This window comes from Streptomyces sp. KPB2 (assembly GCF_003950055.1).
In the GTDB taxonomy this organism is placed as follows: domain Bacteria; phylum Actinomycetota; class Actinomycetes; order Streptomycetales; family Streptomycetaceae; genus Streptomyces; species Streptomyces salinarius.
The window spans coordinates 3,321,053-3,376,437 of record NZ_CP034353.1 but is presented as its reverse complement, the minus strand read 5'-3'; the positions used below and the strand labels follow the sequence as shown (position 1 = coordinate 3,376,437).

Below are 55,385 nucleotides of genomic sequence, written 5' to 3'. Positions count from 1 at the left end.
GTCCAGCTGGTCGTGGAGAAGGACGGCAACAAGGTCGTCACGCGCGTCGGTTACCGCTTCGACGACGAGGGCAACAAGATCCGCGTTGCCAAGCGGACGGGTGAGGACATCTGATGGCTACCACCACCACTCCGCGTCTGAAGACGAAGTACCGCGAGGAGATCGCGGGCAAGCTGCGTGAGGAGTTCTCCTACGAGAACGTCATGCAGATCCCCGGCCTCGTGAAGATCGTGGTCAACATGGGTGTCGGCGACGCCGCCCGTGACTCGAAGCTGATCGAGGGCGCGATCCGCGACCTGACCACCATCACCGGTCAGAAGCCGGCCGTCACCAAGGCCCGCAAGTCCATCGCGCAGTTCAAGCTGCGTGAGGGTCAGCCGATCGGTGCCCACGTCACGCTCCGTGGCGACCGCATGTGGGAGTTCCTGGACCGCACCCTGTCGCTCGCGCTGCCGCGCATCCGCGACTTCCGCGGCCTGTCCCCCAAGCAGTTCGACGGCCGTGGCAACTACACCTTCGGTCTCACCGAGCAGGTCATGTTCCACGAGATCGACCAGGACAAGATCGACCGCACCCGGGGTATGGACATCACCGTGGTGACCACGGCGACCAACGACGCTGAGGGCCGTGCGCTCCTCCGTCACCTCGGCTTCCCCTTCAAGGAGGCGTGAGCGAGATGGCGAAGAAGGCTCTGATTGCCAAGGCTGCTCGTAAGCCCAAGTTCGGTGTCCGCGGCTACACGCGCTGCCAGCGCTGCGGCCGTCCGCACTCCGTCTACCGCAAGTTCGGCCTGTGCCGCGTGTGCCTTCGTGAGATGGCTCACCGTGGCGAGCTGCCGGGCGTGACCAAGAGCTCCTGGTAATCCGGTAATCCCGGGTTATTCAGACTCTCGGTAAGCATCTGGGTCGGCAGAGGCCCGCCTCCGCATGCCGTAGGCTTGCGGGGTTGGGCGTCTGCCGCGCCCGTACGACTTACTACGCCGTAGGTCCACCGCGCCGCACCCGTCCCGTCTCGGATCGGGGAGAGGGATGGCGCACCAGGAAACCCCGGCGAGAGAGGCCGAAGGCCAATTCATGACCATGACTGATCCGATCGCAGACATGCTTACGCGTCTGCGGAACGCGAACTCGGCGTACCACGACTCCGTGACGATGCCGGCGTCCAAGATCAAGTCTCACATCGCGGAGATCCTCCAGCAGGAGGGCTTCATCACGGGCTGGAAGACCGAGGACGCCGAGGTCGGCAAGAACCTCGTCCTCGAGCTGAAGTTCGGCCCGAACCGTGAGCGCTCCATCGCGGGCATCAAGCGGATCTCCAAGCCCGGTCTCCGGGTTTACGCGAAGTCCACCAACCTGCCCAAGGTGCTGGGCGGCCTCGGCGTGGCGATCATCTCCACGTCCCACGGGCTCCTCACCGACAAGCAGGCCGGCAAGAAGGGCGTAGGCGGAGAAGTCCTCGCCTACGTCTGGTAACGGAAGGGAACGGAGGAAACAGCTATGTCGCGCATCGGCAAGCTCCCCATCGCGGTTCCCGCCGGCGTGGACGTCACCATCGACGGCCGTACGGTCTCGGTCAAGGGCCCCAAGGGCACGCTGACCCACACCGTCGTGGCGCCGATCGACATCGCCAAGGGTGAGGACGGCGTTCTGAACGTCACCCGCCCCAACGACGAGCGTCAGAGCAAGGCCCTGCACGGCCTGTCCCGCACGCTGGTGGCGAACATGATCACCGGCGTGACCCAGGGTTACGTGAAGAAGCTCGAGATCAGCGGTGTCGGTTACCGCGTGCTCGCCAAGGGTTCGAACCTGGAGTTCTCCCTCGGCTACAGCCACCCGATCCTCGTCGAGGCCCCCGAGGGAATCACCTTCAAGGTGGAGAACCCGACCCACTTCTCGGTCGAGGGCATCGACAAGCAGAAGGTCGGCGAGGTTGCGGCCAACATCCGCAAGCTGCGCAAGCCCGACCCGTACAAGGCCAAGGGCGTCAAGTACGAGGGCGAAGTCATCCGCCGCAAGGTCGGAAAGGCGGGTAAGTAAGCCATGGCATACGGACAGAAGATCCTCAAGGGCGACGCCTACAAGCGCGCCGCGATCAAGCGCCGCCACATCCGGATTCGCAAGAATCTCTCGGGTACGGCGGAGCGTCCCCGTCTGGTCGTTACCCGCTCGAACCGCCACATCGTCGCCCAGGTGATCGACGACATCAAGGGTCACACCCTTGCGTCGGCGTCCACCCTGGACACGTCGATCCGCGGCGGCGAGGCCGACAAGTCCGCGCAGGCCAAGCAGGTCGGCGCCCTGGTCGCCGAGCGCGCCAAGGCCGCCGGCATCGAGGCCGTCGTGTTCGACCGTGGTGGCAACCAGTACGCCGGGCGCATCGCCGCCCTGGCGGACGCCGCCCGCGAAGCCGGTCTGAAGTTCTGAGCCGGTTCCGTAACGCTAGCGGAAACAGAGAGAGGTAATTCCAATGGCTGGACCCCAGCGCCGCGGCAGCGGTGCCGGTGGCGGCGAGCGGCGGGACCGGAAGGGCCGTGACGGTGGCGCAGGTGCCGCCGAGAAGACCGCTTACGTTGAGCGCGTCGTCGCGATCAACCGCGTCGCCAAGGTTGTGAAGGGTGGTCGTCGCTTCAGCTTCACCGCGCTGGTCGTGGTGGGCGACGGTGACGGCACCGTGGGTGTCGGATACGGCAAGGCCAAGGAGGTGCCGGCCGCCATCGCCAAGGGCGTTGAGGAGGCCAAGAAGCACTTCTTCAAGGTCCCCCGCATCCAGGGCACCATCCCGCACCCCATCCAGGGTGAGAAGGCTGCCGGCGTCGTGCTGCTCAAGCCCGCGTCCCCCGGTACCGGTGTGATCGCCGGTGGTCCGGTGCGCGCCGTGCTCGAGTGCGCCGGTATCCACGACGTGCTGTCGAAGTCGCTCGGCTCCGACAACCAGATCAACATCGTGCACGCGACCGTGGAGGCCCTCAAGGGCCTGCAGCGTCCCGAGGAGATCGCGGCCCGCCGTGGTCTGCCGCTCGAGGACGTCGCCCCCGCGGCTCTTCTCCGTGCGCGTGCCGGGGCGGGTGCGTAATCATGGCGCAGCTCAAGATTACGCAGGTCAAGTCCTACATCGGCAGCAAGCAGAACCACCGTGACACCCTGCGTTCCCTTGGTCTCAAGGGGATCAACACGCAGGTCGTCAAGGAGGACCGCCCCGAGTTCCGCGGCATGGTGCACACCGTCCGCCACCTCGTGACGGTCGAGGAGGTCGACTGATCATGGCGGAGCAGAACCCGCTCAAGATCCACAACCTCCGTCCCGCCCCGGGCGCCAAGACCGCCAAGACCCGTGTCGGTCGTGGTGAGGCGTCGAAGGGTAAGACGGCCGGTCGTGGTACGAAGGGTACGAAGGCCCGTTACCAGGTTCCGGAGCGCTTCGAGGGTGGCCAGATGCCCCTCCATATGCGCCTTCCGAAGCTGAAGGGCTTCAAGAACCCGTTCAAGACCGAGTTCCAGGTCGTGAACCTCGACAAGCTGGCCGCGCTGTACCCCGAGGGTGGCGAGGTCACCGTCGAGGGCCTGGTGGCCAAGGGTGCCGTTCGCAAGAACAGCCTCGTCAAGGTCCTCGGCCAGGGCGAGATCTCCGTGGCGCTGCAGGTGACGGTCGACGCCGTCTCCGGCTCCGCCAAGGAGAAGATCACCGCCGCCGGCGGTACCGTCACCGAGCTCGTCTGAACCCATCAGGCGTCTCGATGACTTGAGCGATCCCAACCGGGGATGCCCCACAAAAGGGGTATCCCCGGTTGGTCGTTCCAAGGGCATAGGTCCCGCCGGTAAGGTGGCCTGCGCTGCCCTCTTTCACGGGTGTCTCACATGAGGCACTCTGGGCGGCGGTTCAGCGTTACCCACTTAGCCGTCCACTTATCAGTCGTCAGTCGAACCTCAAGACCGTCACCCTTGACGCAGTAGCGCGGGGGTCGCAGGAGGCACCGTGCTTACCGCGTTCGCCCGGGCGTTCAAGACGCCCGACCTGCGCAAGAAGCTGTTCTTCACGCTCGGCATCATCGTGGTGTACCGGCTCGGTACCCACATCCCCATTCCAGGCGTCGACTACAAGAACGTCCAGGAGTGTGTGGACCAGGCGTCCGGCAACCAGGGCCTCTTCGGCCTGGTCAACATGTTCAGCGGTGGCGCCCTGCTGCAGATCACGGTCTTCGCGCTCGGCATCATGCCGTACATCACGGCGAGCATCATTCTTCAGCTGCTGACCGTCGTGATCCCGCGCCTGGAAGCCCTCAAGAAGGAGGGCCAGGCCGGCACGGCGAAGATCACGCAGTACACCCGCTACCTGACCGTCGCGCTCGCCATCCTCCAGGGCACCGGCCTGGTGGCCACCGCCCGCAGCGGCGCCCTGTTCTCCGGCTGCACCGTCGCCGGCCAGATCGTGCCCGACCAGGCGATCTTCACCACCATCGTCATGGTGATCTGCATGACCGCCGGTACGGCCGTCGTCATGTGGCTCGGCGAGCTGATCACCGACCGCGGCATCGGCAACGGCATGTCGATCCTGATGTTCATCTCGATCGCCGCGACCTTCCCCTCCGCCCTGTGGGCCATCAAGACCTCGGGCGACCTGGCGGGCGGCTGGATCGAGTTCGGCACCGTCCTGCTGGTCGGCTTCGTCATGGTCGGCCTGGTCGTCTTCGTGGAGCAGGCCCAGCGCCGCATCCCGGTGCAGTACGCGAAGCGCATGATCGGCCGCCGTTCCTACGGCGGTACGTCGACGTACATCCCGCTCAAGGTGAACCAGGCGGGCGTCATCCCCGTCATCTTCGCCTCGTCGCTGCTCTACATCCCGGCGCTGATCGTCCAGTTCTCCGGCTCGACATCGGGCTGGGCCGTCTGGATCCAGAAGAACCTCGCGGACACCGCGGCGACGCCGCACATCATCCTGTACTTCTTCCTGATCGTCTTCTTCGCCTTCTTCTACGTGGCCATCTCGTTCAACCCCGAGGAAGTCGCGGACAACATGAAGAAGTATGGTGGCTTCATCCCGGGCATCCGGGCTGGCCGACCGACCGCTGAGTATCTGAGCTACGTACTCAACCGGATCACCTGGCCGGGTTCGCTGTACTTGGGTCTGATCGCTCTCGTCCCGACAATGGCGTTGGCTGGTTTCGGGGCAAACCAGAACTTCCCGTTCGGCGGCACCAGCATCCTGATCATCGTGGGTGTCGGTCTCGAGACGGTGAAGCAGATCGAGAGCCAGCTCCAGCAGCGCAATTACGAAGGGTTCCTCCGCTGATGCGAATCGTCCTCGTCGGGCCTCCGGGTGCCGGAAAGGGAACGCAGGCCACCCGCCTTGCCGAGACGCTGCACATTCCGCACATCTCCACGGGTGACCTGTTCCGCGCGAACATCAGCCAGCAGACCGAACTGGGCAAGCTCGCGAAGTCCTACATGGACGCCGGCAATCTCGTGCCGGACGAGGTCACCATCGCCATGGCGAAGGACCGCATGGAGCAGCCCGACGCCGAGGGCGGCTTCCTGCTGGACGGTTTCCCGCGCAACGTCTCCCAGGCCGAGGCACTGGACGAGCTGCTCGAGACCGAGGACATGAAGCTCGACGCGGTGCTGGACCTGGAGGCCCCGGAGGACGAGGTCGTCAAGCGCATCGCCGGCCGGCGCGTCTGCCGCAACGACTCGGCCCACGTCTTCCACGTGACGTACACCCCGCCGAAGAAGGAAGGCGTCTGCGACGTCTGCGGCGGCGAGCTGTACCAGCGGGACGACGACTCCGAGGAGACGGTCCGCAAGCGGCTGGAGGTCTACCACACGCAGACCGAGCCGATCATCGACTACTACAAGTCGCAGGGTCTGGTCGCCACCATCGCGGCGACGGGCCCCGTGGACGAGGTCACCCGCCGTGCGCTGGAGGCGCTCAAGCGCGACCAGTAGTTCTCGACTCCGGCTGCAGCCGCGGTCCCCGCCCGGGGCCCGCGGCTGTGCTGTGCGGTGGGGGTGGCCCCCGCCCCGTATCGTTGGAACCGTTCCCCCGACCCCCCGGTCCAGAAAGGCCGCAGCCCCCATGGTGCAGATCAAGAACCCCGAGCAGATCGCCAAGATGCGCGAGGCGGGGCTGGTCGTCGCCGCCATCCACGCGGCCACCCGCGAGGCCGCCGTGCCCGGCGCCACGACCAGGGACCTGGACCAGGTCGCCCGCAAGGTCCTCGCGGAGCACGACGCCAAGCCGAACTTCCTCGGGTACGGCGGCTTCCCCGCCACCATCTGCACCTCGGTGAACGAGGTCGTCGTCCACGGCATCCCGTCCGACGACGTGGTCCTCAAGGACGGCGACATCATCTCCATCGACTGCGGCGCGATCATCGACGGCTGGCACGGCGACGCCGCCTACACGGCCTTCGTCGGCTCCGGTCACTCCCCGGAGCTGGTCGAGCTCTCCCGGGTGACCGAGGAGTCCATGTGGGCGGGCATCGCGGCCATGAAGCAGGGCAACCGCCTGGTGGACGTCTCCCGCGCCATCGAGACCTACATCCGCCGCCAGCCCAAGCCCGGCGGCGGCAAGTACGGGATCATCGAGGACTACGGCGGCCACGGCATCGGCACCGAGATGCACATGGACCCGCACCTGCTGAACTACGTCGACCGCAAGCGCGGCAAGGGCCCGAAGCTCGTCCCCGGCTTCTGCCTCGCCATCGAGCCGATGGTCTCCCTCGGCACCCCCCGCACCGAGGTCCTCTCCGACGACTGGACGGTCATCACCACGGACGGCACCTGGTCCTCCCACTGGGAGCACTCGGTGGCCCTGACCGAGCAGGGTCCCCTGGTCCTGACCGCCCCGGACGGCGGCAGGGCCAAGCTGGCGGAGCTGGGGATCACCGCGGCCCCGGACCCGCTGGCCTGAGCCCCCTGCATAACGATCTCGTATCCGGGGCAGACTTCCTCGTTTCGCCTTTCCGGGGTCGCTGACGTAGACTGACTCGTCGGCTCACGTGTGCCCGCATGTCCGGTGGTTCGCCCCGGGGATGCACCGCCCACAGGAGCCGATCAAGGTAGTCGATTCGAAGGGCGAAGCGTGGCCAAGAAGCAAGGTGCCATCGAGATCGAAGGCACTGTCGTCGAGTCTCTTCCGAACGCCATGTTCAAGGTGGAGCTCCAGAACGGCCACCAGGTCCTGGCACACATCAGCGGCAAGATGCGCATGCACTACATCCGCATCCTCCCTGACGACCGGGTCGTGGTGGAGCTGTCTCCGTACGACCTGACGCGTGGCCGGATCGTCTACCGGTACAAGTAGATCTTGCCCACGCCCCGTGCGCCCCGCGCGCGGGTCCGCCGGCAACTGACCCGGAGAACCTCACACCCATGAAGGTCAAGCCGAGCGTCAAGAAGATCTGCGACAAGTGCAGGGTGATCCGCCGTCACGGTCGGGTCATGGTCATCTGCGACAACCCGCGCCACAAGCAGCGCCAGGGCTGACGCCTGACCGTTCCCTCCGCGATTCGCATGACTTCGCGCGACGCGAGCTGAACATGTTCATACGCAGGACCCGGGCGAGCGATCGCCCGACACCCCCGGTTCGGAGGCCGGGGACCCGGTTCGTACCTCATACGGCGGCTGGGAGCCGGTTCTGTGGAAGACCTCCGACAATCAACTGGAGCCATTGAATGGCACGCGTTTCCGGTGTTGACATCCCGCGCGAAAAGCGCGTGGAGATCGCCCTCACCTACGTGTTCGGCATCGGCCGGACCCTCTCGCAGCAGACGCTCGCCGCCACCGGCGTGGACCCGAACACCCGTGTTCGGGACCTCTCCGAGGAGCAGCTCGTCGCGATCCGCGAGTACGTCGACAACAACATCAAGACCGAGGGTGACCTCCGTCGCGAGATCCAGGCCGACATCCGCCGCAAGGTCGAGATCGGTACCTACCAGGGTCTCCGTCACCGTCGCGGTCTGCCCGTCCGCGGTCAGCGCACCAGCACGAACGCCCGCACCCGCAAGGGCCCGCGTCGCGCCATCGCCGGCAAGAAGAAGCCGGGCAAGAAGTAGTCCGCAGCGGACTCGCCGTCCAGCGGTCTTCGCTGTAGGACCGACCACCTCCCGTAGGAGAACGACATGCCCCCCAAGGGACGTCAGGGCGCGACCAAGAAGGTGCGCCGCAAGGAAAAGAAGAACGTCGCTCACGGCCACGCGCACATCAAGAGCACGTTCAACAACACGATCGTGTCCATCACGGACCCGACCGGCAACGTGATCTCCTGGGCCTCCGCCGGCCACGTCGGCTTCAAGGGCTCCCGGAAGTCCACGCCGTTCGCCGCGCAGATGGCCGCCGAGTCGGCTGCCCGCCGCGCGCAGGAGCACGGCATGCGCAAGGTCGACGTCTTCGTCAAGGGCCCGGGTTCCGGTCGTGAGACCGCCATCCGCTCCCTGCAGGCGACCGGCCTCGAGGTCGGCTCCATCCAGGACGTCACGCCCACCCCGCACAACGGCTGCCGTCCGCCGAAGCGTCGTCGCGTCTGACGAGCCGGTTCACTGCGGCTCGGCTGTCGGCTGGGGGTGTGGGGGTTATCCCCCACATGTCGCAGCACGGCTGCCGTCCGCCGAAGCGTCGTCGCGTCTGATCTCGCTTCAGCGCTTCACCAGGGTTTTCCGGGCGGTACGGCTCTTTAGGGTCGTATCGCCCGTACCCTTGCAGTACTAGTCGGGCGTCAAATAGCGGGCGCCCCTGACTGAAGGATCACCACATGCTGATCGCTCAGCGTCCCTCGTTGACCGAAGAGGTCGTCGACGAGTTCCGCTCCCGGTTCGTCATCGAGCCGCTGGAGCCGGGCTTCGGCTACACCCTCGGCAACTCCCTCCGCCGCACCCTCCTCTCGTCGATCCCCGGCGCTGCTGTCACCAGCATCCGCATCGACGGTGTCCTGCACGAGTTCACCACCGTGCCGGGCGTCAAGGAGGACGTCACCGACCTGATCCTCAACATCAAGCAGCTGGTCGTCTCCTCGGAGCACGACGAGCCCGTCGTGATGTACCTGCGCAAGCAGGGCCCGGGTCTGGTCACCGCCGCCGACATCGCGCCCCCGGCCGGTGTCGAGGTGCACAACCCCGACCTCGTCCTGGCCACGCTCAACGCCAAGGGCAAGCTGGAGATGGAGCTGACCGTCGAGCGCGGTCGCGGCTACGTCTCGGCCGTGCAGAACAAGCAGGTGGGCCAGGAGATCGGCCGTATCCCGGTCGACTCGATCTACTCGCCGGTTCTCAAGGTCACGTACAAGGTCGAGGCCACGCGTGTCGAGCAGCGCACCGACTTCGACAAGCTGATCGTCGACGTCGAGACCAAGCAGGCCATGCGTCCCCGCGACGCCATGGCTTCCGCCGGCAAGACCCTGGTCGAGCTGTTCGGTCTCGCCCGCGAGCTGAACATCGACGCCGAGGGCATCGACATGGGTCCGTCCCCGACGGACGCCGCGCTGGCCGCCGATCTGGCGCTGCCGATCGAGGAGCTGGAGCTCACCGTTCGGTCGTACAACTGCCTCAAGCGCGAGGGCATCCACTCCGTGGGTGAGCTCGTGGCTCGTTCCGAGGCCGACCTGCTCGACATCCGCAACTTCGGTGCGAAGTCGATCGACGAGGTCAAGGCCAAGCTCGCGGGCATGGGCCTCGCGCTGAAGGACTCGCCTCCCGGGTTCGACCCGACCGCCGCGGCGGACGCGTTTGGCGCCGACGACGACGCGGACGCGGGCTTTGTCGAGACCGAGCAGTACTAAGAGCTCGGGTTCGACGGTTCGTTTTCGGCTGCCGGTCGGCTGTGGCTGGTCGCGCAGTTCCCCGCGCCCCTCTGGGGCGCGGACCCTCCGGGGTGCTTGCAAGGCGCCCCGGATCTCCGACAGGCGGCCGCCTGCTCGGATACTGACTCCGGTACCTGATACGGCCGGGGCAGACACCTAGGAGAAACATCATGCCGAAGCCCACCAAGGGTGCCCGTCTGGGCGGCAGTGCCGCGCACGAGAAGCTGCTCCTCGCGAACCTGGCGAAGAGCCTCTTCGAGCACGGCCGCATCACCACCACCGAGGCGAAGGCGCGCAAGCTGCGTCCGTACGCCGAGCGGCTGGTCACCAAGGCGAAGAAGGGCGACCTTCACAACCGCCGTCAGGTGCTCCAGGTGATCACGGACAAGAGCATCGTCCACACGCTCTTCACCGAGATCGGCCCGCGCTACGAGAACCGTCCCGGTGGCTACACCCGGATCACCAAGATCGGTAACCGCCGTGGCGACAACGCGCCCATGGCCGTCATCGAGCTGGTCGAGGCGCTGACCGTGGCGCAGCAGGCCACCGGCGAGGCCGAGGCCGCGACGAAGCGTGCCGCCAAGGATGCCGAGGGCACCGAGGCTGCCGAGGCCAAGGTCGACACGACCAAGGCCGACGACGAGGCTGCGGCCGAGGAGTCCAAGGACGCGTAAGCGTTCTGCCGGGTGGCTGTGCGATCGCGGCTGCGGCCTTCGTCGTGGCTAGTCGCGCAGTGCCCCGCGCCCCTTGAAAGCAGGGCGTTGGCGGGTCCGTTCCTTTCGAGGGGCGGGCCCGCTTTCGTGTGGGTGAGAGGATTTCTGGGTGAGTGACGAAGTGCAGCCCGGTCATGTCCGTGTCCGTCTCGATCTCTCCTATGACGGGAGCGAGTTCTCCGGGTGGGCCAAGCAGGCCGGGGGGCGGCGGACCGTGCAGGGGGAGATCGAGGACGCGTTGCGGACCGTGACGCGGTCGCGGGAGACGTACGAGCTGACCGTGGCGGGGCGGACCGACGCCGGCGTGCACGCGCGGGGGCAGGTCGCGCACGTCGATCTGCCGCGCGAGGTGTGGGCCGAGCACCACGTGAAGCTGCTCAAGCGGCTCGCGGGGCGGCTGCCCAGGGACGTGCGGGTGTGGGCGCTCAGGGAGGCGCCGAGCGGCTTCAACGCCCGGTTCTCGGCGGTCTGGCGGCGCTACGCCTACCGGGTCACCGACAATCCCGGCGGCGTCGACCCGCTGCTGCGCGGACACGTGCTGTGGCACGACTGGCCCCTCGACGTGGACGCCATGAACGAGGCCGCCCGCGGACTGCTGGGCGAGCACGACTTCGCCGCCTACTGCAAGAAGCGGGAGGGGGCCACCACCATCCGGACGCTGCAGGAGCTGAGTCTCGTGCGGGGCGAGGACGGGATCGTCACCGCGACCGTGCGCGCCGACGCCTTCTGCCACAACATGGTGCGCTCGCTCATCGGGGCGCTGCTGTTCGTCGGCGACGGGCACCGTACGCCCGACTGGCCGGCGAAGGTGCTCGCCGCGGGCGTACGGGACTCCGCCGTGCACGTCGTGCGGCCGCACGGGCTGACCCTGGAGGAGGTCGGCTACCCGGCCGACGAGCTGCTGGCGGCCCGGAACAAGGAGGCGCGCAACAAGCGGTCGCTGCCGGGGGCCGGCTGCTGCTGAGGCGGGCCGTCAGCCCTCCGCCGCCGCCGATGCCTGGGCCTCGCCGCGCCGGCGGATCTGCCGGAAGGCGAACTCGGCCAGGTCGTCGCCGGCCCGGAACACCCCGGTGGACTTCTCCGTGACGTTCTTGCCGTCCGTGAAACCGGCGACGGTGAAGTAGGCGTAGCGGCCGTAGGAGTTGGTGGTGGAGCGGCAGATGGCGCCGGTGCAGAAGGACTTGACGCCGCCGCCGGACAGCGAGCGCACGATGCTCTCCTTGTCGGCGTCCTTCTTCGCCTTCGAAGCCTGTGCCTCCGTGTCGAAGACGGCCACGCCGACGGTCACGGCGGTGTCGCCCTTGGTGTAGGTGACGCGGAGCAGGCGCGTGCACTTGTTGGTGTCGAGGACCTTCGGCAGGGTGCCCTGGGCGGCGGAGCCGCAGGTGCGGGTGTCGGCCGTCGGGCCCTTCTTGTACACCGTCTCGCCCATGGTCAGCTGGGTGCCGGGGAAGAGCAGGTCCGGGCTGAGCGGGGCCTTGTCCTTCTTGGCGCTGGAGACGAAGTCCTTCGGGTCCAGCGGCGGCGGCGCGCTGGTCGGGGCGAAGGACGGCTGGGTGGCCGTGGCGCTGGGTATGTCCGCCGTCGAGGGGAGCTGCGAGGAGGGGCCGTCGGAGGCCTGGCCGGAACCGTTCGCCGAGACGACGGCCACCGCCACGGCCCCGGCTATCGCCACGGTGGCCAGCGCGCCGCCGCCGATGAAGAGCAGCCGGCGCCGCTTGGCACGGGCCTCGGAGGCCTCGGCGAGGGCGGCCCAGTCCGGGGTGTTGTCACTGTTCCCGCTGTTCCAGGGCTGCTGCGACTGCGGCTGCTGCGGCTGCTGCTGCGATTGCGGTGTCCAGGGATCCCACTGCGACTGAGGTCCCCCCTGCCCAAAGCTCATGGGCGGCATCTTAGACGTGCCTATGGGCGTGCTGGTGCCGGGACTTGGGGGCCGCAGGGCCTAGCGTTCCGTCCATGCGGACGGGCAAAAGCGACATCTCCGGGTGGTTGGTGCGGCCGGCGGGAGGGCATCTGTGGGCGGTGCTCGTGACGGTGCTGGCGGCGTCCGCCGTGCATGCGGCGCGGGCGGCCCCGGACGGTGGGATGGACAACGCGATCGTCGTGCGGGCCGCCCGCACCTGGCTGGCCGGCGGCTCCCCGTACGACGATCCGCACTTCCTCTATCTGCCGAGCGCCGTCCTGGCCGCCGTGCCGCAGGCGCTGCTGCCCGGGGCCGTCCTGCGGGTGCTGGTGCCGTGCGCGGTGACGGCCCTGCTCGCGCTGGCCTGGGCCTGTGCGCTGCGGCTGCACCGGGTGCCGCTGGGCAGCCGGCTCGCGGCCCTCGGGCTGACCGGGCTCGCGCTGGGCTTCGCGCCGTTCGGGCACCTGGTGCGGCTCGGCAACTGGACGGTGACGGCGACGGTGGCGCTGCCGCTGGCCCTGCTGCTGGCGAGCCGGGGGCGCTGGACCGGGGCGGGGGTCGTCATCGGGGCGGCCGTGGCGCTCAAACCGCTGCTCGCGCCGGTCGTCCTGCTCTTCGTCTTCGCCGGGCGGTGGCGGGCCCTGGCCGCCGCCGTTCTGGTGCCCGCGCTGGCCTCCGCCGCGGCGGCGCTGGCGATGCCAGACCCGGCGGGCTTCTTCACCCGCACCCTGCCCTTCCTGCTGCACGGCGACGACGGCTTCGTACGGCTCTACGAGGCCTCCCCGGCGGCCGTGCTGCCCCGGCTCGGGGTGCCGCCGGCGCTCGCGCAGGGGCTCGCGGTGGCCGCGGCGTGCGCCGGGGTGCTCTGCGCGTACCGGCGCTGGCGGCGCGCCGACCCCGGGCCGCTGCGGCTGGCGGAGACCGGCGCGGGGCTGATGCTCTCCGCGTTCCTGGTCTCCCGGCCGTCCTACGACCACTACCTCCTGGTCGCCCTGCCGCTGCTGCTCGCCGGGCTGCCGTACGCCGGGTCGGTGGCCCGCGGGGTGTGGTTCTGGATCGCCCTGGTGCCCCAGGTGCCGGGGCTGACCTGGCCCTGGCTGGAGGGGGAGCGGCGGCGGGCCTTCCGGGACGCGTTCACGCTGTGTGTGCTGGCGGTGACGGTCGCCCGGCAGACCGGGACCGGTGCGGCGGGCGCCGGGGGACGGGTGCCGCCGGGCCGGGCGCCGGAGCCCGAGCGCGCCCCCGCGGCCCCGTTTTGACCGGGCCGCCGGGGCCCGGGTATTCTGCACAGCTGTATGTGTATTGGCTTGCTCATTCTCACGTGAGGGGCCCTTACACCGGTCCACCGGGACCGATGACCAGCGACCTGCACGCGGTATGCGTCACCGCGGTGCGGTCAGGGCTGTCGTGATCGTCTTCGGTGACCATGTCAGGACCACTCACTGAAGAAGCGAAGGCTACGAACCGTGCGTACGTACAGCCCCAAGCCCGGCGATGTGACGCGCCAGTGGCACGTCATCGACGCTCAGGACGTCGTCCTGGGTCGTCTCGCCACCACCGCCGCCACGCTGCTGCGCGGCAAGCACAAGCCGATCTACGCGCCGCACGTCGACGCTGGTGACTTCGTCATCATCATCAACGCCGACAAGGTGCACCTCTCCGGCAACAAGCGGACCCAGAAGATGGCGTACCGCCACTCCGGGTACCCGGGCGGCCTGCGCTCCGTGCGCTACGACGAGCTGCTCGACAAGAACCCGGAGAAGGCCATCGAGAAGGCCGTCAAGGGCATGCTCCCGAAGAACTCCCTGGGCCGTCAGATGCTCTCGAAGCTGAAGGTCTACAAGGGTGACCAGCACCCGCACGGCGCGCAGCAGCCGCAGCCGTTCGAGATCACCCAGGTCGCGCAGTAAGTCCGGCCACCCCCTAAGACTGAAGAGAATCTGAGGAGCATCGTGGCCGAGACCACTGCCGAGCAGCCGCTCGAAGAGCTTGACATCGACAGCTACACCACCGAGTCCGAGGTCCCCGTCGAGGGCGAGTACACCTCGGAGTCCCTGGCCTCCGCGTTCGGTGAGCCCCAGCCGGCCGCCGGCCTGGGCCGCCGCAAGAACGCCATCGCCCGTGTCCGGATCGTCCCGGGCACCGGCAAGTGGAAGGTCAACGGGCGCACGCTCGAGGACTACTTCCCGAACAAGGTGCACCAGCAGGAAGTCAACGAGCCCTTCAAGGTGCTCGAGCTCGACAACCGCTACGACGTCATCGCCCGCATCTCGGGCGGCGGCGTCTCCGGTCAGGCCGGTGCGCTCCGTCTCGGTGTCGCGCGTGCGCTGAACGAGGCCGACGTCGACAACAACCGCGGCCCCCTCAAGAAGGCCGGCTACCTGACCCGTGACGACCGTGCGGTCGAGCGGAAGAAGGCCGGTCTGAAGAAGGCCCGCAAGGCTCCGCAGTACAGCAAGCGCTAAGTCGTACCGGCTGGTCCGGCTGTACTCCGAACGCCCCGGCGGCACGCCACTGTGCTGCCGGGGCATTCGTTTATCCCTGCCGTTGGGCGTATAACGGCACAAGACGTTCTAAGGCTTATGTGATCGATGGTCGGGCGCCGCGCGCCCGGGCCTTCGGGAGCCGACTGCGTGGGCCGCTGCGTGGGCCGCACTCATCGCCAGCCGCTTCCGGAATTGACGTTTCCTCAGGAGGACAAGTGGGACGACTCTTCGGCACGGACGGTGTGCGCGGTGTCGCCAACGCGGATCTGACGGCCGAGCTGGCGCTCGGCCTCTCCGTCGCCGCGGCGCACGTACTGGCCGAGGCGGGCACCTTCGCCGGGCACCGCGCGACCGCGGTGGTCGGCCGGGACCCGCGCGCCTCCGGGGAGTTCCTGGAGGCCGCCGTGGTCGCGGGCCTGGCCAGCGCCGGCGTGGACGTGCTGCGGGTCGGCGTGCTGCCGACGCCCGCGGTGGCCCACCTCACCGGCGCGCTCGGCGCCGACCTCGGCGTGATGCTGTCCGCCAGCCACAACGCCATGCCCGACAACGGCATCAAGTTCTTCGCCCGCGGCGGCCACAAGCTCGCCGACGAGCTGGAGGACCGCATCGAGTCCGTCTACGCCGAGCATCGCACCGGCGCCCCCTGGGACCGCCCGACCGGCGCCGGTGTCGGCCGCGTCCGCGACTACGACGAGGGGCTCGACCAGTACGTCGCCCACCTCGTCGGCGTCCTGCCGAACCGTCTCGACGGGCTGAAGATCGTCCTGGACGAGGCGCACGGCGCGGCCTCCCGGGTCTCCCCGGAGGCGTTCGCGCGGGCCGGCGCCGAACTGGTCACCATCGGCGCGGTGCCCGACGGCCTCAACATCAACGACGGCTGCGGCTCCACCCACCTCGACCTGCTCAAGGCCGCCGTCGTCGAGCACGGCGCCGACCTCGGCATCGCCCACGACGGCGACGCCGACCGCTGCCTGGCCGTGGACCACACCGGTGCGGAGGTCGACGGCGACCAGATCCTCGCCGTGCTCGCGCTCGCGATGCGGGAGCGGGAGGCGCTGCGCTCGGACACCGTCGTCGCGACCGTCATGTCCAACCTGGGCTTCAAGCTCGCCATGGAGCGCGAGGGCATCCGGTTCGTGGCGACCTCGGTCGGCGACCGGTACGTCCTGGAGGAGATGAAGGAGCACGGCTACGCCCTGGGCGGCGAGCAGTCCGGGCACGTCATCATCCTCGACCACGCCACGACCGGTGACGGCACGCTGACCGGCCTGATGCTGGCGGCGCGGGTCGCGCAGACCGGCCGTTCGCTGCGGGACCTGGCGTCCGTGATGGAGCGGCTGCCGCAGGTGCTGGTCAATGTGCCGGATGTGGACAAGTCGCGGGTGACGAGCTCTGCCGAGCTGGCCACGGCGGTTGCGGAGGCGGAGCGGGAGCTTGGCAGCACCGGGCGGGTGCTGTTGCGTCCCTCCGGGACGGAGCCTCTTGTGCGGGTGATGGTGGAGGCGGCGGACATCGAGCAGGCTCGGGCTGTGGCGGGGCGGCTGGCCGATTCGGTGAAGTCCGCGCTGGGGTAGTTTTCTGCGCCGGGTTCGAGGTGGGGGTGCTGTGTGATGCGGGCTGCGGGTTCGTTGTGGCTGGTCGCGCAGTTCCCCGCGCCCCTTGGGCGGGTTTCCTCACCCGGCGTTGTCAGGTTTGGTCAGTCGGTTGCGTTGGGTTGACCACAAAGCCTTCTGGGCCAGCAGCGTGACGGTTCCGGCGACCACGATGCCTGCCAGGTTGAGCAGGAGTTGTTCGGTGGAGCCCACCGTCTGCTTCGTGTCGCCGAAGCTCAGGGCCACGGCCGCGTTCGCGGCGGCCGGCACCGTGGTGACCGAGATGGCGACACCCACCAGGGCGCCGGACTTCGCCGAGGTGAGGGACAGCGTGCCCGCGATGCCGGCGAGGATCGCCACCACGAAGGAGAAGGCGTCCGGGGCGTAGACGAAACCGGTGTTGGGCCGGTCGCCCTCCAGTCGGCCCTCGCTGAACAGGCCGAACCCGTCCATGATCCAGCTGAAGCCCACCGTCACCGCCATCGCCGCCGCGAAGCCCACCAGCAGGGCGATCAGGGAACGCAGGGCGAGGCGCGGTGCCTTCTGGACGATCGCCGTGCAGATCCCGGCGAGGGGGCCGAACTCGGGGCCGACCGCCATCGCGCCCACGATCAGGATCGCGTTGTCGAGGACCACACCGCAGGCCGCGATCATCGTGGCCAGCGTGATGAAGGCGACGTAGGTGATGGAGAGCGTCGACTCCTCGTGGGTCGCCTCCTCCAACTGCTCCCACAGCACGGCGTCGGCGGCCTCGCCGGGCGCGTCCCGCTCCGCCCGGTCGGCCCGCTCGGACAGCGACAGGTCGATGTTCTCGGCGGTGATGGCGCCACAGCTTTCGAGGTCCAACGCCCGCAGGCGGCTGATGAGTTCGTCACCGGCCTCGCGGGCCACGTCGCACATGACGACGTCGCCCTCGGGTTCGCGGGCGGCGCCCGGCAGGACGACGAGGTGGGTGGTGCCGACCGTACGGTCGATCATGCGGACCACCTCGTCGGTGCGGTCGGCCGGGGTGATCAGGCGCAGATGCAGCATGGCGGCAGCGTAGCCATGCGGGGCGGCGCGTCTGATCGGTGCGACAGGAGCGGCCTCGACGCCACCGGTCCGTGATCATCAGGAGATCTGCGAACGCTACTGTTCAGGGCGCATTGGCCGAGGTGAGAGGGGCCTGGTGATGAGCCGGAGTCGTATGCGGGCGCGAACCGCGCTGTCGGTGGCGTTCGTCTGGGCGGCGACGAGCGGTACGGCCGTCGCCGCGACCGGCGCCGCTCTGCCGTGGGACGGGGGCCGGGCGGCGGCGGCCGTGGCGGTGACGCGGCAGGCCGCCGCACAGGAACTCGCCGTCTGGGACGCACAGCGGGAAGCGGCGTACCAGGAGGCCGTGCGCGAGGCCGTGTCCCGGGCGCGGGAGTGGAAGGCCGCGGCGCTGGGCGCCGGTTCGGCCACCGTCTCCGCACCGGCCCGGGGGCAGGAGGGCACTTCGACGGGGGCGGCGGCGCGCGACGGGTCGGCGGCGGGGGGTTCCGCCGCGACGGGCAGCGGGTCCGGGTCCGGGTCGGGATCCGACATGGCCGCCCGGATACAGGACGCGCTCGACACGCCCCACCCGCGCCCCGAGAGCACGCCCGAGGTGGATCCGGAGCACCAGCAGGCGGTCGAGGACTCCTTCACCGACCCGGTCAAGGAACTCACCTACAGCCCCGCCCCCTGACCGGCGCGGACGGCCGGGGCCGGGCTCACAGCTTGCGCAGGCTCAGGCGCTGCACCTTGTGGTCGGGTCCCTTGCGCAGCACCAGGGTGGCCCGGCCCCGGGTGGGGGCCACGTTCTCCACCAGGTTGGGCTTGTTGATGGTGCGCCAGGTGGTGCGGGCGTAGTCGAGGGCCTCCTCCTCCGACACCTGCGTGTACTTGCGGAAGTACGAGGACGGGTTCTGGAAGGCGGTCGCGCGCAGCTTGCGGAAGCGGTTGAGGTACCAGCGCTCGATGTCCTCGGTGCGCGCGTCGACGTACACGCTGAAGTCGAAGTAGTCGGCCAGCCCGACCCTGGTGCGGCCGTCCTTGCCGGGCAGCGCGGGCTGGAGCACGTTCAGGCCCTCGACGATCAGGATGTCGGGGCGGCGGACCACCAGCCGCTGGTCCGGGACGATGTCGTAGATGAGGTGGGAGTAGACCGGCGCGGTCACCTCCGCCTTGCCCGCCTTGATGTCGGCGACGAACCGGGTCAGCGCCCGGCGGTCGTAGGACTCGGGGAAACCTTTCCGCGACATGAGGCCGCGCGCCTCCAGCTCCCGCGTCGGCAGCAGGAAGCCGTCGGTGGTGACCAGCTCCACGCGCGGGTGCTCGGGCCAGCGCGACAGCAGCGCCTGGAGCAGGCGGGCGACGGTGGACTTGCCGACCGCGACCGAGCCGGCGACCCCTATGACGAAGGGGGTGCCGGACTGGGAGCCCTGCTCGCCGAGGAAGGTGTTCAGCGCGCCGCGCAGGCCGTCGGTGGCGCCGACGTAGAGGTTGAGCAGCCGGGAGAGCGGGAGGTAGATGTCCCGCACCTCGTCGAGGTCGATGACGTCGCCGAGACCGCGCAGCTTCTCGACCTCCTCGGCGGTCAGCGGCAGCGGCGTCTTGTCGCGCAGCGCGCTCCACTCGGGGCGGGTGAGGTCGACGTAGGGAGTCGCCTCCGGCCGCTGCCGGTGGGCGCTCCGGGATATCGAGGGGACCGGAGAGATCACAGTCCATTGTTAACGGAGTACGAACGGGGCGGCAGGTGGGGTGCGTCACGCCCCGGGGAGATCACGGTCGGGTCTCGGCCGGCCAGTTTCGATCGTACGTGCGATTGCCGTGGGTAAGGTGCGGGCAAAGTCGACCGGATCCGAACGCCGGTGTCGACGCGACTCCCCAGACTCCGACGCGATCGGACGCGGCCCGACCCGGCCACGTCCCCACGCGCATCCGACGAAAGAGTGCCGACGTGAGTTCGACCGCTGTCCGCCGTACAGCCCTCGCGGCGTCCGCCGCCGCCCTGGCCCTGCTCGCCACCGCCTGCGGCGGCTCCTCGGACGACGACGGCGGGGCCGGTGACGACAAGGCGAAGGCGGAGCAGTCCGCCCCGGCGGGCGACGCCGGCCAGTCCGCCCCCGCGGGCAAGGCGCTGACCGCCGCCGAGCTGGAGAAGGTCGCCCTCGCCCAGTCCGACGTGAAGAACGGCGAGGTCGCCACCGAGCTGTCGGCGGACGACCAGGTGGCCAAGAGCGAGATCTCGACGGACGACAAGGCCTGTCTGCCGCTCGTCCACGTCCAGGGTGCCCTGGCCCAGGGCGAGCCGGCGGCGGACGTGCAGCGCTCCTGGCAGGGGCAGACGGAGTCGCCCTCCGAGAGCAAGGGCCCGGACGGCCAGGACATGACCGACGTCGACGTGAACAAGATCCTGCTGAACGTCGCCTCCTACGCGGACGGCGGCGCCGAGCAGGCGATGGCGGGGCTGAAGACGGCCGTCGAGAAGTGCGCGGGCGGCTTCGAGACGACCGTGGGCAGCGACAGGATGCGGGTCACCGAAGTGAGCGGCGTGGAGCGCCTCAAGGCCGGTGACGAGGGGCTCACCGTCGACCTCGGAGTGGCCACCGGCGGGGACGGCAGCGGGCTCATGAAGCTCGTCGCGGTCCGCAAGGGCTCCACGCTCGCCACCTTCAGCGTGGTCAACCTCTCCGCGATGATGACCGGCGCGGACTTCGAGGTCCCCTCGGACGTCGTCGACGCCCAGGTCGCCAAGCTCGGCTGAGACACCGGAGGCGGGCGGGCGGCGTTCGTACCCCGGTGGGAATTTCCGATTTCGGGCACAGAACGGCCCCTTCTGGATCGCTGCACGGCCGATCTTGCTCGTAGGCTGCCGCGTATGTGCGGAATCGTGGGATACGTAGGGCCTCAGTCGGCACTCGACGTCGTGATGGCCGGACTGAAGCGGCTCGAGTACCGGGGATACGACTCGGCGGGCGTCGCCGTGCTCGCGGACGGGGGCCTCGCCACCGCCAAGCGGGCCGGCAAGCTCGTCAACCTCGACAAGGAACTGTCCGAGCATCCGCTGCCGTCCGCCGCCACCGGCATCGGCCACACCCGCTGGGCCACCCACGGCGGCCCCACCGACGCCAACGCCCACCCGCACCTCGACAACGCGGGCCGGGTCGCCGTGGTCCACAACGGCATCATCGAGAACTTCGCCCCGCTGCGGGCCGAGCTGGCGGAGCGCGGCCACGCGCTGGGTTCGGAGACCGACACCGAGGTCGTCGCCCACCTGCTCGCCGAGGAGTACTCCGCCTGCGCCGACCTCGCCGAGGCGATGCGGCTGGTGTGCCGGCGGCTGGAGGGCGCGTTCACGCTGGTCGCGGTGCACGCGGACGCGCCGGACGTGGTGGTGGGCGCCCGCCGCAACTCGCCGCTCGTGGTGGGCGTGGGGGAGGGCGAGTACTTCCTCGCCTCGGACGTCGCGGCCTTCATCGCCCACACCCGGGACGCCGTCGAACTGGGCCAGGACCAGGTCGTCGAACTGCGGCGGGACGGCGTCACCGTCACCGCCTTCGACGGCACCCCGGCCGACGTCCGCTCCTACCACGTCGACTGGGACGCCTCGGCCGCCGAGAAGGCTGGCTACGCCTCCTTCATGCTCAAGGAGATCGCCGAGCAGCCGAAGGCCGTCGCCGACACCCTCCTCGGCCGCATCGACGCCTCCGGCACGCTGAGCCTGGACGAGGTGCGCATCCCCGCCGGGGTGCTCCGGGAGGTCGACAAGGTCGTCGTCGTCGCCTGCGGAACGGCCTTCCACGCCGGCCTCATCGCCAAGTACGCCATCGAGCACTGGACGCGCATCCCCTGCGAGGTGGAGCTGGCCAGCGAGTTCCGCTACCGCGACCCGATCCTCGACCAGCAGACCCTGGTCGTCGCGATCTCCCAGTCCGGCGAGACCATGGACACCCTGATGGCCCTGCGCCACGCCCGCGAACAGGGCGCCCGGGTCCTCGCCATCTGCAACACCAACGGCTCGACCATCCCCCGCGAGTCGGACGCCGTGCTCTACACCCACGCGGGCCCCGAGGTCGCCGTCGCCTCCACCAAGGCCTTCCTGACCCAGCTCGTCGCCTGCTACCTGGTCGCCCTCTACCTGGGCCAGGTGCGCGGCACCAAGTACGGCGACGAGATCCGCGACGTGGTCCGCGACCTGTCCGGCATCTCCGGCGCCGTCGAACGGGTCCTGGGGACCATGGACCCCGTACGGGAACTGGCCCGCTCCCTCGCCCACAAGAACACGGTGCTCTTCCTCGGCCGGCACGTCGGCCACCCCGTCGCCCTCGAAGGCGCCCTCAAGCTGAAGGAGCTGGCGTACATGCACGCCGAGGGCTTCGCGGCGGGCGAGCTGAAGCACGGGCCGATCGCGCTGATCGAGGAGGACCTGCCGGTCGTGGTCGTGGTGCCGTCCCCGCGCGGCCGCTCGGTCCTGCACGACAAGATCGTGTCCAACATCCAGGAGATCCGCGCCCGCGGCGCCCGCACCATCGTCATCGCCGAGGAGGGCGACGAGGCGGTCGTCCCGTACGCCGACCACCTCGTCCGCGTCCCGGCCACCCCGACGCTGCTGCAACCCCTGGTGGCCACGGTGCCGTTGCAGGTCTTCGCCTGCGAACTGGCGACGGCCCGCGGCAACGAGGTGGACCAGCCGCGCAACCTGGCGAAGTCGGTGACGGTGGAGTAGCCCCGCAGGGGCCCTCAGCCGCCGGTGCCGGGCAGCACGGTGACGACCCGGAAGCGTTCCAGGACCGCCGGTGTCGTGTCGTCCACCGTGAACCCCGGATCGCCCAGCGCCGCGCGCATCTCCTCGCCGTGCCAGAACCGCTCGTGGTCCGCGCGCCACTCGGCCACGCTCGTGTGTCCCTCGCCCTCGTCGACCGCGTGGGCGAGGTCCACCTCGGCCAGCGGGACGACGCGGACCTGCGTCACCTCGGTGACGGCGACCGGGCGGCCGGACGAGTCGACGACCACCGCACGGTGCCCGGGCCGCGGCAGCGGGTCGCCGTCGTGCTCGTAGTCGGCGACCAGGCCCGTCGTCGAGGTCTTCGAACCGTCGAGGATCGCGGCGACCAGCCGGTCGCGCAGCGGACCGGGGAACGCGAACTCCGCCCGGGGGAGCGCGTCGAGGTCCGGGAGGTCCGGGTCCGGGGCCGGTGCGGCGGTCATGTGCTCACCGTACCGGCGCGGCCCGCACCCGGGCCCGCGGTCTCAATCCCCCCGCACGTCCCGCCAGGGCTGTGGGTTCATGCGCCCGGTACGTGCCGCCAGGGCTGCGGGTTCATTCGCCCGGTACGTGCCGCCAGGGCTGCGGGTTCATGCGCCCGGCACGTCCCGCCAGGGCTGCGGCTTCATTCGCCCCGCACGTCCCGCCAGGCCCGCGGGATCGCCTCCGCGACGTCGTGCGCTCCCGCGGGCGCGCCCTGTGCCGCGAAGCGGCCCGCGAGGCCGTGGAGGTAGGCGCCCGCGCTCCCCGCGTCCACCGCCGACAGGCCCGCCGCCAGCAGTGAGCCCGCCAGGCCGGACAGCACGTCCCCGCTGCCGGCCGTGGCGAGCCACGAGGTCCCCGTCGCGTTGACCCGGACGGGACCGCCCCGCGCGTCGGCCACCAGCGTCGTCGAGCCCTTCAGCAGCACCGTCGCGCCGTACCGCGCCGCCAGTTCGCGCACCGAGGCCAGCCGGTTCCCCTCGACCTCCTCCCGGGCCACCCCGAGCAGCGCCGCCGCCTCCCCGGCGTGCGGGGTCATCAACGTCGGTGCCCTGCGCGCCCGTACGGCGTCCGCGTCGGCCAGCCGCAGGCCGTCCGCGTCGATCAGCACCGGCACCTCCGCCGCCAGCACCTGGGCCACCGTCGCCGCGTCGTCACCGGCGCCCGGCCCGACCACCCACGCCTGCACCCGCCCCGCCCGCTGCGGCCCCCGGTCGGACACGAGCGTCTCCGGGAAGCGGGCGATCACCGCGTCCCCCGCCGGCCCGACGTACCGCACCGCCCCGGCCCCGCCCCGCAGCGCGCCCGCGACGGCGAGTACGGCCGCGCCGGGGTAGCGGGCCGAGCCGGCCGCGATGCCCACGACCCCGCGCCGGTACTTGTCGCTCTCGGCCGCCGGCACCGGCAGCAGGCGGGCCACGTCCGCGTGCTGCAACGCCTCCAGCTCCGCCCCTTCGCGGGGCAGGGGCAGGCCGATGTCCACCAGCCGCACCGACCCGGCGTACTCCCGCGCCGGATCGATCAGCAGCCCCGGCTTGTGCGCCCCGAACGTCACCGTCAGGTCGGCCCGCACCACGTCCCCCGGGACCCGGCCGGTGTCCGCGTCGACGCCGCTCGGCAGGTCGACGGCGACCACGGCGGCCCGGGAGCGCGCGGCCGCGTCCGCCAGCGGTACGGCCTCCTTCCGCAGGCCGCCCCTGCCGCCGATCCCGACGATGCCGTCGAGGACCAGGTCGGCCCCCGCGATCCGTTCCGTCGCCGCGGCCGGGGCCGCCCCGGCGTCCAGCGTCCGGCCGCCCGCCCGGCGCAGCGCCGCCAGCCCGCCGCCGTGCGCCCGCTCCGGCGCGAGCAGCAGCGCCGTCACGCCCGCGCCCCGCCGGGCCAGCCGCGCGCCCGCGTACAGGGCGTCGCCGCCGTTGTCGCCGCTGCCGACCAGCAGCACCACCCGGCTGCCGTAGACCCGCCCGGCCACCCGGCCCAGCAGCTGGGCGCAGGCGGCGGCCAGCCCGGCCGCGGCCCGTTGCATCAGCGCCCCCTCCGGCAGCCGTGCCATCAGCTCCCGTTCGGCGTTCCTGACCGTTTCCACGCTGTACGCAGTCCGCATGCCGTCGAGTCTTCCCCGTACGCCGGGAACACGCACGGTCCCCGCCCCGCCGTCCTGCGGGTCGCGCGATGGGGGACAGTGGTCCCATGACCGGCGGTGACGACGAGACGGCACAGGTGATGACCTCGCTCGGGACCCGCCTGCGCGCCATCCGGCAGGCCCGCGGGCTCACCCTGGCCCAGCTCGCCGCCGTCACCGGCATCTCCGTGAGCACCCTGTCCCGGCTGGAGTCGGGGCGGCGCGAGCCGGGGCTGCGGCACCTGCTGCCGCTGGCCCGGGCGCACCGGCTGCCGCTGGACGAACTCGTCGGTTCGCGGACCGGCGACCCCCGCGTCCATCCCCGCCCCTTCACCCGGCACGGACAGACGTGGGTCCCGCTCACCCGCAACCCGAACGACGGTCTGCACGCCTACAAACAGATCCTCCCCGCCCCGGCCACCCCGCGCACCGAGTGGACACCGCGCCCCGAGCAGGGCTCGCACGAGGGCCACGAGTGGCTCTACGTCCTCTCCGGCCGTCTCCTCCTCGCCCTCGGCGAGCACGACCTCGTGCTGACGGCGGGGGAGACGGCGGAGTTCGACACCCGCGTCCCGCACGGCATCGCCAACGCCGGGGACCAGCCCGTGGAGTGGATCGCCCTCTACGGCGCCCAGGGCGAACGCATGCACATCCGGGTCCGCCCGACCGCCAACTGACCGCACGACGGACACCGGAACCGGGCTACGCTACGGCGGCCCACCCGGCGGCCACGGGTCCGGACCGTCCGGTCACGGGTCGGGGTCGTCCGGTCACGGGTCGGGGTCGTCCGGTCACGGGTCCGGGCCGTCCGGCCATGGGACCCGGCCGTCCGGTCATGGGTCCCGGCCGTCCGGTCACGGTCTCGGGGCGCCTGGCCGCCGTGGCCCGGGACGCCTGGCTGTCATGGCCCGTCGCGCCCGGCTGCCGTGGGGCCGACCCGTCCGGCCACGGGGTTGCCGTCGCGCCTCGTCCGTCGCCCCCGGCCTCACCCGCCGCCCCGCCTCCCGTGCCTCGTCCGTCGCCTCCGCCCCCGGCCGCCCTTGGCCTTGTCCTCGCCCCTGCTCCGGCCTTGTCCGTCGCGACTGGCTGCCGTGGGGGCCGACCCGTTCGGCCACGGGGTCGCCCCCGGCCTCACCCGCCGCCCCGTCTCCCGCGCCTTGTCCGTCGCCCCCGGCCGCCCTTGGCCTTGTCCGTCTCGCCTGTTCGTCGTCCTCGTCCGTCGCGCCTGTGGACGGCTTGGGGTCGTGCTCGCCCGTCCACGCCGCCGGTGTCGGTCTGTGGACGGCCTGGGGGCGTACTCGCCCGTCAAGCGCCGGCGAGGCCGGTCTGTGGACGGTTTCGGGGCGTGTTCGCCCATTGGCGTCGGCGGGATCGGTCTGTGGACGGGCCGCGTGCTCGCCCGTCGACGTCGCCGAGGCCGGTCCGTGGACGGCTCCCGGTCGCGCTCGCCCCTCGGCGCCGACCGCCGGTCCGTCGCGGCCCGGTCCGCCGGACGCCCCTACCCCTCGGCGATCACCACCGCCGACGCGATCCCCGCGTCGTGGCTCAGGGACACGTGCCACGACGCCACGCCCAGCTCCGCCGCCCGCGCCGCCACCGTCCCCGTCACGCGCAGCCGGGGCCGCCCGCTGTCCTCGACGTACACCTCGGCGTCCGTCCACAGCAGTCCCGCCGGTGCGCCCAGCGCCTTGGCCAGCGCCTCCTTCGCCGCGAAGCGGGCGGCGAGCGAGGCGACGCCCCGGCGCTCACCGCTGGGCAGCAGCAACTCGCTCGCCACGAAGAGCCGCCCCGCCAGGGCCGGCGTGCGCTCCAGCGACGCCCCGAACCGCTCGACCTCGGCCACGTCGATCCCGACCCCGATGATGCTCATGCCGGAACCCTAGCCACTGCCGGGCGGCGTCGAACCGGGGCGCCGGGTGCTCTGAGAGACTGGGGGCACGATGAGCGAGACACCTGCTCGGCCGGACGCGGTACTGCGCGCCCGGGCCGAGATCGACCTGGCCGCCCTGCGGGCCAACGTCCGCGCCCTGCGCGAACGGGCCCCCGGGGCGGCTCTCATGGCCGTCGTCAAGGCGGACGCCTACGGCCACGGCGCGCTCCCCTGCGCCCGCGCCGCCGTCGAGGCCGGCGCGAGCTGGCTCGGCACCGCCACCCCGCAGGAGGCCCTCGCCCTGCGGTCGGCGGAGGCCGGACTGCCGGACGACGTACGGATCATGTGCTGGCTGTGGACGCCGGGCGGGCCCTGGCGGGAGGCGGTCGAGGCCCGTCTCGACGTGTCCGTCAGCGCCATGTGGGCCATGGAGGAGGTCGTCGCGGCGGCCCGGGCGGCCGGCGTGCCCGCGCGCGTGCAGCTCAAGGCCGACACCGGCCTCGGACGGAACGGCTGCCAGCCCGGCGCGGACTGGGAAGAGCTGGTCGGGGCCGCGCTGCGGGCCGAGGGGGAGGGGCTGCTGCGGGTCACCGGGCTCTGGTCCCACTTCGCCTGCGCCGACGAGCCCGGCCACCCCTCGATCGCCGCGCAGCTCACCCGCTTCCGGGAGATGACGGCGTACGCCGAGCGGCAGGGACTGCGCCCCGAGGTGCGGCACATCGCCAACTCGCCCGCCACCCTCACCCTCCCCGACACCCACTTCGACCTCGTACGGCCCGGCATCGCGATGTACGGCGTCTCGCCCAGCCCCGAGATCGGCACCCCGGCCGACTTCGGGCTGCGCCCCGCGATGACGCTGTCCGCCTCCCTGGCCCTGGTCAAGCAGGTCCCCGGCGGCCACGGCGTCAGCTACGGGCACCACTACACCACCCCCGGCGACACCACCCTCGGCCTCGTCCCGCTCGGCTACGCGGACGGCATCCCGCGCCACGCCTCCTCCACCGGCCCCGTCCTGGTCGACGGCAAGTGGCGCACGGTCGCGGGGCGGATCGCGATGGACCAGTTCGTCGTCGACCTGGGCGGTGACCGGCCCGAACCGGGCGCCGAGGCCGTGCTGTTCGGGCCCGGCGACCGCGGCGAGCCGACCGCCGAGGACTGGGCCCAGGCGGCGGGCACCATCGCGTACGAGATCGTCACCCGGATCGGAACCCGCGTTCCGCGCGTCTACGTCAACGAGTGACGGGAACGAAGCGACAGAAACGCGCGACAGAAACGCGTGACAGAAACGCGTGACAGGACCGCGCGACAGGAACGAGCGCCAGGCCGTACGACGCGCGGCCAGGTGAAACGGCGACGAGCAGCGGGTGGCGCACAGCGGCCCGGTGAACCCGGCGAAGAGGAGCGGTGCACGTGAGCGAGAGCAGCGGGGAGGCCGTCGCGGCGGCCGTCGCCTCCGCCACGGAGGCCGCCGGCGGCGGCTGGCGCCGGGCGACCGGCATCGCCGGGGTCGCGATAGGCGTGGTCGCGGCGGGCGCCGCGGCCGGCGTGGCGATAGAACGGCTCACCGTCGGCCGCGGAATGCGCCAGAAGGCCCGCCTCGCGCTCGACTCGGCGGGCCCGTACGGCGGACTGCGCGGCACCCCCGGCAGGGCGTACGCCGAGGACGGCACCGAGCTGTACTACGAGGTCGACGAGCTCGATCCGGCGGCCGACGCCGAGGTCCACCGCGCCCCGCGCCGCAGGCGGCTGTTCGGCCGTAAGGCGCCCGCGCCCGTCACCGTCGTCTTCAGCCACGGCTACTGCCTCAACCAGGACTCCTGGCACTTCCAGCGGGCGGCCCTCAGGGGCGTCGTCCGCACCGTCCACTGGGACCAGCGCAGCCACGGACGGTCCGGGCGGGGCGTGGCCCAGACGCGGGACGACCGGCCGGTCAGCATCGAGGAGCTGGGCCGCGACCTCAAGGCCGTCATCGACGCGGCCGCGCCCGAGGGCCCGCTCGTGCTGGTCGGGCACTCCATGGGCGGCATGACCGTGATGGCCCTGGCCGACGCCTTCCCCGACCTGGTCCGCGAGCGCGTCGTCGGCGTCGCCCTCGTCGGCACGTCGTCCGGACGGCTGGGCGAGGTCAACTTCGGGCTGCCGGTGGCCGGCGTCAACGCGGTGCGGCGGGTGCTGCCGGGCGTACTCAAGGCGCTGGGGCAGCGGGCCGAGCTGGTGGAGAAGGGGCGGCGGGCGACGGCCGACCTGTTCGCCGGGATCATCAAGCGGTACTCGTTCGCGTCCCGGGACGTCGACCCGGCCGTGGCCCGGTTCGCCGAGCGGATGATCGAGTCGACGCCGATCGACGTCGTCGCCGAGTACTACCCGGCCTTCAACGACCACGACAAGACCGAGGCCCTCGCCCACTTCGCCGATCTTCCGGTGCTGGTCCTGGCCGGGGTGCGGGACCTGGTGACGCCGAGCGAGCACAGCGAGGCGATCGCCGGCCTGCTGCCGGACGCGGAGCTGGTCCTGGTCCCCGACGCGGGGCACCTGGTGATGCTGGAGCACCCGGAGCTGGTGACCGACCGCCTCGCAGACCTGCTCGCCCGCGCGGGCGCGGTGCCGGCAGCGGCTACCGTGGACGGTTATGGAAGCACCAGCAGCGCAGGGCCCGGCTGAGCCCTCCGGTCACTCCTCCGGCCCGTCCGCCGACGTCGAGATCACCGTCACCTCCCCCGAGCAGATGCGGGAACTGGGCCGCAGACTCGCCAAACTGCTGCGCGCCGGTGACCTGGTGATGCTCAGCGGCGAACTGGGCGCGGGCAAGACGACCCTGACCCGCGGCCTCGGCGAGGGCCTCGGCGTGCGCGGTGCCGTCACCTCCCCGACCTTCGTGATCGCCCGCGTGCACCCCTCGCTCGGCGACGGACCGCCGCTCGTCCACGTGGACGCCTACCGGCTGTCCGGCGGCCTGGACGAGATGGAGGACCTCGACCTCGACGTCTCCCTGCCCGACTCGGTGATCGTGGTCGAGTGGGGCGAGGGCAAGGTCGAGGAACTGACCGAGGACCGGCTGCGGGTCCGCATCGACCGGGCCGTCGGCGACACCACGGACGAGGTGCGGCACGTGACGGTCACCGGACTCGGCGAGCGGTGGTCCACGGCCGACGTGAGCGTCCTCGCGGGCTGAGCCGCCCCGGCGCGCCCCTCGGGCGGGGACCACGAGCCCACGGGCCCTCGGACCGGGGCCACGATCCACGGGGCCCTCGGGTCGGCCACGGGTCCACGGGCTGGGCCTACGGGGCCTTCGGGTCGGCCACGGGTCCACGGGCCGGACCCACGGGGCCCTTGGGCCGGGCCACGGGCCCTCGGACCGGACCCACGGCCTCCGACCGGACCCACGGCCCCAGGGCCGGACCCACGGCCCCAGGGCCGGACCCCGCGCCGGATTTTCCGACAAAGCGTCGGCAAAAGATTGCGTTGGGGGTCTTGCGCGTGGTCACATGGTACTCGGCTCGTAGTTAGGCATGCCTTACTGCGCCCGCCCCCGAGCTTCAGGAGGCGTCCATGTCGTCCATGCCCCAGGCCCAGCCGCAGGACCGCCCCGGGCCCCAGGCGTCCGCGCCCGCCGGAGTGTCGATGCGCGACCTGCTCGCCTCCTGCGCCGCGGCGGCGGCGGTCTCGACACCGCCGGGCGCCCCCGAGCCGGAGACGCGCCGGCCGGTCCGCGATCGTCCCGGCGGCCGCGAACAGCACGGCGGCCACGACCACCGCGAGGCCGCCTGACGCCGGTGCGCCCCGTCCGTTCGGCGCGCGGTCAGCGGACGACGACGACCGGCCGCCCGATCGTCGCGAACTCCCACATCGCGTCGCCGTCCGCGCGCGACTCGCGGATGCCGCCCGTGCGCCGGTCCGGGTCGGGCTTCGCGGTCGAGCCGTCGACCGCCGCGCTGAACCCGACGGCCACACCCTGGGCGCTGGTGAAGCGCACCACGTGCTCGACCGGGACGCCGTCGGACCCGGTGACCCGGTTGGACCGGGACGTGACCGTGTAGGCGCCCGGCACCGGATCGACCGTGCTGGGCGTCACCTCGAAGGTGCGGCGCACCTTGTTCCCGGGGCCGACCAGCCACACGCGGTCGTCGTCCACCGAGTACACCACCCGTTCACCCGTTCCGGACCCCGCGGGCAGGGCGTCCGGGTGCCGCCGGTCGCGCGGTGCCTTGACGGCGCCCGGGGCGGGGCTGGCGGTCGCGCGGGCGGGGCCGAGGTCGGCCGGTGCGTTGACGGACGCCTGGTGGGCGAGGGCGCCGATCGTCACGAGGGCCGCCGTGACGAGGCCGGTGACGATACCGGCGCTGCTGCTTGCCACGGGCGACCACCTCGTCGTCGTACTTGTGCGTCCTGCGTGCCGTACCCCGGGGCGACCGTAGCAGTACGTGACCGGGTGGACGCGGTGTGCGACACGGGGTGGCCGGGTCGTGGCGGTCGAAGGTCCCCGGAGTTGTCCACAGGGCGTCCGACGGGGGCCGCGCGGCGCCGTAGGCTGTTTGCGTGCTCTTGCTCGCTCTGGATACCGCCACGCCCGCCGTGACCGTCGCGCTGCACGACGGTACGGACGTCATCGCCTCGTCGAGCCAGGTCGACGCCCGCCGCCACGGTGAGCTGCTGCTGCCCGCCGTCGACCGGGTGCTCGCCGAGACCGGCCTGCGGCTCGACGCCGTCACCGGCATCGTCGCCGGCACCGGCCCCGGCCCGTACACGGGGCTGCGCGTCGGCCTGATGACCGCGGACGCCTTCGGGCTCGCGCTCGGTGTGCCCGTGCACGGCGTGTGCACGCTGGACGGCCTCGCCTTCGCCGCCGACCTGGAGGGCCCCTTCGTGGTCGCCACCGACGCCCGCCGCAAAGAGGTCTACTGGGCGCGGTACGCCGACTCCCGCACCCGCCTCACCGACCCGGCCGTCGACCGCCCCGCCGACATCGCCGAGCGGGTGGCCGGGCTCCCGGCCGTGGGCGCGGGCGCGCTGCTCTACCCGGACACCTTCCCCCGGGCGCACGAGCCGGAGCACGTGTCCGCCGCCGCCCTGGCCCGGCTGGCCGCCGAGAAGCTGGCGGCGGGGGAGGAGCTGCCCGCGCCCCGGCCGCTGTACCTGCGCCGGCCCGACGCCCAGGTCCCCAAGAACTACAAGGTGGTCACCCCCAAGTGACCGAGCCAGCCACCGCCGAGCCCGCACCCGCCGTACTGCGCGAGATGCGCTGGTGGGACATCGACCCCGTGCTCCGCATGGAGCGCGAGCTGTTTCCGGAGGACGCCTGGTCGCGGGGGATGTTCTGGTCCGAGCTGGCGCACGCGCGCGGCCCCGGGGCGACCCGGCGCTACCTCGTCGCCGAGGAGGACGGCCACGTCGTCGGCTACGCGGGCCTGGTCACCTCCGGCGAGCAGGCCGACGTGCAGACCATCGCCGTCGCCCGCGACCACTGGGGCACCGGGCTCGGTGCCCGGCTCCTGACCGAGCTGCTGCGGGCGGCGACCGCCTTCGAGTGCACCGAGGTGCTGCTCGAGTGCCGGGTGGACAACACCCGTGCCCAGCGGCTGTACGAGCGCTTCGGCTTCGAGCCCATCGGCTTCAGACGCGGCTACTACCAGCCGGGCAACGTGGACGCCCTGGTGATGCGCCTGACCGACCCTTCCACCTCCGTACCGGGAACCGAACGAGGAACCGACAACCATGGCTGACTCACGCGACGAGCCTCTCGTCCTCGGGATCGAGACCTCCTGCGACGAGACCGGCGTCGGTGTCGTGCGCGGGACCACCCTGCTGGCCGACGCGGTCGCGTCCAGCGTCGACGAGCACGCCCGCTTCGGCGGCGTCGTCCCGGAGGTGGCGAGCCGCGCCCACCTGGAGGCGATGGTCCCCACCATCGACCGCGCCCTCAAGGAGGCGGGGGTGAGCGCCCGCGACCTCGACGGCATCGCCGTCACCGCGGGACCCGGCCTCGCGGGCGCCCTGCTGGTCGGCGTCTCGGCGGCCAAGGCGTACGCCTACGCGCTGGGCAAGCCGCTCTACGGCGTCAACCACCTCGCCTCGCACATCTGCGTCGACCAGCTCGAACACGGGGCGCTGCCCGAGCCGACGATGGCCCTGCTGGTCTCCGGCGGACACTCCTCCCTGCTGCTCTCCACGGACATCACCTCCGACGTCCGTCCGCTGGGCGCCACCATCGACGACGCGGCCGGCGAGGCCTTCGACAAGATCGCCCGCGTGCTCAACCTCGGCTTCCCCGGCGGCCCGGTCATCGACCGGTACGCGCGCGAGGGCGACCCGAACGCGATCGCCTTCCCGCGCGGTCTGACCGGCCCGCGCGACGCGGCGTACGACTTCTCCTTCTCCGGGCTGAAGACGGCCGTGGCCCGCTGGATCGAGGCGAAGCGGGCGGCGGGGGAGGAGGTGCCGGTGCGCGACGTGTCGGCCTCCTTCCAGGAGGCGGTCGTGGACGTGCTGACCCGCAAGGCGGTGCGGGCCTGCAAGGACGAGGGCGTCGACCACCTGATGATCGGCGGCGGCGTGGCCGCCAACTCCCGGCTGCGGGCCCTGGCCCAGGAGCGCTGCGAGGCGGCCGGCATCCGGCTGCGGGTGCCGCGCCCCAAGCTGTGCACGGACAACGGCGCGATGGTGGCCGCCCTCGGCGCCGAGATGGTCGCCCGGGGCCGCGCCGCCTCGGACTGGGACCTCTCGGCGGACTCCTCCCTCCCCGTGACGGACCCGCACGTGCCGGGACACGGCCACGGCCGCACGCATGCGCACGACCACGCGCACGAGGCCGGCAAGGAGAACCTCTACTCGTGACCGTCGCGCTGATGTGGGAGGCGCGGGCCGTGCCCGGCCGGGGCGGGGAGCTGCTGGCCTGGGCGCGGCGGCAGGAGCTGGCGCCGCGGCCGCTGCGCCGGGAGACCCTGCGCGCGCCCCAGGACCGCGTCCTCGTCATCACCTGGTGGGACGCCGCCTACGACGCCGAACTCCCGGAACTGCCCGAGCCGGACGAGGGTCTGGTGACGCGCGCGGTGCACCGGTGGCGGTTCGAGTCAGTGGGTGGGTGACCGCGGTGGCGCCGGACCGGCGACCGGCACGGTGACCGATTCCTTACGCAATGCATCGATCCCGTAACCGAGTTGGGAAAGATCGCCGCCGAAGTCACCGTCGACGACGACAATATGAGGCGTGTCCACTACACCTGACCTCACGCTCGACGACGGCAGCCCGGTCCGGTTCCTGCTCGCGCCCGCCGACGGCACGCCTGCGGCGCCGGCCGACGACGACCTGCCGGAGGGCATGGGACGGGCGGTGCCCGTGGCGCGCGGAACGGGCACCGTGGCCCGGTTCGCGGCCGGGGCCCTGCGCGGCGCGCTGAGCCCGCTGGGACCGCTGATCCAGGAGGTCCACGACGCGGCCACGGCCGTACCCGACCCGCCCACCGAACTGAGCGTCACCTTCGGCGTCCAGGTCGGCCAGGACCTCAAGCTCGGGATCGTGGGCGGCACGGGAACGGCCCACCTCACCGTCACCGCGAGCTGGAGCCCGACGGCGCCCGCGGCCGGCCCCGCAGCCACGGGGGAGTGAGGCGTGGGGTGGTTCGGGACCGCGGCGAGCGATGTCGAAGACCCCGTACGCCACGTGGTGTCCGTACGCGGGGCCGAGAACGGCAAGATCGTCGGCGGGGGCCTGCTGCTCGGCTCCACGACCGTGCTGACCTGCGCCCACGTCGTCAACGCCGCGCTGGACCGGCCGATGCTGGAGCCGCGGTCGCCCGGCCTGGGACAGGTCGCCGTCGAGATCGGCGACGACGCCGGCGGCGCACGGCGCTTCCACGCGAGCGTGGCCCACTGGATCGCCCCGCGCACCCGGGACGGCGGGCCGGTGCCGGCCGGGGCCGACGAGTGGCTCGGTGACCTCGCCGTGCTCCGGATCGCGGGCTCTCCCGGCGGTCTGCCCGCGGCGCCCCGGCTGACGGCCATGGCACCCGGCCAGCGGGTGACGGCCTGGCACGGCAGCGGTGAGGCGGCCACATACGCCCGGCTGACGGTCCACGGAGCCGTCGGTGCCCGCGCCTACCTGGACGGCGCCCCCACGGGCATGGCGGTGGGGCCCGGATACAGCGGCGGCCCGCTGTGGTGCGGCACGGAGCAGGCCGTGGTCGGACTGGTCGTCGCCCACTTCATGCCGCCGCGCGACCGGGCCACCGGCGCCGCGCTCCCGCACAGCCCCCAGCACCTGGTGCGGCGCAGCTGGGGCGTGCCCTGGCAGCGCGTCGAGGAAGAGCTGCGTCCCCTGGGCGTGCTGGACGACGAGGCGCCCGGGGCCCCGGACCCCGACGATCCCGCCCTCCTGCTGCTGACGGAGGCGATCGAGGACGCCTTCCCCTCGTCGAGCAGCCTCGTGGCCGGTGCGCAGCGGCTGGCCCGGGCCTGCGGCGTCACGTCCGGCAGCGACGTGGTTCCGCCCACGCCGCAGGAGTTCGCGGTGTTCCTGCTCAGCCACCCGCGGGCCCTGGCGGCGCTGTCCGGCACCCTGCGGCGCGGCGCCCCCCACGACGCCGACCGCGTGCTGGCCGCCGGCGGACTCTCGCACACCCCCAAGCTGCTGTCCCCGCAGGAGCACACCGCCCTGCGCGGACACCTGCGCACGTTGCCGCCCGAGGTGCTCGCCCGGTTCCCGGAGGCGGTCCGCGCCGCCCTCCCGCACCTGGCGGCGCTGCCCGACGGGGACGGCGCGGAGGCGCTGCTCGACCACCTGGAGGCGTTGCCCGGCGACGGCCGCGCACCCAGCGGCGAACGCCGGGTCCCCGCGCTGCTGCGGGTGATGGAGTACGTCGCCGCGCTGTGCGGTCCCCGGCGGGCCGCGCTGCGGCTGTGGTCGGACGGGGTGGCGGCCCGGCTCGGCATCGAGCGCGCCGCCCTCGGCGAACGCCGCTTCGACGCCCAGGAGTGGGCGCGTTCCCTGCGCGCCCGCGTCTTCCGCGTCCGCGTCCTGGTCCAGGTGAACCCCGCCGGGCAGGGCCGCCACCGGCTGCGCATCTGGTGCGACGAGGGCGCGGGACCGCGCCAGGTCTCCACCGACAGCGTGCGTTCCTACTCCGCGCCGGAGGCGGCCCGCGAGGTCCTGCGCGTGCTGGACTCCCTCACCCCGCCCGCCGAGGACGAACGGCCTCCCCTCGTCGAGGTGCTGGTGGACCGCGCCGGGCTCAACCTGCCCGTCGACGAGTGGACCGTCCGGGACCCGGACGCGCTGGTGCCCGGGGTGCTCGGCGTGGAGTTCCCGCTGGTCGTGCACTGCCCCGAACTCCTGCGCCGGCACGGACGCTTCATGTCCCACTGGCGCAGCCGCTGGAACCGGCTCGACTCGGGCAAGACCTTCGTGGTCTCCGAGGCCATGGACCGGGACACCATCTACTCCCGGCTGGTCAACCAACTCGACACCGTGCGCGTCTGTGTGGACGTACCGCCCGGCCCGCGGGACGGCATCGTGCAGACCTGCCTCGCCCTGGGCATACCGGTGGTGGTGTGGGACCGGGGCCGGGACGGCGCCGCGCACACCGTGCGCCACATGGCCCGGGTGGCCACCCGCGAACTGCCCGACGGTGTGCGCGACTACCGCGCGGGTGCCAAGGCCAGCCCGCCCGACTACCCCGGCCGCCCGGTCCTCGCCTGGGCGGACGCCGACCGCACCGTGCCCCGTCTGCGCCTGACCGAACCCCAGGAGAGCACATGACGTCCGCTGCCGACGCCGAGTGGCGCCTCTTCCGCGGCGACGGCGAGCCCCGGCCCGTCGCCCTGCCCCCGGCACCTCCGTGGCGGCGCTTCGTCCCCCTGCGCACGACGCGCCCCGAACTGCCCTACGTGATCGCCCCGCAGCACGCCGACGTCGTCAACGCCGCGCTGCACCTGCGCCGTCCGCTGCTGGTGACCGGGCCGGCGGGTACCGGCAAGTCCTCCCTGGCCCGGGCCGTCGCCCATGAACTGAGCCTGGGCGAACTGCTGCGCTGGCCCGTCAACAGCCGCTCCACCGTCAAGGACGCGCTGTACCAGTACGACGCGATCGGCCGGCTGCGCGAGACCACCCTCAGCCGGGACCGCGGCGAAGGAGAGCCGTCCATCGGCACGTTCATCCGGCTCGGCCCGCTCGGCACCGCGCTGGTGCCGTCGGCCGTGCCGCGCTGTCTGCTCATCGACGAGATGGACAAGGGCGACGTCGACCTGCCCAACGACCTGCTCACCGTCTTCGAGGAGGGGTTCTTCGACATCCCCGAACTGACCCGGCTGCCCGAGGACATGGCCGACGTGCCGGTGCAGACCCACGACCACCGGGGCACCGTACGGGTGCACCAGGGGCTGGTGCAGTGCGCCGAGTTCCCCGTCGTCGTCATCACCAGCAACGGCGAGCGGGACTTCCCGCCGGCGTTCCTGCGCCGCTGCCTGCGTCTCGACCTGCCGCTGCCCGACGAGGAGCGGCTGCGCACCATCGTCGTCGCGCACCTCGGCGAGGAGGCCATGCGGGAGGCGGACGACCTGATCGGGGCGTTCCTGCGCCGCCGCGCCCTGGGCGAACTCGCCACCGACCAGCTGCTCAACGCGGTGTTCCTGCGCGCCGGCGGCGTCGACCTGGACGCGGAGGGCCTGCTGGACGCCGTCCTGCACCAGCTCACCGGGGCGATGTGACCGTGCCCGCCGGGGGAGAGCGGCTCGCCGAGGTGCTGCGGCTCCTCGGCGCCTGCCGGGTGGACCTGGACGCCGACCAGGTGCTCGACGTGCTGTGGCTGGCCCGGCACCTGCCCGCGGGCCCCGACGCACCCCTCCACCGGCAGGCACCCGACCGCACACCGGAGCCCACGCCGCCCGACGGCCCCGGAGCCGGTGAGCCGTCCGTGCCGCGACGTCCGCCGCCCGAGCCCGGCGACCGGGACCTGCCCGACCTGACCAGCCCCGCCACCCTGCACGCGGGCGCCCGGACCGCTCCCGAGCCCCCGCCCCGGTTCGCGGCCACCGGCCACGAGCCCCGCAGGGCGCTGCCGGTGCGCGTCCCGGAGGAGAAGGCACTCGACGGCGAGCTGGCGCTCGGACGGTCGCTGAGGCCGTTGCGGCGCCGCCACGACAGCCGCCACCGCACGGAGATCGACGAGGACCGCACGGCCGCCCAGCTCGCCGAGACCGAGCTGCCCGACGTGGTGGAACGGCCGGTGCGGGAACGCTGGCTCAACCTCACGCTGCTCGTCGACGACGGCCTGTCGATGCTGCTCTGGCACCGGCTCGCCACCGAGCTGCGCACCCTCCTGGAACGCCTGGGGGCCTTCGCGGTCACCCGCGTCCTGGGCCTGGACACGGGCAACGCGGCAGGACCGCGCCTGCACGCGCGGCCGTTCGCCCAGACCGGTACCGAGCTGCCGCTGAGCACCGTCAACGACCCCTCCGGCCGCACCCTGCTGCTGGTCGTCAGCGACGGCATGGGCCCGGCCTGGCGCTCGGGCGCCGTCCACGCACTGCTGGCCGAACGGGCGGCGCGCGGTCCCGTCGCGGTCCTGCACACCCTGCCGCCCGACATGTGGGAGGCCTCCGGGATCGCCGCCGAACGCTGGCAGGCCACCACCCGCCGGGTGGGCGGGGCCAACACCTCCTGGAAGGTCGTCGACCCCGTACTGCCCCCGGAGCTGAGCCGCTTCGACGACATCCCGGTCCCCGTCCTGGAACCCACCGTCGGCTCCCTCGGCGTATGGGCCCGGCTGCTCGCCTCGCCGGGCGCCACCGTGGAGCTTCCGCTGCTGGCCCGCCCCGACCGGCACGCGGCCGTCGCCCCCGCTCGGGACCTCGGCGGCGCCCAGCACTTCCGGGACGCCGCGACCCCCGAGGCGTACCGGCTGGCCGCCCACCTCGCGGCGGTCGCCCCGCTGTCCGTCCCCGTGATGCGGCTGGTGCAGAGCGCCGTGCCCTGGGCCGCCACCACCTCCCACCTCGCGGAGGTGTTCCTCGGCGGCCTGGTCCGGCCCCACCCGGCGCCCGTGTCCGGCCCGCTGCCCGCCAAGCACCGGGTCTTCGACTTCTCCGACGCCTCCAAGGCCGTACTGCTCGACGCGGTCCCGCAGGCCGAACTGCTGCGCACCGGCCGGCGGATCGGACGACGGCTGGAGGAACTCGCCGGCAACTCCCCCGACTTTCCGGCCTGGCTGCTCCATCCCGACGGCTCCGACCGCCTGCCCGGCTCCCAGCAGCCGTTCACCAGCGTCGAACGCAGGCTGCTCGCCCGGTTCGGAGTGTCGGTCGGCAGGACCTCACCCGCCCTCGGCCGCGGCCGGCCGGGCACGGCCGGTACCGGGGCCCGGACCGGCGGCGGACTCTGGGAGCCGCTCACCGACGACGACCCGGCCCGCCTCGGCGGATACGAGCTGCGCGGCCGCCGGCGCGGCCGGCGCACCCTGCTCTACCGGGGCGCCGACGGGCGCGGCAACGCGGCCGTCCTGCGGGTGCCGCGCCCCGACCTGCCCGCCGTCAACGCACAGCTCGTCACGGTGGAGGCCGAGGCGCTGCGCCGCCTCCAGGGACAGTACGCGCCGGTACTGCTCGCCGCCGGGCTCCAGGACTCCCCGCCCTGGCTCGCCATGACCCCCATCGCGGACGAGGGGGACCCCGACGTCCAGCCCACCCGGCTCACCGAACTCTTCGACCGGGCCCTGACCGACGGCACCGCCCCCTTCGACACCCTGCGCGGCCTGCTGGTCTCCTGCTACCTCGCCAACGCGGTGGCCCTGTGCCACCTCAACAACCTCGTGCCCGCCACCCTGGACGCCGACAGCGTGTACGTCCTGCGGCGCACCGTCGTCCTGGGCGACCTGTCCGACTGCGCCGTCGACGGCGTGTACCTCGGCTCGGGCGCCGCGCCCACCCGTGAGGACAACGTCCGGGCGCTGGGGGAGCTGCTCCAGGTCATCAGCAGCAAGGCCGGCTGGGACCTGCCGTCGCTGCCGGAGGGGATGCACCTGTGGCAGGGCGACACCTGGGAGCAGTTGCGGCGGCTGGTGCTGCGCTGCGTGGACCCGGACCCCGCCGAGCGGCCCACCGCGAGCGAGGTCGCCGAGGTCCTCGCCCGGTACGTGGCCCGCACCCGGCTCCAGCTGGCCGGGGCCGGCCCGGCCGCCGAGGGGGAGAGCCGGGCCCCGCGCGGCCCGCTCACCCCGCCCGCCCCGGACGCCGGCGCCCCGCGCCCGGAGCTGCGGCTGCCGCGTTTCGGCACCGCCCGCAGGCAGGCCCTGCACCGTCTGGACCGGTTGCGGGCGCCCCTGCCGCGCAGCAGGCGCCTGACCCTGATCGGCGCCTACCACTACAGCGGACGCGCCACCACCACGATGGTGCTCGGCTCCCTCCTGGCCGCCGCGCGGGGCGAGCCGGTCCTGGCCCTGGACGGGTCCCCCACCGAGGGTTCACTGGACGCCTTCCTCACCCGCCGCAACCCGGCCGTCGTACGGGACCTGGCGGCGCTGCCCGCCGACGTTCCCTACGAGGAGATCCGCGCCCGTACCACCCGGCTGCCCTCCGGCCTGGAGGTGGTCGCCCACCGCAGCGGGCACTTCAGCCCCAACCCGGCGCACCAGCAGGAGTACGTGCGCGTCCTGGCGCAGACGGCGCACCACTACCCCTTCGTCCTCACCGACTGGGCCCCGCTGCGGCTCGACGGGTCGGCCGCCGCCGTCCTCGACCACACCGACCGGCTGATCCTGTGCTGCGGCACCGCCGACTGGTTCCTGGACGCGGCCGTGCGCGTCCTCGCCCTCGTCCGGGGCGCCGGCCGGGAGCAGCTCGCGCGCACCGCCCTCGTCGTGGTCACCGACACCGGCGGGCCGTCCGCAGCGGAGCTGCCGGAGTCCTTCGCCCCACGGCTGCGCGTCGGGCCCGAGCAGGTGGTGCGCGTGCCCTTCGACGGGGCCCTGCAGTCCCCGGGCTGGGAGCTGCGCAGGCTGCGTCCGGCCACCACGGAGGCGTTCCTGAACCTCGCCGACCTGGCGATGCGCGACGACTGAGCCGTCGAATGTTTCGGATTCCTCACCTAAAGTTTTGACGGCCCTGGGCGGCCGACGTCTTCGTCCTGGGAGCGCGTGGGGTTACGATCGCCGCCATGACATCCCCGCAGCCTGTTGAGACTCCGACGCGAAAGCGGTCCGCACAGACCGCGACCCTCGCCGAGATCGCGCGTGAGGCCGGTGTGTCGGCGCCGACTGTTTCGAAGGTGCTCAACGGCCGCGCCGACGTCGCCCCGTCGACCAGGGCCCGCGTCGAGGAACTGCTGCGCGTGCACGGCTACCGGCGCAGGCGGGCCGAGTCGACCCGCTCGCCCCTGATCGACCTGGTCTTCCACGAACTGGAGAGCGCCTGGGCGATGGAGGTCATCCGGGGCGTGGAGAACGTGGCCCGGGACGCCGGGCTCAGCGTCGTGCTCTCCGAGAGCGCGGGCCGTCTCACCCCCGGCCGGACCTGGGCCGACCAGGTCGCCGCCCGCCGTCCGCACGGCGTGATCCTCGTCCTGTCCGGCCTCGACGAGTCGCAGCGGGCCCTGCTCACCAGCCGGTCCATCCCGTTCGTGGTGATGGACCCGGCCGGCGACCCCGGCGCCGACGTGCCGTCCATCGGCGCCACGAACTGGCAGGGCGGACTCGCCGCCACCCGGCACCTGGTCGACCTCGGCCACACCCGCATCGGCGCGATCAGCGGCCCCACCCGCATGATGTGCAGCCGCGCCCGCGTCGACGGCTACCGGGCCGCCCTGGAGACGGCCGGGCTGCCCGTCGACCCCGACCTGATCGTGACCGGCGACTTCCACCACGAGGCCGGCTACCGGCAGGGCCTGGAACTGCTGCGCCGCCCGGACCGGCCGACCGCCGTCTTCGCCGGCAACGACCTCCAGGCGCTCGGGCTGTACGAGGCCGCGCGCGAGCTGGGGCTGCGCATCCCGCAGGACCTGAGCGTGGTCGGCTTCGACGACCTGCCGGTGGCCCGCTGGGTGGGCCCGCCGCTGACGACCGTACGGCAGCCGCTGATGGAGATGGCCGAGGCGGCGGCCCGGCTGGTCCTGGACCTCGGGCGGGACGACGGTTCCCCGACGGCGACCCGGGTGGAGCTGGCCACCAGCCTGGAGGTGCGCAGCAGTACGGCACCGCCCCGGGAGGCGTAGCCCGCCGCACGCGCCCCGGGCCCGGGGGTGTCCGGCGGCCTGCGAAGTCTGAGAATTTCCGCAGAAGCCCGGCCCACCTGTTCCAGTTTCAATAATTCGGACTTATGTTCCTTCCGGCGGGCATCCGAGTGGGGACGCGAACGGGACGGGCGGGGCGGGGGCTGACGCATGGCGGCGCGGGGCGGGCAGGAGGGCCGGGACGGCCGCCGACGGGGGCTGAAGGTGGCCGGCCTGGCCCTGACCGGCGCCCTGCTGCTCGGCGCCGGGGCGGCGGGCTGGGCCTACTGGCACCTCAACGGCAACATCAAGAGCGTCGACATCAACGGCGCGCTCGGCGACGACCGCCCCGCCCGCCCCGTCACCGTCCCCTCCGCCTCGCCCTCCGCGTCCCCGGTGCCCACCGGCGCGCTGAACCTCCTCGTCCTCGGCTCCGACTCGCGCAGCGGCGAGGAGAACCGGGAACTCGGCGGCGGCGACAGCGGGGGCGCCCGCTCGGACACCGCGATGGTCGTCCACCTCGACGCGGGCCGCACCGCCGCCACCGTCGTCAGCATCCCGCGCGACACGCTCGTGGAGCGGCCCTCCTGCCCGCTGCCGTCCGGCGGTACGACCAGGGCGGCGAGCGGCGCGATGTTCAACACCGCCTACGAACTGGGCGGTCCGGTCTGCGCCGTCAAGACCGTCGAGTCGCTCACCGGCGTCCGCATGGACCACTACGTCGAGGTCGACTTCGCCGGCTTCGCCGACCTGGTCGACGCGCTCGGCGGGGTCACCGTCACCACGGACGCGGACATCGACGACGACAAGAGCCACCTGCACCTGGACGCCGGCACCCACCACCTCGACGGCACCGAGGCCCTCGGCCTGGCCCGCACCCGGTACGGACTGGCGGGCGGCAGCGACCTCGCCCGGATAGAGCTCCAGCACAAGCTGGTCAAGGCGCTGCTCGAGCAGATCTCCGCCACCGACCTGCTCGCCGACCCCGCACGCCTCTACCAGGTCGCCGACGCCCTCACCGGCAGCCTCACCACCGACACCGGCCTGGACTCGCTGGGCGAGTTGATGAACCTGGGCCGCAGCCTGGGCGACCTGGACGCGGACGACGTACGCACGCTGACGATGCCGGTGCTGCCCGCGCCCTCCGACCCCAACCGGGTGGTGGCGGACCAGCCGGACGCCGCCGAGCTGTGGGAATCGCTGCGCTGAAGGACGTTCCGGAATTTCTCCCCGGCGGGTGTCGATCCGTGGCCGGCCCGTTCGACGCAAGGGTGAGAGGCCGGCAGGACCCGGCACCGAACCACCCGAGGAGTCACCATGCCCCGCTACCTGTCCCTGATCCGCATCGAGGAGTCCGACACCCTCGCCGGCGGCCCCAGCCCCGAGCTGATCCAGCGGATGGAGAAGCTGATGGACGAGATGACCAAGGCCGGCGTCCTGCTCGACACGGCCGGGCTCACCCCGACCGCCCAGGGCACCCGCGTCCACTACGAGGGCGGGCGGATCTCCGTCACCGACGGGCCCTTCACCGAGTCCAAGGAGGTCATCGGCGGCTACTCCCTCCTCCAGGCGAAGGACCGGGCCGAGGCGGTCGAGTGGACCAAGCGGTTCCTGAAGGTGCACGAGGAGTACTGGACGGTGACCTGCGAGGTCCGCGAGCTGATGGAGGGCTGAGCCGACGGAACCGGGTCCGGGCGCCGTTTTGCCCCGGCGCCCCGAGGGTGTTGCATGGTGGGCTGTGGAACCGCAGCCCACCGCCGCCCTCGAAACCGTCTTCCGGCTGGAGTCGCCCCGCGTGATCGCCGGCGTCGCCCGGCTCGTCCGGGACGTCGGCATCGCCGAGGAACTCACCCAGGACGCCCTGGTCGCCGCCCTGGAGCAGTGGCCCAGGGACGGCGTGCCCGACAACCCGGGCGCATGGCTCATGGCCACCGCCCGCCGCCGTGCCGTCGACCTGATCCGGCGCCGGGAGACCTACGCCCGCAAGCTCGCGGAGATCGGCCGGGAGCTGCCCGCCTCCGCGCCGCCGCCCGAGGAGCCGGCCGACCCGGAGGACATCGACGACGACCTGCTGCGGCTGGTCTTCACCGCCTGCCATCCGGTGCTGTCCGCCGAGGCCCGCATCGCCCTCACCCTCCGCCTCCTCGGCGGCCTGACCACACCGGAGATCGCCCGCGCCTGCCTCGTCCCCGAACCCACGGTCGCCCAGCGCATCGTCCGCGCCAAACGCACGCTGGCCAGGAAGAACGTCGCCTTCGAGGTGCCGTACGGACCGGACCGCGAGGCCCGTCTCGGCTCGGTCCTGGAGGTCATCTACCTGATCTTCAACGAGGGCTACGCGGCCACCGCCGGCGACGACTGGCTCCGCCCCGCCCTGTGCGAGGACGCCCTGCGGCTGGCCCGCGTCCTGTCCGCCCTGATGCCGAAGGAGCCCGAGGTCCACGGCTTGGCCGCGCTGCTGGAGTTCCAGTCCTCCCGCACCGCCGCCCGTACCGCCCCCGACGGCGAGCCGGTGCTGCTGAAGGACCAGAACCGCCACCGCTGGAACCGTCTGCTCATCGCCCGCGGCGTCACCGCCCTCGGCCACGCCCACGCCACCACCGGCTCCGCCGCCCCGGGCCCGTACGCCCTCCAGGCCGCGATCGCCGCCTGCCACGCGACGGCCCACACCTACGAGGAGACCGACTGGCCGCGCATCGCCGCGCTCTACGGCCTGCTCGCGGCCCGCGCCCCGTCCCCGGTCGTCGAACTCAACCGCGCGGTCGCCGTCTCGATGGCCGAGGGACCGGCCCCCGCGCTGGCCCTCGTGGACGCCCTCGCCGCCGAACCCGCCCTGCGCGACTACCACCTGCTCCCCAGCGTCCGCGGCGACCTCCTGGCCCGCCTGGGCCGCACGGCCGAGGCCCGCGAGGAGTTCGAACGGGCCGCGTCCCTGACCCGCAACGCCCGCGAACGCGCGCTCCTGCTGCACCGCGCACAGGAGGCGACCGGTTAACGCGCGGGGTGCCCGATCAGCATCGTCGGCGCCCCCGCGACCCGCGTCAGGAACACGGTCGCGGCGTTCGGCCCCTGCGGCTTGACCTTTTTGCGCAGCTCCTCCGGCTCGACCGCCGAGCCCCGCTTCTTCACGGTCAGCGTGCCCACCCCGCGCTCCCGCAGCAGCGCCTTCAGCTTCTTGACGTTGAACGGGAGTTGGTCGGTGATCTCGTAGACCGTGGCGTACGGCGTGCGGTGCGGCTCGTCGGCGGTGACGTAGGCGATGGTCGGGTCGATCAGCCCGCCGTCCAGGTCGTCGGCCACCTCGGCGACCAGGTGGGCGCGGATGACGGCGCCGTCCGGCTCGTACAGGTACCGCCCGACCGGCCGGACCTCCGGGTCCGGGAGCATGGTGTCCGGGGTCGCGTAGACGTCCGCCTCGGCGGGCAGCAGCGTCGCCCGCCGCGCGCCCGGCGTCACGTCCGGGCCGAACCACAGCACGGCCTCCTTGACGTCGCCGCCGTCCGAGACCCACTCCGCCGTCGCCTCCGGGGGGATCGCCTCGTGCGGAATGCCCGGCGCGATCTTCAGCAGGCCGAGCGGTGCCCCGAGTGCGGCGGACACGGCCCAGGACAGCGGCGGCGAGTAGGCCTCCGGGTCGAAGATCCGGCCGCGCTTGGAGGAACGCCGGGCGGGGTCCACGAACACGGCGTCGTATCCGGCGGTGTCCACCTCCGTCACATCGGCCTCGCGCACCTCGATCAGGTCGGCGAGACCGAGCGCGTCGGCGTTGGCACGGGCCGCCGCGCAGGTCACCGGGTCCCGGTCGACGGCCAGGACCCGGATCCCGGCGCGGGCGAACGCGATCGCGTCGCCGCCGATCCCGCAGCACAGGTCGGCGACGGACCGTGCCCCGAGCGCATGGAGGCTCTCCGCGCGGTACGTCGCCACGCTCGCCCGCGTCGACTGCTCCACCCCGTTCGGCGTGAAGAACATCAGCCGCGCGTCCTCGGCCCCGAACTTCGCCACCGCCCGCTGCCGCAGCCGCGCCTGCCCGAGCGCCGCCGAGACCAGCCCGGCGGGGTGCGTGCGCCGCAGCCGGGTGGCGACCGCCAACTCCTGCGCGGGATCGGTGTCGCGCACCTCGTCGAGCAGCGCGCGGCCCTCGGGGGTGAGCAGGGCGTGGAGGGAATCGAGGTCGTTCACCGGGACATTGTGGGCCAGTCGGTGGACCGTGCGCCTCCGGCGCGGTGTCGGACCGGGTTCGGCGGCCGGGCCCTGCGAGGATCCGGCACCATGCGAGCAGTCGTACAAAATGACAAAAGTCGGGCGTCGCGTCGCGTGTCCCGGGCATCCCGTCCCGCACTCCGCGGGGTCCGCCGCCGAGCACTGCGCCGGCGCGGGGCGGCGGCCACCGCCGTCCTCGCCGTCGCCGCCCTCGCCGGCGGCTGTGCGCAGGGCGACGGCCACGGGGAGCGGGGCGCCGCCGGCCGGCAGGGCCCGGAGGCTGCCCCGGCCCGCGCGGCCGACGCCGCGGCCGAGGCGCGCGAGGCCCGGGCCGCCCTCGTCGCCGCCGCCAAGCGCTGGAAGCTCGAGAAGGTCCCGCTGACGGCCCCCGCGCCGCCCGAGAAGAAGCCGGTGATCAAGGCCCGCGAGGGCTTCGAGGTCGACGGCCAGGAGGAGGACGGCCTCCCGCCGGTCTTCACCACGGTCCCCACCAAGGAGAAGGTCGTCTTCCTCACCATCGACGACGGCGCCGAGAAGGACCCGGCGTTCCTGAGGATGATGAGCGAGCTGAAGATCCCGTACACCGTCTTCCTCACCGACGACGAGATCAAGGACGACTACGGCTACTTCAAGAAGATGCAGGCCCGGGGCGTCACCCTCAACAACCACACCCTGAGCCACCCCTACCTGCCCGCGCTCTCCTACGAGGAGCAGAAGCACGAGATCTGCGGCATGCAGGACGTGATGGAGAAGCACTACGGCAAGCGCCCCGTCCTCTTCCGCCCGCCCTTCGGCAACTACAACCGCGACACCCTGCGCGCCGCCAAGTCCTGCGGCATCGAGTACGCCCCGATCTGGAGCGAGGAGGTGTACGTCGACCACTGGGAGTACCGCGAGTGGGACCAGGACCTGCACCCCGGTGACATCGTCCTCACCCACTTCCGGGGCGAGAACGACTGGGACGGCACCATGACCGACATGGTCCGCCGCTTCCTGGACCGGATCACCGCCGACGGATACGCGGTGGCCCGCCTGGAGGACTACCTGTGAGGCGAGGGCGGTCCCGCCCGGCAGGCACCGCCCCGGCCGCCCTCCTGCTCCCGCTGATCCTGCTGCTCCCGCTCACCGCCTGCGACCGGCTCGCCGCCCCCGCCGAACAGGCGGCGGCAGCCGGGGACCCCGCCCAGGACGCCGACCGGGGGCGCCGGCTGCCGCCCGTCGTGGACCACGTCCGTACCGACGACCCGGTCGTCTTCCTCACCTACGACGACAGCGCCGAGCGCGACCCCGCCCTCACCGGCCTGATCCGCGAACGGCGGCTCCCGGTCACCCTGTTCCTCACCGACACCGTCGCCGGACCGGCGTACGGCGACTTCGCCCGGCTGCGGCCGTTCGGGGCGAGCCTGCAGAACCACACCCTGGACCACCGCTCCCTGCGCGGCCTGCCCTACGCCGGCCAGCGCGCCGAGATCTGCGGCCAGCAGACCAAGCTCAAGTCCCGCTTCGGCGTCCGCGCCCACCTCTTCCGGCCGCCGCACGGCGCGTACGACACCACGACCCTGCGTGCCGCCGCCGACTGCGGCATCACGGCCCTGATCCTGTGGCGCGCCACCCTCGACGCCGACGGCGACCTCACCTACACCCGCGGCGAGCCCCGCCTCCACCCCGGCGACATCATCGCCGTGGACCCGGACCACCCGACGGCCACGAACCTGACGGCCCGCACGGAGCGTCTGCTGAAGACGATCGAGCAGCAGGGGCTGAGGGTGGGCAACTTGGAAAAGTACCTCTAGTCACAGCCCGTCCGGCGTTTGAGGACAAGGCCCGTTCAGGGCCGAAGCGGGGGCCTGGGGGCGGCAGCCCCCAGCGACGCCCACACCCACGCAGGGTGCCTTCACAAACCGGCGTTCACACGAAAACCCCGCCGACGCGCCGCCGGCATTGGCACTCCGCTTGACCGAGTGCTAACCGCAGTCATAGTCTCGGCTCTGGCACTCCCCACCGGAGAGTGCCAACACAGCGACGGGCAGGTCCGGCACCCGCGACGACGGATCGACCTGGTCGCCACCTCAGACAGTTAACCCCGTGAGATCTCCGAAGGGGGAGGTCGGATCGTGACGACCGCCAGCTCCAAGGTTGCCATCAAGCCGCTCGAGGACCGCATCGTGGTCCAGCCGCTCGACGCCGAGCAGACCACGGCTTCGGGCCTGGTCATTCCGGACACCGCCAAGGAGAAGCCCCAGGAGGGCGTCGTCCTGGCCGTGGGCCCGGGCCGCTTCGAGGACGGCAACCGTCTTCCGCTCGACGTCACCGTCGGCGACGTCGTGCTCTACAGCAAGTACGGCGGCACCGAGGTGAAGTACAACGGCGAGGAGTACCTCGTCCTCTCGGCCCGCGACGTGCTCGCGATCGTCGAGAAGTAGAAGTAGCGCTTCTCAGTAGTACTTCACTTCGAAGCACCTTGCTTTCCAGCTGCGCCCCTGGCTCCCGCGACCATAAAAAGCCGGGCGTCGGGGGCGCAGTTGCCGTATAACCCCAAGATTTCCGGAAGAGGGCTCACGCTCCCATGGCGAAGATCCTGAAGTTCGACGAGGACGCCCGTCGCGCCCTCGAGCGCGGCGTCAACAAGCTTGCCGACACGGTGAAGGTGACGATCGGCCCCAAGGGCCGCAACGTCGTCATCGACAAGAAGTTCGGCGCCCCCACCATCACCAACGACGGCGTCACCATCGCCCGCGAGGTCGAGGTCGAGGACCCGTACGAGAACCTCGGCGCCCAGCTGGTGAAGGAGGTGGCGACCAAGACCAACGACATCGCGGGTGACGGCACCACCACCGCCACCGTGCTCGCCCAGGCGCTCGTGCGCGAGGGCCTGAAGAACGTCGCCGCGGGTGCCTCCCCGGCGCTGCTCAAGAAGGGCATCGACGCCGCCGTCAAGGCCGTCTCCGAGGACCTCCTCGCCACCGCCCGCCCGATCGACGAGAAGTCCGACATCGCCGCCGTGGCCGCGCTGTCCGCCCAGGACCAGCAGGTCGGCGAGCTGATCGCCGAGGCGATGGACAAGGTCGGCAAGGACGGTGTCATCACCGTCGAGGAGTCCAACACCTTCGGTCTGGAGCTGGACTTCACCGAGGGCATGGCCTTCGACAAGGGCTACCTGTCGCCGTACTTCGTGACGGACCAGGAGCGCATGGAGGCCGTCCTCGACGACCCGTACATCCTGATCAACCAGGGCAAGATCTCCTCCATCGCGGACCTGCTGCCGCTGCTGGAGAAGGTCATCCAGGCCAACGCCTCCAAGCCGCTGCTGATCATCGCCGAGGACCTGGAGGGCGAGGCGCTCTCCACCCTCGTCGTCAACAAGATCCGCGGCACCTTCAACGCGGTGGCCGTCAAGGCCCCGGGCTTCGGCGACCGCCGCAAGGCGATGCTGCAGGACATGGCCGTCCTGACCGGCGCCACGGTCATCTCCGAGGAGGTCGGCCTCAAGCTCGACCAGGTCGGCCTGGACGTGCTCGGCACCGCCCGCCGCATCACCGTCACCAAGGACGACACCACGATCGTCGACGGTGCCGGCAAGCGCGACGAGGTCGAGGGCCGCATCGCCCAGATCAAGGCCGAGATCGAGTCCACGGACTCCGACTGGGACCGCGAGAAGCTCCAGGAGCGCCTCGCGAAGCTGGCCGGCGGCGTGTGCGTGATCAAGGTCGGCGCCGCCACCGAGGTGGAGCTGAAGGAGCGCAAGCACCGTCTGGAGGACGCCATCTCCGCGACCCGCGCCGCGGTCGAGGAGGGCATCGTCTCCGGTGGTGGCTCCGCGCTGGTCCACGCCGTCAAGGTCCTCGAGGGCAACCTCGACAAGACCGGCGACGAGGCCACCGGTGTCGCGGTCGTCCGCCGCGCCGCCGTCGAGCCGCTGCGCTGGATCGCCGAGAACGCCGGCCTGGAGGGCTACGTCATCACCTCCAAGGTCGCCGAGCTCGACAAGGGCCAGGGCTTCAACGCCGCCACCGGCGAGTACGGCGACCTGGTCAAGGCCGGCGTCATCGACCCGGTGAAGGTCACCCGCTCCGCCCTGGAGAACGCCGCCTCCATCGCCTCCCTCCTGCTGACGACCGAGACCCTGGTCGTCGAGAAGAAGGAAGAGGAAGAGCCGGCCGCCGCGGGCCACGGCCACGGCCACGCCCACTGAGCGCTGCGCTGAGCTGAGCCGAGCGAACGGTGCCCGGTCCCCTGCGGGGGGCCGGGCACCGTTTGTCATTACCGGTGTTATTACCGGGTGAGAGTCTGCCCCGCGGGGCAGGTGCCGGGTGCGGCGCCGTCGTGGTCGGTCGCGCAGTTCCCCGCGCCCCTTGGGGCGTTGGACCTGACGAGCCTCAGGAAGGCGTCGTCACAGCAGTCCGCTCAGCGGCAGTACGCGCTCGGCGAGCCGTCCCCGCAGCCGTCCGTCTGCGGTGTCCGCGTCCTCCACGAGCCAGCCGGCGGCGACCAGCAGCCCGGCGTGCTCGGCGACGTCCTCGGGCCGCAGGCCGCAGAAGGAGGCCACTGTGTCCAGCGCGAGTCCGTCACCGTCCTCGCCGGCCTCTCCCAGGCACCCGTCGGGACGGCTGTGGGCCGCGGTGTACACGGCGAGGATCCGCGTGGCAGCCCCCGCCTTCTTCTTGCGCAGCTTCCGGTCGCCCACCACCTTCTGCGCCCACCCCGAGAGCCGCGCCCGGGTGACCTTGCCGAAGAAGAACGGGCGGGGCTGGGTGGGAATCAGCGTGGGCACGGTGATCCGGGTGGGCTCCTCCGGCCGGGACATCAGCGCGTCGTCGACGGTGACGCCCTCCGGGAGCACCAGCCAGCCCGCGTCGGCCAGCGCCTGGAGCACCCGCTCGGCGTCGCCCTGCAGCCAGCCGCTGAGATCCTGCCCGGTGACGTTCCCGGTACCCGCACGCGCGGCCCGCAGGGTCAGCATCAGCACCGCGAACCGGGCCTCGGCCTCGGGGAACGGGGAGTCGACCCGGACGTGCTCCAGCACATTGCGGAGGTGGACACCCTGGCCCCGGGTCAGCAACCGCTCGACCGCCGGCCCGTCCACGCCCACCGGGACGCCGTGCCGGTTGGCGTCCATCTCGCGGGTGGTCCGCGCGGCCGCCGCGGCCCGGTCCGCCTCCTCGCGCAGGGACGCGTCGCCGGTGACGTCGGCCCACAGAGCGAAGGCCCGGGCCTTGCGGTCGTGGAGTTCGGCGAGGACGGCGAGGTCCGGCTCGGGACGCCGCTGATAGGCGCGGAACGCGTCCCCGAGCTCGGTCAGCTCCACCCGCAGCACCTCGGGCTGGAGATCGTCCGGCACGATCCGCTGCGCGACCTTCGCCCATCGCCCCGCCCTCCGGGACCGGGCAGGGACACCGCCGGGGCGGGGACGCGGGGCGGTCCGGGCGGGCGGAACGGAGGCGGCCCGGCGACCGGCGGCACCCGGGCCGGGCGGCGCCGGAGCCGCCGACGGCGCCCCGCCGCCACCGCCGGGAGCGTCGGAGAACAGCACCGCCCCATTCCCGGTCACCGCTCCCCGGCCCGTCCTCGCCCCGTCCGTACGCCCCCTGCCGGTGCCGTCGACGAACAGGTCGCCCCCCTCACCAGTGCCCGCGTTCACGCGATGCCGCCCTTCCCTCGCCGAACCTGCGACCTCCCGCCCGCTGCGGGCGCAGCCACCCGACGCTATGTCGCACGGGCACCCGACCTGGCAGGGACCGGGATGGACCACACGTTCGGGTGACGATTCCGTCGGGCCCCAGGTGCGGCGGGACCGCCGGTCTCCGGGGTGCGGGCAGGGCTCAGGTCGAGACGGGCGTACGGGACAGGGCGGTGCGCAGCGCGAAGACGCCGAGCAGGCCGCCCGACGCGAAACGCTGAGCGGTCATCACGCGTGGCCGAGCGGCCAGGAACCCGGAGATCCGTGCCGCGGCCAGCATGACCGCGGCGTTCACGGAGACCCCCACGAGGATCTGCACCCCGCCGAGCTGGAGCAGTTGCGCCCAGCCCGGGCCGGCCTGCGGGTCCATGAACTGGGGCAGCAGAGCGGCGTACAGGAGAGCGATCTTGGGGTTGAGCAGGTTGGTCAGCAGCCCCATCGAGAACAGGCGGGCGTCGGAGACGGGAGGCAGGTCCCGGGCCGGGGCGAAGGGCGAGCGGCCACCGGGCCCGAGCATGCTCCAGGCCAGGTAGGCCAGGTAGGCGGCCCCGGCAAGCTTGACCACCGTGTACGCCAACGGCACGGCCGCGAACAACGCGGACAGGCCCGCGGCGGCGGCCAGCAGGTAGCACAGGGAACCCCACGGCGGTCCCGCCGAGGCTGACCAGTCCCGCCCTGCGGCCTTGGGTGATCGCGCGAGAGGCGAGGTGGATCATGTTCGGCCCCGGAGTCAGAGCCATGCCCAGTTCGACCAGGGCCACTCCCCCCGCTGCGGCCAGGCTTATCACCGGTCGACTCCTGATCATCTGCCGGGTGACCGACACCCGGAACAGCCCGCCACCCGGCTACCGGGACGACTGCGAAGCAAGTACCTGCTTCGCTTGGCTCAGGGTACGGCCCTGCCCTGGACGACCTCCAGGGCGGATGGGCGGCCATGCGTGCTGCCGAACGGTCCGGCCGGTGAGCAGCGGAAGCGTTCATGGAAGTCGGCGGGAGCCGAGCTGTCATGATTCAGTCATGTCAAATGAAGATCGGATATTGCTCACCAAGCCGCTCAAGCCAGTTGCAGTCTTCCGCTCGAAGCGGCGTATTGCTGTCGGAGTGGCAAGCCTTGCTTCGCTGGCCATTGCGGGAACAGCGCTCTTCATCTGGGAACCATGGGTCGACAGATCCCCGTTCACAGCCAGGAGTTACAGCCCATTGGGTGCGGACATGTTCGTGGACACCGGTGATGGCTCGTGCCGGGCCGAGGGTGTGGCAGCCCGGGAGAAGCTGCTCGGAGAGGACAAACGAGTGCTGGCAACGGGCAGCTCTCAGGGCGGAGAGATCCTCTCGTCCGAGTACGGAGACCTCGCCGGGCACTGCTTCGCCTATACGGAGTTCACGGGCGTCCCCGCCGGTGAGGACGCCTACTTCGTTGTCTCGGGCGAGCGGTTGTACACGGCCGACGGCGAGGAACTGGGACCGGTTGAGACAGCAGAGGCCTCACTGCGTGAGTCCATGTCCGAGGCCAAGAAGCACTGGGAGAACTTCCAGGAGCCTGCCGACTGACCTCTGCGGCGCACGTCGGCATCCACGCGGTGGCGTTCCGCACGCCCTAATGTCTCAAGTCCCTTGCTGTGGCGACGATCGACTCCATAACATCACCTTCACAACTGCGAATTAATGGTCGTTCCGGCGGGGGGCTGGCGTGACGTTGATGATGGCGGTAGCGGCTGTCTGGGGTGTTTTACAGCTCTACGCCGTTTCATGGCCGACGCGGTCCGTGCGTCTTTCCACCGTGCTGCTGGCCGTCGTGGTGGGGGTGTACGGGTGTGGAGTGACCACGGCGGTGGTGGAACTCGCCTACACGCGTCTCTACGCGGACCAGTCGGGGCAGTCGCTGATCACGGTGGTGAACACCACCAGCTACACGGTGGCGCCGTGGGCAGAGGAACTGATCAAAATCGCCCCGCTGCTGCTGGTGGGATGCAGCCGCCGGGTCCGCCGGCAGTGGGGGCTGAGCGACTTCACGGTGCTGGGCGGGGCGCTGGGCGCTGGATTCGGACTGCTGGAGGCGGTGCTCCGTTTCGGTCTGGACGCGGACCGGGCGATGGCTCGTGGTGAGGGCTGGATCATCCCTGACAGCTTGTCTCCTCCCTATGTCCCAGGCTTGGGCCAGGTGCTTACCGCCTGGCTGCCCGCGCCGTTCAGTCAACTGGGCACGGCCGGACCTCCGGCCACGGAGACGTTTCAGCATCTGGTGCTGTCGACCCTCGCGGGGTTCGGGGTCGGACTGCTGTGGCGTACATGCGGGTGGGTGCGCCTGTTGTCGGTGGCCCCCTTCGCTGCGGCTGTCTTTCACCACACGGTGAACAACTACGCGGCGCGGGAGCCGGGCAGCCAGGCCGAACAGTGGCTCGAGGACCTGGACGCGCACGCATGGGCTGCGCCACTCGCGTGTCTGGCCATCGCCCTGGTCGTCGATCTGGGCCGCCTCCACAGGGGCAAGCGGTCCGTGCCCGGCGTACTGCTTGCCACCGAACGCGCCGACGGAGACAGCGTGGCAGCGCTGCTCCGCTATACGACCTGGCGGGCGCCCTGGAGCCTGCTGGTCGGGCTGCGCTACATCAGGCTTCGACGTTCCCTGCTGTACGCGGCCACATCGGCGCCGACCGTCGAATCCGAAGACCTCCGCCGTGTGGTCGCCGGGATCACCGTGCGGATGGACGCATCCGACAACCAGCAGGCCTGGCAGACGGTCAACCTCCGAACGTGGCTGAAGGCAGCCCGGAGAGCCCGCCGCCCCCGCGACCGTTGGCTGCTGCTCGTGCCGTGCCTGCTCGCGGTGCCGGCACTGCTGTTCTTGGGTGTCGGCTCGTTCAAGGACACGGCTGGTCTCCAGGAGTTCTTCACTACCGGGCCGGGCCCGAAGATCATGATGGGGTTCGGCATCGCCGCCCTCATCTGGATCGCCTACCAGCTCACTGTGCTGCTGCGCACCTGGCGGGCCGTGACGGCACAACCCGTGGCGGAACTGCTGGTCGCGCACCGATTCCGCCTCGGAACCGCACTGGGGGCGGCCACTACGGGGACGTTCCTGCTGTGGCAGGGACTGGGCGAGGTGGGCCCCGACGGCAAGTCGATACGAACGCTGCATCTGCTCGACGCGCTGAACACGTTTCTGGTGTACCTCGGGTTCGCTCTTCTCCTGCTCTCGCTGCTGGCGCTCTTCCCTCCCGGAGGGTTTGCGCTGGCGGGAGGCGGAGTGGCCGGAGCGCTCACCGCTGAGGCCGCCCTCAATGCCGGTGTCCTGGGCTCGGCCGGACTCGTCCTCATGGGGCTGGGGGCCACGAACGGCTCCGGCGGTGACTACAACGCGTGGCCCAGAAGCAAACGGAAGGGCCGTACGAAACCCGAGCATCGAGCGGATGTCCGCGGTGACGAGGGCAAGAGCCTTGGGGGCAGGAGCAAGGCTCACACCATCGACAAGCACGTGGACAAGACCATTGACGGCATGCGCAAGCGACTGCGGGAAGATGCCGACCTCGCCGCCGACTCACGCTACGTCGACGTCGACGCCGCACAGCGTTTCACCGACAGGACTCTCACCATTGCAAGCAATCAACGGAAGATCTCGGGCTGGCTGGCCAAGGGGGCGAAGGGGCCACTGCGGCTGGAAGCGAAGTTCGACGAGTACACGGGGCTGCATCTCACTCGCTACGACTTCGCGCACGGGCAGCCAACGACGTGGGTGAAGGGGGTACGGGTGATCCTCAAAGCCGACCCGTCGGCGCCGTCCGGATATCGCGTCCTCACCTCGTTCCCACAGCCCTAGCACCCGCAATCGGAGCAGCTGATGAGTCATTTCCTGCCGCCAGGACAGCGTTTCCACGAGCTCAGCGACCTGCTGGAGTCGTACGCCAACGTGGACTTCACATTCTCCGACACCGCGGAAGTCCCCGGGCCGGCTCTCTCCGCCTATCTCCGGATCGCTGCCCGGGATCCCGCGCGTGCGGCGACGGCGATCCGGCAGATCGACGACCTTCTCTCCGTCGGCCTGTTCTCCGACGAGATCGCGGACGAGGTGGAGTACCTCCCGCACATCCGA

General features: G+C 72.0%; 59 protein-coding genes and 1 pseudogene (2 of these 60 running past the window's edge). 50 read left to right on the top strand and 10 right to left on the bottom strand.

Annotation, left to right across the window (positions count from 1 at the left end):
- From rplX to truA, 19 genes are all read left to right on the top strand, one after another.
- Window positions 1–114, top strand: partial view of a 50S ribosomal protein L24 gene (gene rplX, locus D1J63_RS14720; protein WP_003992365.1) — the end only. The gene continues 210 nt to the left of window position 1, outside the view; only the last 114 of its 324 coding nucleotides appear in the window; the start codon falls outside the window, past its left edge; it ends in the stop codon at window positions 112–114.
- A complete protein-coding gene (gene rplE, locus D1J63_RS14715; protein ID WP_003974255.1) occupies window positions 114–671 on the top strand; it encodes a 50S ribosomal protein L5 in 558 nt (185 codons plus the stop codon). Before rplX ends, rplE begins: the two co-directional genes overlap by 1 nt.
- A 5-nt stretch (window positions 672–676) precedes the next feature.
- The gene (locus tag D1J63_RS14710; RefSeq protein ID WP_003948630.1) at window positions 677–862 is read left to right on the top strand and encodes a type Z 30S ribosomal protein S14; all 186 of its coding nucleotides are present in this window, start codon (window positions 677–679) and stop codon (window positions 860–862) included.
- 211 nt (window positions 863–1,073) lie between these two features.
- A complete protein-coding gene (rpsH, locus tag D1J63_RS14700) occupies window positions 1,074–1,472 on the top strand; it encodes a 30S ribosomal protein S8 (protein WP_026248232.1) in 399 nt (132 codons plus the stop codon).
- 24 nt (window positions 1,473–1,496) lie between these two features.
- A complete protein-coding gene (gene rplF, locus D1J63_RS14695; RefSeq protein ID WP_030145478.1) occupies window positions 1,497–2,036 on the top strand; it encodes a 50S ribosomal protein L6 in 540 nt (179 codons plus the stop codon).
- A 3-nt stretch (window positions 2,037–2,039) separates the two neighbouring features.
- Window positions 2,040–2,423, top strand: a complete 384-nt coding sequence (rplR, locus tag D1J63_RS14690) for a 50S ribosomal protein L18 (protein ID WP_052839849.1) — start codon at window positions 2,040–2,042, stop codon at window positions 2,421–2,423.
- 43 nt (window positions 2,424–2,466) lie between these two features.
- Complete coding sequence (gene rpsE, locus D1J63_RS14685) at window positions 2,467–3,072, top strand: 30S ribosomal protein S5 (protein WP_003974251.1); 606 nt, start codon at window positions 2,467–2,469, stop codon at window positions 3,070–3,072.
- A gap of 2 nt (window positions 3,073–3,074) precedes the next feature.
- Complete coding sequence (rpmD, locus tag D1J63_RS14680) at window positions 3,075–3,257, top strand: 50S ribosomal protein L30 (RefSeq protein ID WP_003974250.1); 183 nt, start codon at window positions 3,075–3,077, stop codon at window positions 3,255–3,257.
- Window positions 3,258–3,259: 2 nt separating this feature from the next.
- On the top strand, window positions 3,260–3,715 hold the full coding sequence (gene rplO / locus D1J63_RS14675; RefSeq protein WP_023547373.1) for a 50S ribosomal protein L15: 456 nt from the start codon (window positions 3,260–3,262) through the stop codon (window positions 3,713–3,715).
- 256 nt (window positions 3,716–3,971) lie between these two features.
- Window positions 3,972–5,285 (top strand): preprotein translocase subunit SecY, encoded by a 1,314-nt coding sequence (gene secY, locus D1J63_RS14670; protein WP_125629219.1) that lies wholly within the window; start codon window positions 3,972–3,974, stop codon window positions 5,283–5,285.
- Entirely contained in the window at window positions 5,285–5,938 is a 654-nt protein-coding gene (locus D1J63_RS14665) for an adenylate kinase (protein ID WP_003974247.1), read from the top strand. The genes secY and D1J63_RS14665 overlap by 1 nt, the downstream gene beginning before the upstream one ends.
- 130 nt (window positions 5,939–6,068) lie before the next feature.
- Window positions 6,069–6,905, top strand: a complete 837-nt coding sequence (map, locus tag D1J63_RS14660) for a type I methionyl aminopeptidase (RefSeq protein WP_102929062.1) — start codon at window positions 6,069–6,071, stop codon at window positions 6,903–6,905.
- Window positions 6,906–7,076: 171 nt separating this feature from the next.
- Window positions 7,077–7,298 carry a translation initiation factor IF-1 gene (gene infA / locus D1J63_RS14655; protein ID WP_003948620.1) on the top strand — a complete coding sequence of 74 codons (222 nt, stop codon included), beginning with the start codon at window positions 7,077–7,079 and terminating at the stop codon, window positions 7,296–7,298.
- Window positions 7,299–7,366: 68 nt separating this feature from the next.
- Complete coding sequence (gene rpmJ, locus D1J63_RS14650) at window positions 7,367–7,480, top strand: 50S ribosomal protein L36 (RefSeq protein WP_003974245.1); 114 nt, start codon at window positions 7,367–7,369, stop codon at window positions 7,478–7,480.
- A gap of 188 nt (window positions 7,481–7,668) precedes the next feature.
- Entirely contained in the window at window positions 7,669–8,049 is a 381-nt protein-coding gene (gene rpsM / locus D1J63_RS14645) for a 30S ribosomal protein S13 (RefSeq protein WP_004984507.1), read from the top strand.
- 66 nt (window positions 8,050–8,115) lie between these two features.
- Entirely contained in the window at window positions 8,116–8,520 is a 405-nt protein-coding gene (rpsK, locus tag D1J63_RS14640) for a 30S ribosomal protein S11 (protein WP_007443997.1), read from the top strand.
- A gap of 224 nt (window positions 8,521–8,744) precedes the next feature.
- Entirely contained in the window at window positions 8,745–9,767 is a 1,023-nt protein-coding gene (locus D1J63_RS14635; protein ID WP_004946635.1) for a DNA-directed RNA polymerase subunit alpha, read from the top strand.
- A 191-nt stretch (window positions 9,768–9,958) separates the two neighbouring features.
- The gene (gene rplQ / locus D1J63_RS14630; protein WP_125629218.1) at window positions 9,959–10,462 is read left to right on the top strand and encodes a 50S ribosomal protein L17; all 504 of its coding nucleotides are present in this window, start codon (window positions 9,959–9,961) and stop codon (window positions 10,460–10,462) included.
- Window positions 10,463–10,610: 148 nt separating this feature from the next.
- A complete protein-coding gene (gene truA, locus D1J63_RS14625) occupies window positions 10,611–11,465 on the top strand; it encodes a tRNA pseudouridine(38-40) synthase TruA (RefSeq protein ID WP_125629217.1) in 855 nt (284 codons plus the stop codon).
- Window positions 11,466–11,474: 9 nt separating this feature from the next.
- On the opposite strand, the gene D1J63_RS14620 is transcribed toward truA, so the two are convergent.
- Window positions 11,475–12,383 carry a hypothetical protein gene (locus tag D1J63_RS14620; RefSeq protein ID WP_125629216.1) on the bottom strand — a complete coding sequence of 303 codons (909 nt, stop codon included), beginning with the start codon at window positions 12,381–12,383 and terminating at the stop codon, window positions 11,475–11,477.
- 74 nt (window positions 12,384–12,457) lie between these two features.
- Between D1J63_RS14620 and D1J63_RS14615 the strand changes: the two genes are divergently transcribed.
- The 4 genes from D1J63_RS14615 (at window position 12,458) to glmM (ending at window position 16,464) form a co-directional block, all read left to right on the top strand.
- Window positions 12,458–13,663 (top strand): glycosyltransferase family 87 protein, encoded by a 1,206-nt coding sequence (locus tag D1J63_RS14615; RefSeq protein WP_241235565.1) that lies wholly within the window; start codon window positions 12,458–12,460, stop codon window positions 13,661–13,663.
- Between the two features lie 207 nt (window positions 13,664–13,870).
- Complete coding sequence (rplM, locus tag D1J63_RS14610; protein ID WP_019329618.1) at window positions 13,871–14,314, top strand: 50S ribosomal protein L13; 444 nt, start codon at window positions 13,871–13,873, stop codon at window positions 14,312–14,314.
- Window positions 14,315–14,356: 42 nt separating this feature from the next.
- Window positions 14,357–14,869: a 30S ribosomal protein S9 gene (gene rpsI, locus D1J63_RS14605; protein WP_061443016.1), complete on the top strand. Its 513-nt coding sequence runs from the start codon at window positions 14,357–14,359 to the stop codon at window positions 14,867–14,869.
- Between the two features lie 236 nt (window positions 14,870–15,105).
- A complete protein-coding gene (gene glmM / locus D1J63_RS14600; RefSeq protein ID WP_125629214.1) occupies window positions 15,106–16,464 on the top strand; it encodes a phosphoglucosamine mutase in 1,359 nt (452 codons plus the stop codon).
- A 99-nt stretch (window positions 16,465–16,563) separates the two neighbouring features.
- On the opposite strand, the gene D1J63_RS14595 is transcribed toward glmM, so the two are convergent.
- A complete protein-coding gene (locus D1J63_RS14595; protein WP_125629213.1) occupies window positions 16,564–17,514 on the bottom strand; it encodes a DUF389 domain-containing protein in 951 nt (316 codons plus the stop codon).
- Window positions 17,515–17,668: 154 nt separating this feature from the next.
- Between D1J63_RS14595 and D1J63_RS14590 the strand changes: the two genes are divergently transcribed.
- On the top strand, window positions 17,669–18,190 hold the full coding sequence (locus D1J63_RS14590) for a hypothetical protein (RefSeq protein WP_125629212.1): 522 nt from the start codon (window positions 17,669–17,671) through the stop codon (window positions 18,188–18,190).
- A 25-nt stretch (window positions 18,191–18,215) separates the two neighbouring features.
- On the opposite strand, the gene coaA is transcribed toward D1J63_RS14590, so the two are convergent.
- Window positions 18,216–19,205 carry a type I pantothenate kinase gene (gene coaA, locus D1J63_RS14585; RefSeq protein ID WP_061443013.1) on the bottom strand — a complete coding sequence of 330 codons (990 nt, stop codon included), beginning with the start codon at window positions 19,203–19,205 and terminating at the stop codon, window positions 18,216–18,218.
- Window positions 19,206–19,444: 239 nt separating this feature from the next.
- Here coaA and D1J63_RS14580 point away from each other — a divergent pair, with 239 nt between their 5' ends.
- On the top strand, window positions 19,445–20,251 hold the full coding sequence (locus D1J63_RS14580; protein WP_125629211.1) for a hypothetical protein: 807 nt from the start codon (window positions 19,445–19,447) through the stop codon (window positions 20,249–20,251).
- A 114-nt stretch (window positions 20,252–20,365) separates the two neighbouring features.
- Window positions 20,366–22,213, top strand: a complete 1,848-nt coding sequence (gene glmS, locus D1J63_RS14575) for a glutamine--fructose-6-phosphate transaminase (isomerizing) (protein ID WP_102929295.1) — start codon at window positions 20,366–20,368, stop codon at window positions 22,211–22,213.
- 14 nt (window positions 22,214–22,227) lie between these two features.
- On the opposite strand, the gene D1J63_RS14570 is transcribed toward glmS, so the two are convergent.
- Window positions 22,228–22,695, bottom strand: coding sequence for an ASCH domain-containing protein (locus D1J63_RS14570; protein ID WP_125629210.1), 468 nt, complete (start codon window positions 22,693–22,695; stop codon window positions 22,228–22,230).
- A gap of 182 nt (window positions 22,696–22,877) precedes the next feature.
- Window positions 22,878–24,338, bottom strand: a complete 1,461-nt coding sequence (locus D1J63_RS14565) for an NAD(P)H-hydrate dehydratase (RefSeq protein WP_125629209.1) — start codon at window positions 24,336–24,338, stop codon at window positions 22,878–22,880.
- Between the two features lie 86 nt (window positions 24,339–24,424).
- Between D1J63_RS14565 and D1J63_RS14560 the strand changes: the two genes are divergently transcribed.
- Window positions 24,425–25,033, top strand: a complete 609-nt coding sequence (locus D1J63_RS14560; protein ID WP_125629208.1) for an XRE family transcriptional regulator — start codon at window positions 24,425–24,427, stop codon at window positions 25,031–25,033.
- 821 nt (window positions 25,034–25,854) lie between these two features.
- Here D1J63_RS14560 and D1J63_RS14555 read toward each other — a convergent pair.
- Window positions 25,855–26,226 carry a holo-ACP synthase gene (locus tag D1J63_RS14555; RefSeq protein ID WP_102929651.1) on the bottom strand — a complete coding sequence of 124 codons (372 nt, stop codon included), beginning with the start codon at window positions 26,224–26,226 and terminating at the stop codon, window positions 25,855–25,857.
- A gap of 70 nt (window positions 26,227–26,296) precedes the next feature.
- On the opposite strand from D1J63_RS14555, the gene alr reads away from it, so the two are divergent.
- The 4 genes from alr (at window position 26,297) to D1J63_RS14530 (ending at window position 29,994) form a co-directional block, all read left to right on the top strand.
- Window positions 26,297–27,466, top strand: coding sequence for an alanine racemase (alr, locus tag D1J63_RS14550; protein WP_125629207.1), 1,170 nt, complete (start codon window positions 26,297–26,299; stop codon window positions 27,464–27,466).
- Between the two features lie 170 nt (window positions 27,467–27,636).
- Entirely contained in the window at window positions 27,637–28,887 is a 1,251-nt protein-coding gene (locus D1J63_RS14545) for an alpha/beta hydrolase (protein ID WP_164712845.1), read from the top strand.
- Window positions 28,856–29,398 (top strand): tRNA (adenosine(37)-N6)-threonylcarbamoyltransferase complex ATPase subunit type 1 TsaE, encoded by a 543-nt coding sequence (tsaE, locus tag D1J63_RS14540; protein ID WP_164712844.1) that lies wholly within the window; start codon window positions 28,856–28,858, stop codon window positions 29,396–29,398. The genes D1J63_RS14545 and tsaE overlap by 32 nt, the downstream gene beginning before the upstream one ends.
- Window positions 29,399–29,784: 386 nt before the next feature.
- A complete protein-coding gene (locus tag D1J63_RS14530; protein ID WP_164713182.1) occupies window positions 29,785–29,994 on the top strand; it encodes a hypothetical protein in 210 nt (69 codons plus the stop codon).
- Between the two features lie 31 nt (window positions 29,995–30,025).
- Here the strand turns inward: D1J63_RS14530 and D1J63_RS14525 are convergent, their stop codons facing one another.
- Entirely contained in the window at window positions 30,026–30,580 is a 555-nt protein-coding gene (locus tag D1J63_RS14525; protein WP_125629203.1) for a hypothetical protein, read from the bottom strand.
- A gap of 182 nt (window positions 30,581–30,762) precedes the next feature.
- On the opposite strand from D1J63_RS14525, the gene tsaB reads away from it, so the two are divergent.
- The 12 genes from tsaB (at window position 30,763) to D1J63_RS14465 (ending at window position 44,410) form a co-directional block, all read left to right on the top strand.
- Window positions 30,763–31,416 (top strand): tRNA (adenosine(37)-N6)-threonylcarbamoyltransferase complex dimerization subunit type 1 TsaB, encoded by a 654-nt coding sequence (gene tsaB, locus D1J63_RS14520; protein WP_102930669.1) that lies wholly within the window; start codon window positions 30,763–30,765, stop codon window positions 31,414–31,416.
- Between the two features lie 44 nt (window positions 31,417–31,460).
- Window positions 31,461–31,946, top strand: a complete 486-nt coding sequence (gene rimI / locus D1J63_RS14515) for a ribosomal protein S18-alanine N-acetyltransferase (protein WP_061446932.1) — start codon at window positions 31,461–31,463, stop codon at window positions 31,944–31,946.
- Window positions 31,939–33,057 (top strand): tRNA (adenosine(37)-N6)-threonylcarbamoyltransferase complex transferase subunit TsaD, encoded by a 1,119-nt coding sequence (gene tsaD, locus D1J63_RS14510; RefSeq protein ID WP_125629202.1) that lies wholly within the window; start codon window positions 31,939–31,941, stop codon window positions 33,055–33,057. The genes rimI and tsaD overlap by 8 nt, the downstream gene beginning before the upstream one ends.
- A complete protein-coding gene (locus tag D1J63_RS14505; RefSeq protein ID WP_125629201.1) occupies window positions 33,054–33,308 on the top strand; it encodes a hypothetical protein in 255 nt (84 codons plus the stop codon). The genes tsaD and D1J63_RS14505 overlap by 4 nt, the downstream gene beginning before the upstream one ends.
- A gap of 121 nt (window positions 33,309–33,429) precedes the next feature.
- Window positions 33,430–33,828, top strand: coding sequence for a CU044_2847 family protein (locus tag D1J63_RS14500; RefSeq protein WP_125629200.1), 399 nt, complete (start codon window positions 33,430–33,432; stop codon window positions 33,826–33,828).
- A gap of 3 nt (window positions 33,829–33,831) precedes the next feature.
- Window positions 33,832–35,976: a trypsin-like peptidase domain-containing protein gene (locus D1J63_RS14495; protein ID WP_125629199.1), complete on the top strand. Its 2,145-nt coding sequence runs from the start codon at window positions 33,832–33,834 to the stop codon at window positions 35,974–35,976.
- The gene (locus D1J63_RS14490; protein ID WP_125629198.1) at window positions 35,973–36,923 is read left to right on the top strand and encodes a MoxR family ATPase; all 951 of its coding nucleotides are present in this window, start codon (window positions 35,973–35,975) and stop codon (window positions 36,921–36,923) included. The genes D1J63_RS14495 and D1J63_RS14490 overlap by 4 nt, the downstream gene beginning before the upstream one ends.
- A 2-nt stretch (window positions 36,924–36,925) precedes the next feature.
- A complete protein-coding gene (locus tag D1J63_RS14485; protein WP_125629197.1) occupies window positions 36,926–40,270 on the top strand; it encodes an SAV_2336 N-terminal domain-related protein in 3,345 nt (1,114 codons plus the stop codon).
- Between the two features lie 95 nt (window positions 40,271–40,365).
- Window positions 40,366–41,418, top strand: a complete 1,053-nt coding sequence (locus tag D1J63_RS14480) for a LacI family DNA-binding transcriptional regulator (protein WP_125629196.1) — start codon at window positions 40,366–40,368, stop codon at window positions 41,416–41,418.
- A 168-nt stretch (window positions 41,419–41,586) separates the two neighbouring features.
- The gene (locus D1J63_RS14475; RefSeq protein ID WP_125629195.1) at window positions 41,587–42,624 is read left to right on the top strand and encodes an LCP family protein; all 1,038 of its coding nucleotides are present in this window, start codon (window positions 41,587–41,589) and stop codon (window positions 42,622–42,624) included.
- A gap of 108 nt (window positions 42,625–42,732) precedes the next feature.
- A complete protein-coding gene (locus D1J63_RS14470; protein ID WP_125629194.1) occupies window positions 42,733–43,089 on the top strand; it encodes a YciI family protein in 357 nt (118 codons plus the stop codon).
- Between the two features lie 64 nt (window positions 43,090–43,153).
- On the top strand, window positions 43,154–44,410 hold the full coding sequence (locus D1J63_RS14465; protein ID WP_125629193.1) for a sigma-70 family RNA polymerase sigma factor: 1,257 nt from the start codon (window positions 43,154–43,156) through the stop codon (window positions 44,408–44,410).
- Here D1J63_RS14465 and D1J63_RS14460 read toward each other — a convergent pair.
- On the bottom strand, window positions 44,407–45,597 hold the full coding sequence (locus tag D1J63_RS14460) for a class I SAM-dependent methyltransferase (protein ID WP_164712843.1): 1,191 nt from the start codon (window positions 45,595–45,597) through the stop codon (window positions 44,407–44,409). The two genes, D1J63_RS14465 and D1J63_RS14460, sit on opposite strands and share 4 nt — an antisense overlap.
- 90 nt (window positions 45,598–45,687) lie before the next feature.
- Between D1J63_RS14460 and D1J63_RS14455 the strand changes: the two genes are divergently transcribed.
- From D1J63_RS14455 to groL, 4 genes are all read left to right on the top strand, one after another.
- The gene (locus tag D1J63_RS14455) at window positions 45,688–46,668 is read left to right on the top strand and encodes a polysaccharide deacetylase family protein (RefSeq protein ID WP_241235564.1); all 981 of its coding nucleotides are present in this window, start codon (window positions 45,688–45,690) and stop codon (window positions 46,666–46,668) included.
- Window positions 46,665–47,411: a polysaccharide deacetylase family protein gene (locus tag D1J63_RS14450; RefSeq protein ID WP_125629191.1), complete on the top strand. Its 747-nt coding sequence runs from the start codon at window positions 46,665–46,667 to the stop codon at window positions 47,409–47,411. The genes D1J63_RS14455 and D1J63_RS14450 overlap by 4 nt, the downstream gene beginning before the upstream one ends.
- Before the next feature lie 321 nt (window positions 47,412–47,732).
- Window positions 47,733–48,041 (top strand): co-chaperone GroES, encoded by a 309-nt coding sequence (groES, locus tag D1J63_RS14445; RefSeq protein ID WP_010986397.1) that lies wholly within the window; start codon window positions 47,733–47,735, stop codon window positions 48,039–48,041.
- A 143-nt stretch (window positions 48,042–48,184) separates the two neighbouring features.
- Window positions 48,185–49,810: a chaperonin GroEL gene (groL, locus tag D1J63_RS14440; RefSeq protein WP_061442988.1), complete on the top strand. Its 1,626-nt coding sequence runs from the start codon at window positions 48,185–48,187 to the stop codon at window positions 49,808–49,810.
- A gap of 198 nt (window positions 49,811–50,008) precedes the next feature.
- Here the strand turns inward: groL and D1J63_RS14435 are convergent, their stop codons facing one another.
- Both D1J63_RS14435 and D1J63_RS14430 read right to left on the bottom strand, forming a co-directional pair.
- Entirely contained in the window at window positions 50,009–50,956 is a 948-nt protein-coding gene (locus tag D1J63_RS14435; RefSeq protein WP_241235563.1) for a hypothetical protein, read from the bottom strand.
- Between the two features lie 481 nt (window positions 50,957–51,437).
- Window positions 51,438–52,083, bottom strand: a pseudogene (locus D1J63_RS14430) (LysE family translocator).
- A 229-nt stretch (window positions 52,084–52,312) separates the two neighbouring features.
- Between D1J63_RS14430 and D1J63_RS14425 the strand changes: the two are divergent.
- The 3 genes from D1J63_RS14425 to D1J63_RS14415 all read left to right on the top strand — a co-directional run.
- Complete coding sequence (locus D1J63_RS14425) at window positions 52,313–52,846, top strand: hypothetical protein (protein ID WP_125629189.1); 534 nt, start codon at window positions 52,313–52,315, stop codon at window positions 52,844–52,846.
- Window positions 52,847–53,060: 214 nt separating this feature from the next.
- Entirely contained in the window at window positions 53,061–55,112 is a 2,052-nt protein-coding gene (locus D1J63_RS14420; protein ID WP_241235562.1) for an RNase A-like domain-containing protein, read from the top strand.
- Between the two features lie 21 nt (window positions 55,113–55,133).
- On the top strand, window positions 55,134–55,385 hold the 5' end (the start) of the coding sequence (locus D1J63_RS14415) for a contact-dependent growth inhibition system immunity protein (protein ID WP_125629187.1). It continues 405 nt past the right edge of the window; the window shows 252 of its 657 coding nt (coding positions 1–252); the start codon lies at window positions 55,134–55,136; its stop codon lies beyond the right edge, outside the window.

Excerpts from the sequence above, each read along its gene's own strand:
- rplO (WP_023547373.1), top strand. The coding sequence starts at position 3,260 with ATGGCGGAGCAGAACCCGCTCAAGATCCACAACCTCCGTCCCGCCCCG.
- D1J63_RS14615 (WP_241235565.1), top strand. The coding sequence starts at position 12,458 with ATGCGGACGGGCAAAAGCGACATCTCCGGGTGGTTGGTGCGGCCGGCG.
- rpsK (WP_007443997.1), top strand. The coding sequence starts at position 8,116 with ATGCCCCCCAAGGGACGTCAGGGCGCGACCAAGAAGGTGCGCCGCAAG.
- rplQ (WP_125629218.1), top strand. The coding sequence starts at position 9,959 with ATGCCGAAGCCCACCAAGGGTGCCCGTCTGGGCGGCAGTGCCGCGCAC.
- D1J63_RS14470 (WP_125629194.1), top strand. The coding sequence starts at position 42,733 with ATGCCCCGCTACCTGTCCCTGATCCGCATCGAGGAGTCCGACACCCTC.
- map (WP_102929062.1), top strand. The coding sequence starts at position 6,069 with ATGGTGCAGATCAAGAACCCCGAGCAGATCGCCAAGATGCGCGAGGCG.
- D1J63_RS14570 (WP_125629210.1), bottom strand. The coding sequence starts at position 22,695 with ATGACCGCCGCACCGGCCCCGGACCCGGACCTCCCGGACCTCGACGCG.
- D1J63_RS14710 (WP_003948630.1), top strand. The coding sequence starts at position 677 with ATGGCGAAGAAGGCTCTGATTGCCAAGGCTGCTCGTAAGCCCAAGTTC.
- D1J63_RS14480 (WP_125629196.1), top strand. The coding sequence starts at position 40,366 with ATGACATCCCCGCAGCCTGTTGAGACTCCGACGCGAAAGCGGTCCGCA.
- D1J63_RS14425 (WP_125629189.1), top strand. The coding sequence starts at position 52,313 with ATGTCAAATGAAGATCGGATATTGCTCACCAAGCCGCTCAAGCCAGTT.
- D1J63_RS14590 (WP_125629212.1), top strand. The coding sequence starts at position 17,669 with ATGCGGGCGCGAACCGCGCTGTCGGTGGCGTTCGTCTGGGCGGCGACG.
- rpsH (WP_026248232.1), top strand. The coding sequence starts at position 1,074 with ATGACCATGACTGATCCGATCGCAGACATGCTTACGCGTCTGCGGAAC.
- D1J63_RS14555 (WP_102929651.1), bottom strand. The coding sequence starts at position 26,226 with ATGAGCATCATCGGGGTCGGGATCGACGTGGCCGAGGTCGAGCGGTTC.
- glmS (WP_102929295.1), top strand. The coding sequence starts at position 20,366 with ATGTGCGGAATCGTGGGATACGTAGGGCCTCAGTCGGCACTCGACGTC.
- D1J63_RS14560 (WP_125629208.1), top strand. The coding sequence starts at position 24,425 with ATGACCGGCGGTGACGACGAGACGGCACAGGTGATGACCTCGCTCGGG.
- D1J63_RS14665 (WP_003974247.1), top strand. The coding sequence starts at position 5,285 with ATGCGAATCGTCCTCGTCGGGCCTCCGGGTGCCGGAAAGGGAACGCAG.
- rpmJ (WP_003974245.1), top strand. The coding sequence starts at position 7,367 with ATGAAGGTCAAGCCGAGCGTCAAGAAGATCTGCGACAAGTGCAGGGTG.
- D1J63_RS14475 (WP_125629195.1), top strand. The coding sequence starts at position 41,587 with ATGGCGGCGCGGGGCGGGCAGGAGGGCCGGGACGGCCGCCGACGGGGG.
- tsaD (WP_125629202.1), top strand. The coding sequence starts at position 31,939 with ATGGCTGACTCACGCGACGAGCCTCTCGTCCTCGGGATCGAGACCTCC.
- alr (WP_125629207.1), top strand. The coding sequence starts at position 26,297 with ATGAGCGAGACACCTGCTCGGCCGGACGCGGTACTGCGCGCCCGGGCC.
- rpmD (WP_003974250.1), top strand. The coding sequence starts at position 3,075 with ATGGCGCAGCTCAAGATTACGCAGGTCAAGTCCTACATCGGCAGCAAG.
- rplR (WP_052839849.1), top strand. The coding sequence starts at position 2,040 with ATGGCATACGGACAGAAGATCCTCAAGGGCGACGCCTACAAGCGCGCC.
- D1J63_RS14455 (WP_241235564.1), top strand. The coding sequence starts at position 45,688 with ATGCGAGCAGTCGTACAAAATGACAAAAGTCGGGCGTCGCGTCGCGTG.
- tsaE (WP_164712844.1), top strand. The coding sequence starts at position 28,856 with ATGGAAGCACCAGCAGCGCAGGGCCCGGCTGAGCCCTCCGGTCACTCC.
- rpsM (WP_004984507.1), top strand. The coding sequence starts at position 7,669 with ATGGCACGCGTTTCCGGTGTTGACATCCCGCGCGAAAAGCGCGTGGAG.
- groL (WP_061442988.1), top strand. The coding sequence starts at position 48,185 with ATGGCGAAGATCCTGAAGTTCGACGAGGACGCCCGTCGCGCCCTCGAG.
- D1J63_RS14635 (WP_004946635.1), top strand. The coding sequence starts at position 8,745 with ATGCTGATCGCTCAGCGTCCCTCGTTGACCGAAGAGGTCGTCGACGAG.
- rimI (WP_061446932.1), top strand. The coding sequence starts at position 31,461 with ATGCGCTGGTGGGACATCGACCCCGTGCTCCGCATGGAGCGCGAGCTG.
- rpsE (WP_003974251.1), top strand. The coding sequence starts at position 2,467 with ATGGCTGGACCCCAGCGCCGCGGCAGCGGTGCCGGTGGCGGCGAGCGG.
- D1J63_RS14490 (WP_125629198.1), top strand. The coding sequence starts at position 35,973 with ATGACGTCCGCTGCCGACGCCGAGTGGCGCCTCTTCCGCGGCGACGGC.
- D1J63_RS14620 (WP_125629216.1), bottom strand. The coding sequence starts at position 12,383 with ATGAGCTTTGGGCAGGGGGGACCTCAGTCGCAGTGGGATCCCTGGACA.
- D1J63_RS14530 (WP_164713182.1), top strand. The coding sequence starts at position 29,785 with ATGCCCCAGGCCCAGCCGCAGGACCGCCCCGGGCCCCAGGCGTCCGCG.
- D1J63_RS14565 (WP_125629209.1), bottom strand. The coding sequence starts at position 24,338 with ATGCGGACTGCGTACAGCGTGGAAACGGTCAGGAACGCCGAACGGGAG.
- rplE (WP_003974255.1), top strand. The coding sequence starts at position 114 with ATGGCTACCACCACCACTCCGCGTCTGAAGACGAAGTACCGCGAGGAG.
- rplF (WP_030145478.1), top strand. The coding sequence starts at position 1,497 with ATGTCGCGCATCGGCAAGCTCCCCATCGCGGTTCCCGCCGGCGTGGAC.
- D1J63_RS14595 (WP_125629213.1), bottom strand. The coding sequence starts at position 17,514 with ATGCTGCATCTGCGCCTGATCACCCCGGCCGACCGCACCGACGAGGTG.